This window comes from Actinosynnema sp. NPDC053489 (genome assembly GCF_044544865.1).
Lineage (GTDB): Bacteria > Actinomycetota > Actinomycetes > Mycobacteriales > Pseudonocardiaceae > Actinosynnema.
Genome location: NZ_JBITXT010000004.1, coordinates 226,897 through 284,141, shown reverse-complemented (window position 1 = coordinate 284,141; position 57,245 = coordinate 226,897). Strand labels below are relative to the sequence as shown.

Below are 57,245 nucleotides of genomic sequence, written 5' to 3'. Positions count from 1 at the left end.
CGATCGCGCATGACCGGCCCGAACGGGACCGTGCGGCGCGCCACCACCGAGGCCTTCAGGCCCCCGCCGCGCAGCTGCCGCAGCGTCACGTCCGGGTCGGACAGCGCGGAGTGCACGATCAGGCCCATGCCCCTGTCCGCCAACAACAGCGGCAGCACCGCGCACAGCCGGTCGAGCACGCGGCGCCCGTCCAGCCCCGCGTCCCAGGCCCGTGCCGCGCCGCGGTCCGGCACACCGGCGCTCGGCACGTACGGCGGGTTGGCCGTCACGACGTCGAACTCGCCCTGACCCACCAGGTTGCCGAAGTCGCCGCGCAGCACGCGCACGCGCAGGCCGCGCAGCCGGGAGTTCGCCCAGGTCGCGGCCAGCGCCCGTCGGCTCAGGTCGACGGCGGTGATCTCGCCGGCACCCGCCATCGCCGAGGCGATCGCCAGCGCGCCGGTCCCGGTGCACACGTCGAGCACCCGACCGCCGCGCGGCATCCCGGCTTCTTCCAGGGCCTCGGCCATCAGCCACGTGTCTTCTTGGGGCCGGTACACGCCCGGCGGCCTCAACAACCACATAGGACTGTGGTTCCCGCCGCTCTGGCGGGCAAACGGCAGGAATGGACCGCGCCGGACGGGGAACCCCGGTGGCCCGGACGCAGGGAGGACGGATGGGCGTGGTGGAGGCGACCCGTGCGGTCGCCCGCGAGCAGCTGCTCGTCGCGATGGCGCTGGGCATCCCCAGCCTGCTCTCGCACGAGGCGTGGCGCGCGACGGAACCGGACGAGGGCCGGGGTCTGGGCGTGCTGCTGGTGCCGGGCTTCGGCTTCGGCGACTGGAGCCTGCGGCTGACCGCCACGTGGTTGCGCAAGCGCGGCTACGTGCCGACGGGTGCCCGGATCGGGATGAACGTGGGCTGCACGTCCGAACTGGTGGACCGGTTGGAGCGCAGGCTGGAGGGGCACGTCGAGGCGACCGGCGGGCCGGTGGTGCTGTTCGGGCAGAGCCGCGGCGGCGGCCTGGCCCGGCTGCTGGCGGTGCGGCGCCCGGAACTCGTGCGCGGGCTGGTCATGATGGCGAGCCCCGTGCTGGACCAGCTGGGAGCGCACCCGAGCGTGATGCGGGTGGCGCGGTCGCTGGCACGGCTGTCGCGGGCCGGGATACCCGGGCTGCTGAACCAGGACTGCTTCGAGGGCACGTGCTACGACACGAACTCCACCGCCCTGGCGCGGCCCCTGGAGGTGCCCGCCATCGCCGTCTACTCGCGCAACGACCTCATCGCGCCGTGGCGGCTGTGCGCGGACCCGTGCGCCGAGTGCGTCGAGGTCACCAGTTCGCACACCGGCATGGGCCTGGACCCCGAGGTGTACCGGCTGCTGGGCCCGCGCCTGGCCGCGTGGGCGCGCAGCCGCGAGCCCGCCGCCGCGACGGCCTGACCTACCGCGTCGGCGGCACGTGCAGGCGCGACCCCGTCGCCTCCGTGCTGGGCCACCACGCGCCGTCCTCGGCGACGTAGAACAACCGCGGGCCGATCTCGCTGATCGTGCGCACGGCGTCCACCAGGCGGTCGACGTGGTCGACGCCGATGCCCAGGCCCAGGCTGGCGCGCACGGCCGTGCGCTCGCCGGCCAGGTGGCGGGCCAGCGGTCGGGCGCAGAAGTCGCCGTGCCGCACGCCGATGCCGTACTCCACCGACAGCGCGGTGGCCAGCAGCGCGGAGTCCACGCCGTCCACGGTGAACGCGACCATCGCCACCCGTTCGCTGGCCGGGCCGAACAACGAGACCTCGACGACCTCGGGTATCTCGGCCAAGCCCGACCGCAACCGGTTGAGCAGCACCGACTCGTACGGCATCACCGCGTTCCACGCCGCGTGCAACGTCTGGCACGCCGCCGCCAGCGCCACCGCGCCCACGACGTTCGCGCCGCCCGCCTCGTGCCGCGCAGCGCCGGACGCCCACGTGACGGTGCCCTCGCCGACGTCCACCGTCGCGCCGCAGCCCGCCAGGTGCGGCCGTGCGGCCTCCAGCCAGTCCGGCCGCCCGGCCAGCACGCCGATGCCGAACGGCGCGTACATCTTGTGCCCGCTGAACGCCACGTAGTCCACGTCGAGCGCGGCGATGTCGATCGGTTGGTGCGCGGCCAGTTGCGCCGCGTCCACCGCGATCCGCGCGTCGTGCCTGCGGCACAACGCGACCACGTCCTCCAGCGGCATCAGCTCGCCCGTCACGTTGAGCACCGCGCTCACCGCCACCAGCACCGGCCCGCCGATCGCGCCCAGCGCCTCGTCCAGCGAGGCCAGCATGTCCTCCACCGACGACGGGATCGGCAACCGGCGCACGTCCCGCCACGGCAGCAGCAGGGCGTGGTGCTCGCTGTCGAACACCACCACCGTCGTCCCCTCGGGCACGGCCATCGCCAGCAGCTTCACCGCGTCCGTGGTGTTGCGCGTGAACACCAGGTAGTCGTCGTCCCGGCAGCCGATGAACCGCCGCACCACCCGCCGCGCCTCGTCGAAGCGCGCCGTGGACATCGCGGCCAACGTGCCGGAACCCTCGTGCGCACTGGCGTACCAGGGCAGGAACGCCTGCGCGGCCTCGGCCACGGCCACCATGCACGGCGCGGTGGCGGCGTGGTCGAAGTTCGCGAACGACGCCGTGGCGCCCGAGCCCAGCGGCACCTGGAGGTCCGCGCCCAGCACCGGCGGCAGCACGGACCGCGTCCCGTCGGCCGGCCGGTGCGGCGCGAACGGCCGGACGGTCCGGTCCGGGTCGAGGAACAGGGTCACCGCGGTTCCCCGGTGAGCGAGCCCTCGGTGAACGCGACGTCGTCGGGCAGCGCGTCGAGGTAGTCGTGCACGCCGTCGTAGGCGAAGGTCAGCACCCGCGACCCCGCCGGCAGCGTGCGCGCCACCCGGCACGCGGCCACCAGGTTCGCCGCGGAGGAGATGCCGACGGCCAGCCCCTCGGTGCGCATGACGTGCCGCATCATCCGCCGCGCGTCGTCGAACGACACCTGCTCCTCGGCCGAGATCAGGTCCAGGTCGAGCACCGCCGGCACCAGGCCGACGGCGAGCCCCTGGATCGGGTGCGTGACGAACCGGTTGTCCCGCAACGAACAACCCTCCGGCTGCACGGCCACGATCCGCATCGACGGGTGGTGCCGCGAGAGCACCCTGCCGACACCGGTGAGGTGCCCGCCCGTGCCGACGCCGGCGACGAGCGCGTCCGGTGGCCGCGACCCGAGCGCGTCCAGGATCTCCACGGCCGTGGTCCGCTCGTGGATGGCCGGGTTCGCCGGGTTGGCCTGCTGGTTGAGCATCACCCAGTCCGGGTTGTCGAACAGCAGCCCCAGCGCCATCTCGGCGTGCGAGTTGTTGCCCAGCGTGTGGTCGGACAGCCGCACCTCGGCGCCGTAGCCGCGCAGCAGCCGCTGCTTGGCGGGGCTGTAGTTGTCGGGGATCACCAGGACCAGCCGGTAGCCCAGGATCGCCGCGGCCATGGCCAGCCCGATCCCGGTGTTGCCGCCGGTGGACTCGATGATCGTCTGCCCGCTGCCGCGGACCAGCTCGCCGTCCTTCTCCGCCTCCAGGATCATGTTCAGCGCGATGCGCACCTTGTGGCTGCCACCGGGGTTGAGCAGCTCCAGCTTCACCAGCAGCTCGCGGTCCAGGTCCGGTTCCAGGCGGGAGAGCCGCACGACCGGTGTGCCGCCGATCGCGTCCAGGACCGAGTCGGCGATGCCCTTGCCCATGCTCACTCCTGCTCGGCGTGCGGGGGGACGGTTTTCTCGCGCGGCGCGCCGAAGGTCGCGATCGCGGTGTAGCGGCCGAGGCCGGGGTCGAAGTCGAACAGCCGGGAGCCGAGGACCTCGTCCCGCGAGGTGTCCACGACGAGGTGGCGCACCGGGTACACCGGCGTCCCCTCGTACACCGCGAACCGGTGGTCCTCGTCGCTGAAGTACGCGCCCGCGTCGGGGTGCGAGTGGTAGATGACCCGCACCGGGTCGTCGCCGTCGAACGAGTCCTCCAGCTCGCGCAGGTCGTCCACGCCGAACGCGTAGCCGGTCCGGCTCTCCCGCTCGTAGATCCCCGGCCGGTCCTCGATCACGTTCACGCAGTCCGTGACGCCGCTCGCGCGGACGAACCCGCACGCCTCGGCGGGGTAGCGGGCCAGCACGTGCCGGTAGACCTCCGCGAGCGCGGCCTCGGTCGGCCGGCCGTCGTCGTCGACCGCGGGCGCGACGGCGGGGTTCGCGGGTGGTGGCAGCACCTTGCGCTGGTTCCACTGCGTCACGCCGAACGCGCCGAGGATCACCAGCGTCAGCACCAGGTCGACCCACCCGAACGACGCGCCCTCGACCAGCACGGCGAGGAACTGGGCGATGATGGGGAACAGCACGAACGCGAACGACACGAGGACCGTGTCCATCCGCTGGATCAGCCAGAAGTACACCGCGAACCCGATGGCGGAGGCGACCACGCCGAGGTAGATCGTCGCGCCGACGCTGCGGGTGGTGAAGGCGTCCGCGCCGGGCCGCTCGACCAGCAGCCCGAGGCCCGTCAGCAGCACGCCGCCGACGGCCATCGGCAGGGTGTTCAGGGTCAGCGTCGGCATCCTCCCGCCGTGCTTCTTGATCATGATGTAGGCCAGCGCGTGGATCACCGCCGCGCCCAGCAGGGCGGCGACGCCGACCACGTTGGTCACCGCGACGCCCTGCGAGTGCGCGATCAGCGCGCCCAGGGCGGCGAACGCGACGAGCACGGCGCCCGCCTGCGCCGCGGTGATGCGCGTGCGCAGGATCGGCACGCTGAACACGATCATCAGGATCGACACCGACGACACGCAGATCGACGCCAGGCCGGACGACACGTACAGCTCGCCGTAGTTGAACAGGAAGAACGGCACGGTGAAGTAGCAGGCGACCATGAACGCGAAGAACCAGCCCATGCCGCTCGGGTAGCGCAGCGGGTTGCGCAGCGCGCGGCACGCGGCGATGAACACCGGCGCGGCGACCACGAACCGCAGCCCCGACGCGGTGAGCGGCGGCAGATCGGCGACCGCGAGCTTGATCGCGATCCAGGTCGAGCCCCAGATCAGCACGACGGCGGTGAAGCTCACCGCCAGCAGCACCGTCTGCCGGCGGGGACGACCGGGCGGCGCGGCGGCGGGCCGCCGCGCCTCGATCTCGGGAGCGGACATGGAGCGGGATCTCCAGACTGGTTCGAGAGGTGTGCTGTCCGTGCGGCGGTCTCCACCGCGGCGTGGTCTCGGCCGGGGAGGTCTCGGCCGGGGAGGTCTCAGCCGGCGGCGGTGCGCGGCAGCGGGGCCACCCGCGACTTGCGGGCCAGCGGGATGCCGACCGTCACCTCCGAGCCGCCGTGGCGGACCCGGATGTGCGCCACCGAGCGCAGGCCGCGCGCCCGCGGCGAGATCTGGAACGTCAGGCACTTGGCGTTGTTCTGCAGCACCGACCAGTCGCCCGCCGCCAGCGGCAGGTGCGTCGGGCCGAGCAGCTGCACCTCCAGGCCGGGGCGGTCGAGGTCGTTGCCGTGCAACCGGAAGCGGTACTCGCCGAGCCCTTCGACGCCGTAGACGGTGATCGGCCGGGGCCCGGCGACCATCTGGTACTGGTGCAGCACGGCCACCTGCGCGCCCGCCGGCACGTCCGAGCGCACCAGGGCGTGGCTGCCGATCATGACGTCGTCGCCGACCGTGACCGGCCCGAGCACGCGCGCGAACCCGCCGACCTGCACCCGGTCGCCGAGCGTGGGGTGCCGCCTGCCCGCCGCGTTGTCGGCGATGCCCAGCGCGCCCAGCACCACGCCCTGCAGGACGTAGCAGTCCGCGCCGATCGTGACGTCCTCGCCGATGACGGTCCCCATGCCGTGGTCGACGATGAACCGGGGGCCGATGGTCGCACCCGGGTGGATCTCCACCCCCGTGCGCACCTTGGCCGCCTCGGAGATCTTGCGCGCCAGCACCCGCTGCCGCCACGGGTCGGTCGCCGGCGCGGTCAGCACCTCGTGCGCGACGCGGTAGGCCAGCACCGCGTGGAAGCACGCGTACGCCTCCAGCACGTACTGCCACGACCCGAGGCCGGCCGGGTCGCGCCGCGCGAGCGCCAGCAGGTCGCCGACGGCGAGGTCGGCGGCGCGCCGGGCCAGGGCCGCCGCGTCCAGGCCGAGGGCGGCCGAATCCGATTCGTGCGGTGCGAGCACATTCCCCGCGACGTGAAATACTTCCGGGTGAGCGGCCTCCGGTTCCCGATCCGCGGGACAGGCGGGCTCCCCTGGGACGACGGACACCGGTTCCCCCTAGTCAACGGATGATGTCGCGGTCGGCGACATTACCTCGGTTTCCGCACTACTGCGACCGTAGTTTTGCGGGGCGATCAGCCGATCGGACCGCTCGATGCGCCGATCGGTCGCACTTCGCCGCGCCTTCGCCGGTGAGGTTCACTGAATCGGCCCAGCGGATTAAGCCGAATTAATAAACGCGAAACACGTCGTGGTCCGATACTTCACCCGGATGTCCCAATGCTCGGCCGATGTGGTGCGTATGCGCTGTTCAGGGCCTCGACGGCGCTCCGGGGCCCGCTTGCGCGGTGGGCTAGCATCCCGTCGTCGCACCGGTGGCCGTTCCGGCTGATCGGCGGTCGCAATGGTCGGGCGCGCACGGGGGAGGCACGTTGTCCGGGGGGTCGTCGCGAGGCGGGGAGGATTTCCGCGCCTTCGAGTTGTCGCGCTGGCAGCGGGTCGTCGACAGATATCACCGGTCCTGGGGCGAGTTGACCGGTTCGGCCGGTTCTGGGCTGCTCGACGCGATCGGCGTCGAACCCGGGACGCGGGTGCTCGACATCGCGACCGGTCCGGGGTACGTGGCGGGCGAAGCCTCCCGGAGAGGGGCGCGGGCGGTCGGGGTGGACTTCTCGGCGCAGATGGTCGGGAAAGCGCGGGAACTGTTCCCCGACGTCGAGTTCCGCGAGGGCGACGCGGTGGACCTGCCGTTCGCCGACGGCTCGTTCGACCGGGTGGTGATGAACTTCGGCCTGCTGCACCTGAGCGACCCCGAGCGCGCGCTCCGCGAGGCGTTCCGCGTCACCGCGCCCGGCGGGGCGTTCGGCTTCACGGTGTGGGCGTCGCCGGAGGAGGCGGTGGGGTTCTCGCTGCTGTCCGACGCGATCATGGAGTTCGGCGAGCCGGTGGAGCTGCCCGAGGGGCCCGACTTCTACCACTACAGCGACCCGGACAACTGCCGCGCGTCGCTGGCCGGGGCCGGGTTCGGCGAGACCGGGGCCGAGGTACTGCCGCTGCGGTGGCGCCTGGGGGGCGTGGACGAGCTGTTCCCGGCGTACCGGCAGGCCACCGTGCGCACCGGCGCGCTGCTCGACGGCCAGGGCGAGGCCGACCGCGAGAAGATCGAGCAGCGGGTGCGGGAGACGGCGGCGCGGTTCGCCGACGGGCGCGGCGGGTTGGAGATCCCGATGCCCGCGATCGCGGTCTGGGGCCGTCGCGCGACGAAAGTTCGGTGATCATTCACTCTGAAGTGTGATCTTTCGTGCGATCCTGCCAGCGTGCGGCCACCCTGCGCCGCCGCACACGGGAGGAGACACCCCATCGTGCGAACACGATCCCTGCTGCACCCGCTCGCCGTCGTCGTGGCCGTCGTCGCTGTCGCCGCGGCCCTGCTGATCCCCACCGCCGCCTCCGGCGCCACGCCGCTCACCGTCGCCCAGGCGATCGGGCAGCAGAACGGCGCGTCCGCCACCGTGCGCGGCTACGTCGTCGGCCAGCCGACCGCCACCACCACCGTGGTGCGGTCCAACTTCCCGTCCGACTACGCGCTGGCGCTGGCCGACTCGCCGTCCCAGACCGGCACCGGCCAGATGCTGTACGTGCAGATCACGTCCGCGTTCCGGGCGCAGTGGGGCCTGCGCACCAACCCGGGCCTGCTGGGCAGGCAGATCGACGTCACCGGCCCGCTGACCGCGTACTTCTCGCACCCCGGCCTGACCTCGCCGACCGCGTTCGCCAACGCGGGCACCGCCCCCACGACGACCACCACCACGACGGCCGGGCCCACCGTCACCTCGACGCCCGGCGGCGACTACGACGACACGTACTACCGCAACGCGCTCGGCAAGACCGGGGCGTCGCTCAAGACGGCGCTGAACGGGATCATCCGGACCAACACCAAGCTGACCTACGACCAGGTGTGGGACGCGCTGAAGGTCACCGACCAGGACCCGAACAACAGCGCCAACGTGATCCTGCTCTACACCGGCCGCTCGCAGAGCAAGGCCACCAGCGGCGGCAACCCCGACGACTGGAACCGCGAGCACGTCTGGGCCAAGTCCCACGGCGACTTCGGCACCGCCACCGGTCCGGGCACCGACGTGCACCACCTGCGGCCCACCGACGTGTCGGTCAACGCCGAGCGCGGCAACAAGGACTTCGACCTGGGCGGCTCGCCCGTCGGCGAGGCACCGGGCAACTACACCGACGCCGACTCGTGGGAGCCGCGCAACGCGGTGAAGGGCGACGTGGCCCGGATGCTGTTCTACATGGCCGTCCGGTACGAGGGCGGCGACGGCTACCCGGACCTGGAGCTGAACAACAGCGTCGGCAACGGCACCGCCCCGTACCACGGCAAGCTGTCCGTGCTGCTGCAGTGGAACGCCCAGGACCCGCCGGACGCGTTCGAGAAGCGCCGCAACCAGGTGATCTACGACAACTTCCAGCACAACCGCAACCCGTTCATCGACCACCCGGAGTGGGCCGCGTCGATCTGGGGCTGAGCCCTTCCGCGTCGGACGCCCGTCCTCGACCCCCGTTCCCCGGGGGTCGGGGACGGGTCGGCCCGGTCAGCGCACCAGCGCGGCCAGCGCCCGCCCGGCGGCCAGGAAGGCGGGATCGGCCGGGCGCGCCCCGCGCGGGACCAACGACCACGCGCCCCGGTAACCGTTGGCGCGCAACAACCGCACGCAGTCGGCCACCCGCGCGTCGCCCGACCCGGGCGGCACGGGGCGGCTGCCCGCCGCGTCCCGCACGTGCACGTGCGCGACGTGCGCGACGACCTCGCGCAGCAACGCGTACCCGTCGTAACCGCGCGCCACGCCGTCGCCGGTGTCGAACAGCAGCTTCAGCGCCGGGCTGCCCACCGCGTCGAGCAGGTCCAACGCGCGCTCGGCGCTCCCGCCCACCCAACCGGAGCGGTTCTCGTGCACCAGCACGACACCCGCCGCCTCGGCCAGCTCCGCCAGCACCGACACCCGCCCGACCACCCGGTCGCGCCACCGCCGCGCGGACAGCCCCGCGTTCGGGTACGACCCGATCCGCACGAACCGGGCGCCCAGCACCGCGCACCGGCGCAGCAGCACGTCCAGCTCGGCCAGGTCGTCCCCGAACGGCCCGCTGATCGGCCTCGCCCACCCACCGATCCGGGACGCCATGCCCACCACCCGCACCCCGCGCGCGGCCAGCTCCCCGGCCACCGAGGTGAACCCGCCGTCGTCCAGGTCCGCGACCGCGCGCCCGGCCACGGTGCTCAGCTCGACGTGCGACCAGCCCAGGTCCGCCAGCACCGCCAACTGGCCCGCCAGGTCCGGCGCGGCCTCGTCGGTGACGCCCGCCAGCACCGGCTCAGCGGGCATGCGCGGCCACCGGGCGGGCCGTCGCCGCACCGCGCGCCGCCGGGATCACGGGCTCGGCGCAGATGTTCTTGGCCACCGACAGCAGCTGCACCACGTCCGTGGCGAACGCGAACCCGCGCGCGTGCTGGTCGCCCGGCGCGTCGAAGAGCCGGTAGGCGCGCAACACCCACTCGGTGAACGCGTCGTCGGGCAGCACCTCGTGCTCCCGCCGCCCGGCGACGGTCACGGTGAGCTGCGAGTGGTCGTCGTCCTCGCCCACCGCGAAGTGGCCCACCGCGTCGCCCCGCTCGAACCGCACCGCGATCCGGCGTTGCCGCACCGGCGAGGTGAGGTCGGAGCCGATCTCGGTGCGCACGCCGCTGTTGTGCCGCAACCCGATCCTCGCCCCGCCCATCCGCGGCACGACCACGTCGCCCACCACGAGGTCCGACCCGGCCGCGTGCGTGACCCGCGCGCTGCCCGCCAGCCGCAGCGCCAGGCCGACGCCGTGCGGCAGCTCCACGTCGAACGCCGTGCGGTCGCCGCGCCCGGTCAGCGAGCGGCGGAAGTACGGCATGTCCTGCACGACCGAGATCGACTTCGGCTCGCCGAGCGCGCCGCCGCGCACCAGGTCCAGCAGCCGTGCGGTCAGCGAGCTGGTCTGCCACGGCTCCACCACGGCGATCCGCAGCCCGTGCCTGCGGCGCAGCCTGATCACCCGGGCCAGGTCGTCGGCGTCGGCGGCCAGCGGCTCCTCCGCGATCACGTTGCGGAACCCCCGCTCGGCCAGCTCGGCCAGCACGGCCACGCGGGTGGAGAGCGGGGTGCACACGTGCGCCACCGTGTCGGCCGGGTCGAGCAGCGCCGAGGCCTCGGCGAGGCTGCCCACCACGACCAGCCCCGGCCGCTCGACGGGCGGCCGCCGCGGGTCGCACGCCACGACCGGTCGGTCGTCGAACAGCCGGCGGACCGAGGTCCGCGCCCTGGCGAGCACCGGCAGGTGCACGTCCGCGCCGGCTCGGCCCAGTCCCACGACGAGTGTGCGCACCAGATGAGCCCCGTCTTGTGTCGTCCGCTTTCGGAGGCATCGCCGAATGGACGGCGTCCGCTCCAATCGGTCCTCGACGCTGTCCCACTCGTCAAGTCCTGTCAACTGCGTCCCGGTGAGTTGACCGGGAAGAGTGAACTGGCCGCCGGGCCGCCTCCAGGCCGGTGACCTGCCCTACGCTCACCGACGGGAAGCGGTGACCGGGGGAGGCGGGGGTGCGGACCGTGCCATTCCGGACGCGATCGGCGCCATTTCCGGAAATGTCCCGGAATGCGCGGGGGCGCGTCGGGGGACAATCGGGAAAAGCGGGGGCGGGGCGGCCCGCCCCCGCTCAGCCGAGCAGGCCCACCACGGGCGCGGGCGTGCCGCCGAACACCGTGCGGGTGACCACGATCGCGCCCGGCGCGGCCACGAGGCGGACGTCGGAACGCCCCGTCGAGCCCGAGCCGTCCAGGCGCACCGGCGTGGACGTCGGCGGCGAGCCGTCCAGCGGCTGCGCCACCACGGTCAGCTCGCGGCCGTTGTCGGCGCACGCGCGCAGGTAGGTGGTCGCGGTCGTGACGTCGGCCGTGCGCGCCGGGCAGTCCTCGACCGGCAGGCGCGTGGTCGTGCCGGTGGCCGGGTCGAGCGCCAGCAGCCCGGTGAGCCGACCGCCCTCGTCCTCCTCGACCAGCGGCGTGGCGCCGGCGTCGACGCGCACGGTCCACGGTCGGCCCGGCCGGCTCAGCAGCCGGCCCGTGTCGGCGTCGAGCAGGCCGTCCGGCTCCGAGCCGGGGCTCTCGATCCCGCCGAAGGTCTGCAGGAGCACGACGGCGCCGTCCGACGTCGTGCCCAACCGGACGTCCTGCCGCTCGCCGTTCGAGTCGGTGCGCCGGACCTCGTGCCGCCACCGCTCCTCGCCGGTCGCCTCGTCCAGGGCGGTGACGCCCAGCGTGTCCGGGCACTCCACCGGCAGCAGCACCGTCGTGCGGCCCCACGCCACGGTCCCGGACCACGCCGTGCAGCCGGTCGGGGGCGACCACCGCCACCGCCGCGTGCCGTCGCCGAGGTCGTACCCGGTGACCTCCTCGCGGTCGCGCACCGCCAGCACGTGCGCGCCGGGCCTCAGCTGGCCGGTCTCCACCAGCACGGACCGCAGGACCACCTCGAACCGGGGCGTCCCGGTGTCGGCGTCGAGCACCACGACCTCCTGCGCCCGCGTGTCGCGCACGGACCGGAACGACACCGCCACCACCCGCCGGTCCGGCGACGCCACCACCGCGCCGACCGCCGCGCCGGGCCGCGCGTACCGCCACTGCTGCCGACCGTCGAGGCCGTTCACCGCGGTCACGGCGCCGTCCCGGGTGGCCACCGCGACACCGTGCAGCACGGGCACGACGTCCACCACGTCGCCCGGCGGCTGCCAGGACCACTGCCTCTCACCTGGCCGCTCCACGACGGGCGGCGGCGCGAAGTCCCGGGCGTCCCGGGTCTGCGACCGCACGACCACCGCCTCGGCCGCCGCCGGCGCGAGCACCGCCGCCACGACCACCGCGACGACCGGCAGGACCCCGACCGGCCGCAACCGCCACCCGGTCGCGCGCGCACCCGCCTCCTCGGCGCCCCCCGACGCGGGAACGGCCCGACCGACCGCCCCCACCGCCACCGCGGCCGACCCCACCGCCAGCACCGGCAGGTCGTGGCCCGTCAACCCGATGACGAGGTCCGAGACCAGTAACCACCACGCGGCCCCGGCGAGCCCGGTCGCCACCACCGCGGCGACCACGCGCGCCGCCCGCCCCCCGAGCACCGCGACCAGCGCCGCGAGCACGACGCCGACCGCCGCCACGATCACCGTGGCGTCCGGCTCCGGTCGTGGCACCCCACCCGGCAGGAACGGCGCGCACCCGGCGCACAGCGCACCCACCACCATCACGTACCGCAGCATCCGGCACCTCCCGGCGTGGGACGGCGGGCGCGCCCCATCCGTTCCACCCGGCGCGCGGGCACGTCGGCCGCCTTCGGGGATGGGGCAGAATCGGCCCGGTGACCACCAACTGGGCAGGAAACTTCACGTTCTCCGCCGCGCGGACCGCGCACCCCAAGTCCGTCGACGAGCTGCGCGACGTGGTCCGGGCCGCCGGGTCGGCGCGCGTGGTCGGGGCGGGGCACTCGTTCAGCACGATCGCCGACACCGCCGGCACGCTGATCGACCTCGACCTGATGCCGGAGGTCTTCGAGGTCCGGGACGGGTCGGTGCGGGTCGGCGCCGGGACGCGGCTGGCGCGGCTGGCCGACCGGTTGCACGCCGCCGGGCTCGCGCTGCCCGCGATGCCGTCGCTGCCGCACATCACGATCATCGGCGCGTGCGCCACGGCGACCCACGGCTCGGGCGACGACATCCCCTCCCTGGCGAGCCTGGTCCGCTCGCTGGACCTCGTCACGGCCGACGGGTCCCTGCTGACCCTGGGCCGGGGTGACGACGGGTTCGACGGCGCGGTGGTGGCGCTGGGCTCGCTCGGCGTGGTGGTGGCCGTCGAGCTGGACGTCGTGCCGACCTTCGACGTCGAGCAGCGCGTCTACGTGGACATGCCGTTCGACGCCCTGGTCGACAACGTGGCCGCGGTGTTCTCCAGCGCGTACAGCGTCAGCGCGTTCCCCACGTGGCGGGGGGTGGCGAACGTGTTCACCAAGCGCCGCACCACCGACCCCCTCCACGACCTGACGTGGACGGGCGCGCGCCCGGCCACCGAGCCGGTGCACCCGGTGCCCGGCCAGCCCACCCGGCACTGCACGGCCCAGCTGGGCGTCCCCGGCCCGTGGCACGAGCGGCTGCCGCACTTCCGCGCCGACTTCACCCCCAGCGTCGGCCGCGAGCTGCAGTCGGAGTACTTCGTGGCCCGCGAGCACGCCGCCGACGCGTTGACCGCGCTCAACGGGCTGGCCGACGTGATCACGCCCGTGCTGCTGACCTCCGAGGTCCGCACGATCGCCGCCGACGCCCAGTGGCTCAGCCCGGTGCACGACCGGTCCAGCGTGGCGTTCCACTTCACCTGGCAGCCGGACGACGCGGCCGTGCGCGCGGTGCTGCGCAAGGTCGAGGCCGCGTTGAGCCCGTGGCGCCCGCGCCCGCACTGGGGCAAGGTGTTCGAGCTGGCCGACCCGGGCGAGCGCTACCCGGGCTGGGCGCGGTTCGCCGAGCTGCGCGACCGGCTCGACCCCGACCGCACCTTCCGCAACCCGCTGGTCGACGGCTGGTTCGCCCGCTAGGCGTCACATCCGGGCGAATCGGCGCAAACCCTCCAGGTCGGGCACCACGACGTCGCGGCGCAGGTGGCTGACCACCACGCCGGCCTTGCGCAGGTCGGCGAACGCCTTCTCGGCGGTGCGCGGCTTCATCCCGGCGATCGAGGCCAGCTCCACCTTGGTCAGCGGGATGCCGAGCACCCAGCCGCCGACCTCCTGCCTGCCGTGCGCGCCGACCAGCTCGGCCAGCACCCGGGCCACCCGCTCGGCGGCGGTGTGGGACAGGAAGTCGCGCCGCCGCCGGTTGGCCCACCGCAGCTGGTCGTCGATCACGCCGATCAGCTCCACGAACCCGTCGTTGCGGCGGTGCAGGAACCCGTGCAGCTCGGCGCTCGTGATCAGCTTCGCGGTGACGTCGCCGCACGTGACGACGGTCGCCGACCGCGGCTTGTGGTCCAGCGCGGCCAGCTCGCCTACCAGGTCGCCCGCGACCCGCACGGTGAGCACGGCGGTGTCCCCGCTCTCGTCGTTGACCAGGACCTTCACCACGCCGTCGAGCAGCAGGAACACGTGGGTGTCGGTGGCGTCCTGGACGATGATCTCGCGGTCGGCCGCGTAGCGGACCGTGGTGCCCAGCGACAGCAGCTCCTGCCTGCTGTTCTCGCGCAGCCGCGCCAGCAGGGTGCCCGGCGGCCACTCGGGCGCCGGCACGCTCTGCCGCACCGCGGGCGCGCCGGGCTTGGCCGTGGCCAGCGAGCGGCCGGCGTCGGCGAACGAGGCGTAGCCGCGCTCGAACGACGGGTCGGGCCCCGCCCCGGACACCAGCGCCTCGCACGCCCGCCGCTGCTCGTCCAGCGCGACGACGGCCGGGTGGTCCGGGCCCAGGACCGACACCGCGCGCATCGAGGCGTCGCGCACGACGTCCAGCAGCCGCTGCGCCCGGGGGCGGGTGCCGTCGAGGTGGGCCAGCTCCAGCTCGGCCGACGCGAGGTTCGCGGTCGCGATCACCGCGTGCGGGTGGTTCGCGCCGAGCCGGGTGGCCGTGCGGTCGGCCGCCGAGCGCAGGCTCGGCAGCGCGAGCCGGGCCCGTTCGGCGGACCGGCGCACCCTGGCCAGCTCGAACTCCGCCGACGCGAGGTTCGCCTGGGCCACCAGGGACCGCGGGTGGTGCGTGCCCAGCGCGTTCAACGCCCGGTCGGTCGCGTCGCGCAGGTCGCCCAGCGACTCGGCGACCTCCTCGGCGTCGCCGTGGTCGCGGGCGATGCGGAACCGGGCGCACATCAGGTTCAGCCGCAGCACGCACGTCTGCGGGTGGTTGGAGCCCAGCACCGCCGCGTTGCGCTGTAACGCCAGTTCCAGCGCGCCCGTCTCGCTCGGCTTCTCCGCGGCGACGGCCACCGAGCCGACCGCGACCGGGTCGGCCACCGCGGCGGGCGCCGGGTCGAGGAAGTCGCCCACCACCTGGCGCAACGTCGCGCCGCGGCCGAACGCGGTGCCGGGCGGCCTGCGGCGCACCTGGCGCGGCGCGGTCGTGCCCGGCTCGCGCCGACCCCGGGCCACCGACGCCAGGGCCTGCTGGTCGCGCACCCGTGACGCCTCCGGCCCGGTCGGGTCGACCAGCGCGAGCATGGCGATCAGCAGCGCGTCCGCGGCGTCGGCCGACCCGATGCGCGTCAGCCCCGAGGCGCAGCGCAGCAGGCGGTCCACGTCGCGGCGGGCGCTGAGCGCGTCCAGCGAGCGCGCCAGGTCCACCGCGAGGCGGCGGGCCGCCTGCCGGTCCGGCGCGGACCGGGCCAGCACGGCTTCGAGTTCGACCATTCGGCTGTTCATCCGGCACCCCAGGTGGTTGCTCGGTCTGCGACGGCGCGGCTCCTGCGTTCGGACGCCGTCATCCGGCGTTCGGGCGCGGTGACCCGCGGCGCCGGAGTGGAATCCTCGTCCATAGCGGCGATATCGGTTGGTCGGGGCATTCGTTAGCGCACGCCTGACATTGTTACGTTACGAATGGTCGGATGTCCGAGCGTTATCCGCATTATTGCGGTGAGTCGTGGAAGTTTTTCGTCGCAGTGGACATCTTCGGGCGGGATGACCGGTCACGACCGCCCGCCCGGCCGGTGGCCTGCGCCTCCGTCCGGCCTCCGTGGCACAGTGATCGCATGCTGGTGGGGGTGTTGGGGCCGCTGGAGGTGACGGCGGGCGGCGCGGCGGTCGAGATCGGCGGGGCACGGGTCCGAGCACTGCTCGTGCGCCTGGCGGTGGCCGCGGGCCGGGTCGTCACCACCGAGGAGCTGGCCGACGCGCTGTGGCCGGAGGACCGGCCGGCCGACGAGGTGGCCGCGGTGCGGTCGCTGGTGTCCCGGCTGCGCCGCGCCCTGCCCGCCGACGTGCTGCGATCCGCGCACGCCGGCTACCGGCTCGACCTGCCCGCCGACGCGGTCGACGCGCTGCGGTTCGACCGGCTGGCCCGCGGGGCGAGGTCCGCGCTGGCGGCGGGCGACCCGGCCGGCGCCGCGCGGCTGGCGGCCGACGCCCTGGCGCTGTGGCGCGGCCCGGCGCTGGTCGACGCGGCGGGGGCGCCGTTCGCGGTCGGGTACGCCGCCGCGCTGGACGAGACCAGGCTGACCGTCGTGGAGGACCGGGCGGCGGCCGACCTGGCGTGCGGCCGGGCGGAGCACCTGGTCGCCGACCTGGCCGACCTCGCCGCGCGCCACCCGTTGCGCGAACGGCTGCAGGCGCTGCTGCTGCGGGCCCTGGTCGCGGCCGGCCGCCCGGCGGAGGCCCTGGCCGCCTACGAGGTCGTCCGCCGCCGGTTCGCCGAGGAGCTGGGCGCGGACCCCGGTCCCGAGCTGCGCGAGACGCACCGGGAGATCCTGCGCGCCGAGCACGCGGAGCCCGCCGACCGACCGCGCGCCGGCACCCTGCGGATGCCGCTGACCAGCCTCGTCGGCCGCTCCGCCGACGTGGAGCGGGTCGCCGGGCAGCTCGCGGAGCACCGGCTGGTCACGCTGGTGGGACCCGGCGGCACGGGCAAGACGCGGCTGGCCACCACGGTCGCCGCCCGGCTGCCCGGCGGCGTGTGGCTGGTGGAGCTGGCGCCGGTGACCGACCCGGACGACGTCGCACCGGCCGTGCTCGGCGCGCTCGGGCTGCGCGACCAGCGCAGCGTGGACCGGCCGCTGGCCGCCACAGATCCGATGACCCGGCTCGTGGACGTGCTGTCGCGCACCGAGGCCGTCATCGTGCTGGACAACTGTGAACACGTGGTCGAGGCGGCGGCCCGGTTCACCGAGGAGCTGCTGGGCCGGTGCGCGCGGCTGCGCGTGCTGGCGACCAGCCGGGAGCCGCTCGGCGTGTTCGGCGAGGTGGTCAGCCCCGTGCCGCCGCTGGACGGCGACGCGGCCGTGCGGCTGCTCGCCGAACGCGCGGCGGCCGTGCGGCCCGGGTTCGCCGTGACGCCGGAGAACGCCGCTGCGGTCGCCGAGGTGTGCCGCCGGTTGGACGGGCTGCCGCTGGCGATCGAACTGGCCGCGGCCCGGCTGCGGTCGCTGTCGGTCGAGCAGCTCGCGGCCCGGCTGGACGACCGGTTCCGCCTGCTCACCGGCGGCAGCCGCACCGCGCTGCCCCGGCACCGGACGTTGCGCGCGGTGGTGGCGTGGAGCTGGGACCTGCTGTCGGAGCCCGAGCGCGACTTCGCCGAGCGGCTCGCGGTGTTCCCGGCGGGCTTCGACCTGGAGGCCGCCGAGCGGCTCGCGGGCGACCGCGCGTTCGACCTGCTCGCGGCCCTGGTCGACAAGTCGCTGGTGCAGGTCGTCGACGACGCCCGCTACCGGATGCTGGAGACGATCCGCGAGTTCTGCCTGGAGCGGCTCGCCGAGGGCGGCCGGGTGGCCGCCGCGCGGGCCGAGCACGCCGAGTACTTCCGGGACCTGGCCGAGACCGCCGAGCCGCACCTGCGCGGCAAGGAGCAGCTCACGTGGATCGCCCGGCTGGAAGCCGAGCGGGACAACCTGCTCGCCGCCCTGCACTTCGCCGCCGACAGCGGTGACGCGGACACGGCCGTGCGGCTGGCCGCCGCGATGAGCATGTTCTGGACCATGCGCGGCAACCGGGCCGAGTCGCTGCCGTGGCTGCGGCTGGCACTGGCCGCGCCGGGGCCGGCGCCCGTGACGGCCCGGCAGGTCGTGTCGGCGTTCGTGCTGGTCAACAACGCGGTCGCGGGCGGAGCGGGCAGCCTGGACGACCACATCGCCGGCCTCGCCGCGCTCGCCGCCGAGGCCACCGGCGAGCACCCGGTGCTCGTGCTGCTGGAGCCGGTGCTGGGGCTGTTCCTCGACGACTCCGAGCGGGCGCTGGCGGCGATCGACGCGCGGCTGGACGTGCCGGACCCGTGGACGCGGTCGGTGCTGTGGATGGTGCGCGGCGCGGCCCGGGAGAACGAGGGCGACCTGCGCGGCGCGCGGGAGGACGTCACGACCGCGATCACCGGCTTGCGCGAGGTGGGGGACCGGTTCGCGCTGGCGCAGGCGTTGAGCGGGGCTGCCGAGGCGCACCTGTCGTTCGGCGAGCCGGACCGGGCGGTCGCGGCGCTGGAGGAGTCGATCGGGCTGCTCGCCGAGCTGGACCCGGAGGACGAGGCGGCGCACGAGCGCATCCTGCTGGCCACCGCGCACGTGCAGTTGGGCGACTTCGAGCGGGCCCGCGCGGACTGCCTGGCGCTCAGCGAGCCGAGGTCCCGGCCGCGGTCGGCCCGCGGGGTGGCCTACGCGCGGATCGTGCTGGGCGACCTGGCGAGGTACGGGGGCGACCTGGCCGAGGCCCGGCGGCACTACGACGCCGCCTCCGTGGCGATCGCCGACGAGCCGCTGGTCGTGCCCCAGTTCCTGGCGCGGATCCGGCTCTCGCACGCCCACCTGGCCGTGGAGCGCGGTGACCGGGAGGCGGCCGTGGCCGAGGTGGTCGCGGCCCGCGAGCACGCGATGTCGGCCAAGGACATGCCGGTGCTGGCCCGGGTCGCGGTCGCCGCCGCGGCCGTGCACGCGCACTTCGGCAACCCGACCGACGCGGCGCGCGCGCTGGGCGCGGCCGAACAGCTCCGGGGCGCGCCCGACGGGCGCAACCCCGACGTGGCTCGGCTGGTCGACCGGCTGCGCGCCGACGTGGGCGACGCGGCCTACGACCTGGCCCACGCGACCGGCGTGGCCCTCGACCGGGCGGACGCCATCGCGCTGGTGCGGGCCTTCGGCCAACCGGACCGGGCCGTCCCCCGCGGCTATTGACGCAACCTGGGGGTTGCCATAACGTGCAACTGGCCGGTTGCTGCTTCATGGGGGGTTCACGTGGCGTTTCCCGATCGGATCGAGCGGGCCGTCCGGGTCGACCAACCCCCGGAGGTCGTGTGGGCGGCGCTGACCACCTCCGAGGGGCTTGGCGCGTGGTTCGGCGACGAGGCCGTGGTCGACCTGCGGCCGGGCGGCGCCGCGCGGGTGAGCTGGCACGACGGCCGCACGGTCGCGATGCGGGTGGAGCGGGTGGAGGAACCGGCGGTGTTCGGCTTCACGTGGCCGGTGTTCGGCCTGCCCGAGGACGACCCGCGCCGCACCTACGTCGAGTTCACGCTGGAAGCGGTCGGCACGGGCACCCTGCTGACGGTCACCGAGACCGGGTTCGCCCAACTGCCCGACGACGCCCACCCCGAGGCGCACGACACCCACAGCCGGGGCTGGGCGGACGAGCTGGGCCGGCTGGCCGACCACGTCCGTGGAACCTGACGACGAAGCCGTCGCCGAGCAGGTGTTCACGGCGCTGGCCGACCCGACGCGGCGCGCCATCCTGGCCGCGCTCGCGTCGGGCGGACCGGCCACCGCCACGGACCTGACCGATCGCCTGCACGTCAGCAGGCAGGCGATCGCCAAGCACCTCGCGCTCCTGGCCGACGTGGGCCTGGTGACGGCCGAACCGGGGGAGCGCCGCCGGGTCCGGTTCCGGCTGCGCTCCGCCCCGATGCAGGTCGCCCACCAGTACCTCGTCGCCCTGGAGCGGCACTGGGACTCCGATCAGGCGCGACGCCGGTAGGCGCGCACGGCCAGCGGCGCGAACACCGCCACGAACAGCGCCGACCAGGCCAGCGTCCACCCCACCGGCCCGGCCACCGGCCCGCCGACCATGAGGCCGCGCGAGGCGTCCATGACGTGGGTGACGGGGTTGACCTCGACCCACGAGCGCAGCCACCCCGGCAGCGTCTCCGCCGGCGCGATCATGCTGGTGCCGAACGTCAGCGGGAACAGGGCCAGGAACCCGATGCCCTGCACCGCGCCCGGCTGCCGGGCCAGCATCCCCACCAGCACGAACGCCCAGCTCAGGCTGAACGCGAACAGGATCACCAGCAGGCACGCGGCCAGCGCGGGCACCGGGCCCGTCTCCACCCGGAAGCCCATCAGCGTGCCGAACAGCAGCAGCGACACCACCGCCACGACGTAGCGGATCAGGTCGCCGAGCACCGAGCCGAGCAGCGGCGCGGACCGGCCGATCGGCAGGCTGCGGAACCGGTCGAACACGCCCTTGCCGATGTCGGTGTTGAGGTTCACGCCCGTGGCCATCCCGCCGAACATGGTCGTCTGCACCATGATCGCGGGCAGCAGCAGTTGCAGGTAGTCGTGCGTCGACCCGGACACCGCGCCGCCCAGCAGGTAGACGAACAGCACCACGAAGATCACCGGCTGCAACGTCACGTCCAGCAGCTGCTCGGGCGAGCGCATGGTCTTGATCAGGCTGCGCCGCGCCAGCGCCAGGCTGTGCCGGGCCAGCGCGAACGGCCGCCGTGCCGCATCCTGCGCCGCCACCGGTGGAACCGCCACCGCGGTCATGCCGCCACCTCCGTGTGCTTGCCGGTCAACGTGAAGAACACCTCGTCCAGGCTCGGCAGGCGCAGCGACAGCTCGGTCACCGCGATCCGCCGCTGGTCCAGCCGCCGCACCACCTCGGTGAACGCCGCGTCGCCGTCCACCGGCACGGTCACCACGCCGCGCCCGGTCGACTCCGGCTGGTGCCCGGAGACCTCGGCGAGCACCGCGGCGGCCTCCGCCAGCCGGGCCGGGTCGGTCGGCCGCACCAGCACCGTCTGCCCGCCGACGATCCGCTTGAGCGACGCCGGCGTGCCGTGCGCGATCACCCGGCCGTGGTCGATGACCGAGATCTCGTCGGCCAGCGCGTCCGCCTCCTCCAGGTACTGCGTGGTCAGCAGCACGGTCGCGCCGTCGGCCACGAGCGTGCGCACGACCGTCCAGATGTCGTCCCGCTTGGCGGGGTCGAGCCCGGTCGTCGGCTCGTCCAGGAAGATCACGTCCGGTCGGCCGACCAGGCTCGCGGCCAGGTCCAGCCTGCGGCGCATGCCGCCGGAGTAGGTCTTGACCTGCCGCCCGCCCGCCTCGGTCAGCTCGAAGTCGCGCAGCAGCTCGGCGGCCCGCGCCCTGGCCTGCGGGCCGCGCAGGTTGAGCAGCTGCCCGATCAGCACCAGGTTCTGCACGCCGGTCAGGTCCTCGTCCACCGAGGCGTACTGCCCCGTGAGCCCGATCATCCCGCGCACCCGCGCCGCGTCCGACACGACGTCGAGACCGCCGACGGCGGCCCTCCCGGCGTCCGGTCGGAGCAGCGTGGCCAGGATGCGCACCGCGGTGGTCTTGCCCGCGCCGTTCGGCCCGAGCACCCCCAGCACCGTGCCCGGCCGCGCGGCCAGGTCCACCCCGGCCAGCGCGGTCGTCTTCCCGTACCGCTTGACCAGTCCTTCCGCCTCGAAGGCGTAGTCCATGTCGTCCTCCCTCTGTTCGGGGTGGACGGTCCGGGGCGGACGTGTCATCGGGCGTGCAAAGCCGTGTCAGCGGGTATGTCAAGGGCCGGGCGGTTGACACGCCTGCGCCGACCGGGGCGTTCCGGGCGTTCCGGGTCGGTCACATGCACCGACAGGACCGCCCGGCGTTCCACTTCCCGAAGCGGAACGCGCTCGTTCGGTGTCACGCACGCCGTCGCTGAGTCATCCTGTGGCCTCGGCAACCCCCGGTCAGCGGTGCCCCGTTCCGGGGACGGACCCTTGTCCGCCGCGGTCGCCGCTGCTGGTGTTTCCCGAGCCGCCCCTCACCGCAGGAGGATCGCTCGATGACCGTTGCCCACGACGACCCCCACGTCGCGCGGCTCTTCGACCACCTGGCACGGCTCGTCTGCGACGGCGTCGGCGACCCGGCCGACCTCCACGGGCAGCTGGTGGAACTGGCCCTGGCGAACTCGCCGGACGTCGCCCGCTACTGGAAGCAGGTCGGCACCGGCGTCGGCATCCCGGACACCGCCTACAAGGACGGGGGCCCGCACCTGTTCCCGGACGCCCCGGTGGTGCGGGTGTTCCGCACGAGCGGAACGACCGGCAGCGTGCGCGGGACGGTCCGCTACTCCGCGGCGGGGCTGGAGCTCAAGCGCCTGGCCGTCGAGGCCAACGCCAGGCGGCACCTGCTGCCCGACGGCGGCGAGCGTCCCGTGGTGCTGCCCTTCGCGCCGTCGGAGGAGGCCGCGCCGGACATGGCGATCGCGTTCGACATGGCGCGCATCGCCGAGTCGTGCGGCGACCCGGAGCTGAGCGCGGCCGTGGTCGGCGCGGACGGCGTGGACTTCGACCTGCTCGCGAACCGGCTGGACGCCGCCGTGGCCGAGGGGCGGCCGGTGGTGCTCGTGGGCGCGACCTTCGCGTTCGTCAACATCTGCGACGCGCTGGAGGCGCGGGGCAGGCGCTGGGAGCTGCCGCCCGGTTCGCGGATGTACGACGGCGGCGGGTTCAAGGGCCGCTCGCGCGTCATGGGCGTGGACGAGCTGCGCGCCGCCGTGCGCCGGGTCTTCGGCATCGAGCGCCACGGCAACATCTTCGGCATGACCGAGCTGGCCAACATGCTCTACGACGCCTCCGACACCCCGGTCGGGCCGCTCGGCGAACGACCCAAGGGCAGCCACCCCGCCGGCGGGCCCAAGGTCCGCGACCCGCGCACCCGCGAGCACCTGGCGGAGGGCCGCGGCCTGCTGGAGGTCACCGACCTGTCCGTGCTGGACCGGCCGCACGTGCTGCTCACGGGCGACCTCGGCATCGCCGGACCGGAGGGCGTGGCCATCGCGGGCCGCATCGCCGGCAGCGCGAGCCGCGGCTGCTCGCTCACCCTCGACGAGATGACCGGAGGCGCGGCATGAGCGTGTCCTGGACGCCCGACTGGCTGGCCGACGACGGCGTGCCGTTCACCCTCGCGGCGGGGCCGCACGAGTGGCGCGGCACCCGACCGGCGGACTGGGCCGCCGTCGGGGACGGGCTCCGGTCCGCGCACGAGGAGCTGCGGCGGCTGCCCGTGCGGCGGATCGTGGAGGCGATCGACGCGGTGGTCGACCTGTGGGGCAAGCGGGACTTCGCCCCGCGCCGCGCCGCCGTGCGCGACGCGGCGCTGGTCACCGGCATGTCCGAGGAGACCATCGACCGCGCGCTGGACGCCGAGCTGGGCAACCTGCGCGCCGAGCAGCTGCTGGCCGCGCTGACCCGCGAGCTGGGCGACCCGGAGGTGCTCGACGGCTTCCGCGGCGGCACGACCGCAGTCGGCCCGGCGACCGTGCTGGCGGTCTTCTCCGGCAACGTGCCGGGCCTGCCCGCGCGGTCGCTCGTGCGGGCGCTGCTGGTGAAGGCGTCGGTGATCGCCAAGATCCCGGCCAAGGAGCCGCACTTCACCGCCGCGTTCCTGCGCACCCTGCACGACGTGGAGCCGGTGCTGGCCGACGCCGTCGTGGCGACCTACTGGGACCGCGACGACGAGGCCGCGCTGGAGGCGGCGCTCGGCGAGGCGGACGCGGTCATCGCCTACGGCGGCGACCAGGCGTGCGCGGCGATCCGCGCCAGGGTGCGGCCGCACCAGCTCTACGAGGAGCACGGCCACAAGCTGTCGTTCGGCATCGTCAGCGCCGAGTACGCCGAGCGGTACGGCCCGGCCGAGGTGGCCCGCCGGATCGCCGCCGACTGCAGCGACTTCGACCAGCACGCGTGCCTCTCGCCCCAGGTCTACCTGGTGCAGCGGGAGCACGCCCGCCCGATCGCCGAGCACCTGGCCGCGGCGATGCGGCGCGAGGCGCTGGACAACCCACCCGGGACGGTCGACGCGCAGGACGCCACCGTGCTGCAGCACCGCAGGCTCGTCGCCGAGTGGCGCGCGGCCACGTCGGACGCCGGTGAGGTGTGGGCGCCGGACGGGCTGGAGTGGACGGTCGTGCTGGACGACGCGCTGATGCCGCTCAGCGGCGCGGGCAACCGGGTCGCGCGGATCGTGTCCGTGCCGGACGTGGCCGCGGCCGTGGACGCGATGCGCCCGTTCGCCGCGCACCTGCAGAACGTGGGCCTGGGCGCGGTGGGCGAGGAGTTCCGCCGCACCGCGCGGGAACTCGCCGTGCTCGGCGCGAGCCGGGTGTGCGCGCCCGGCGCGATGACCAGGCCCTCCATGGTGTGGCGCCACGACGGGCAGCCGCGCATCGCCGGCCTCGTGCGCTGGTGCGACGTCGAGTTCCACCCGGAGCTCGGCACAGCCTGACCCCGCACGGGGTGACGACCCCGCCGTGCCCTGCCCGCGCGGGTGGGGCACGGCCATCCTCTGGGGAGGACCGGCAATGTCCGTGACCACGAGCGGCGCGCTGGAGGAGGCGGACCTCCGCCGGTTGGCGGAGGCCGTGGCCTTCGTGCGCGACCGCGGCACCGGCGACGCGCTCGCGGCCGTGCTGGGCGGCGACCCGCCGGCGCCCGTCCTGCGCCACCTCGAGTTCGCGCACGCGGCCGTGCTCGTCGGCGCCGAACGGCCGGCCGACGTGACCGGCGCGCTGGCCGACCTGGGCGTGGCGGCGGGGGAGCCGTGCCCGAGCGTGGTCGTCCGCGACCGGTTGCGGGACCGGACCGGGCGCGAGTTCGACGTGCGGGTCGTGCGCGGCGCCGTCGCGGGCGGGCCGCGCGAGGTGGAGCTGTTCGTCGTGCCCGGCGGGTCGGCGCTGTCCGAGGCCGACCGCGAGGCCGAGTCGCACCTGGCGTTCCACGTCACCGGCGACGACGACGTGCTGCTGCGCGGGGTGTGCGCCACGCTGCTGGACGCGGGCCTCACGGTCGACGGAGGCGGCTACGACGGGCACGAGGACGCCACCGCGCTCCACTTCCGCGGCGCGACCGGCGCGCGGCTGGAGCTGAAGGCCCCTGGCCGGCACGCGCCGCTGCTGGAGCGCCACGTCGGGCGACCCGACCAACCCCGGCGCTCGATGCTGGACCTGATGACCGGCGCGTGGCGCACCCGGGCCGTGGCCGCGGTCGCCGAGCTGGGGATCGCCGACCTGCTGGCCGACGGCCCGCGCGACACCGCCGACCTGGCCGAGCGCACCGGGTCCCGCCCGGACAAGCTGCGCCGCGTGCTCGCCTTCCTGGCCGCGCTGGGCGTGTTCCGGCGCGACGGCGAGCACTGGTCGTTGACCGACGTGGGCGCGGTGCTGCGCAGCGACGTCGCCGGGTCGCAACGGGACCTCGCGCGGATCTACGGCGGCCTGTTCTACCGGTCGTTCGGCGGGCTGGAGCACGCCGTGCGCACGGGGGAGAGCGGGTTCCGGCACGTCTACGGCGTGCAGCCGTTCGAGCACTTCGCCGCCAACCCGGCCGACGCGCGGCTGTTCGAGGGCGCGATGGCGGCGGGTACGAGCTTCCTGGAGCTGGTGCCCGGGCTGCTGGACCTGCCGGCGACCGGCACGGTGGTCGACGTGGGCGGCGGCGACGGGCGGCTGCTCGACCTGGTGCTGGCGGCCGGCCCGGGCCTGCGCGGGGTGCTGTTCGACCGGCCGCACGTGACCGGCGCGGCCACCGGGGTGCTGGCCCGCCACGGCACGCGCGCCTCGGTGGTGGCGGGCGACTTCTTCCACGACCCCGTGCCGGCGGGCGGCGACCTCTACCTGCTCTCGCGGATCATGCACGACTGGGACGACGAGCGCTGCTCGGCGATCCTGCGCAACGTGCGGTCGGCGATGGCCGAGGGCGCGACGCTGGCGGTGGTCGAGCGCCCGATCCGGGACGACCCGCGCACGGTGTTGCCGCTGGCGTTCAACGTCCACATGATGGTCAACACCGTGCAGGGCGGTGAGCGGACCACCGAGGAGCACCGGCGGCTGCTGTCGGCCAACGGGTTCGCCCTGGTGGACGTCCGGGAGCTGCCGCTGGACATGGCGGTGCTCGTCTCCCGCGCGACGGTGTGAGCGCTCTCACCGGTCCGGATGGTGGAAATCGGCTTTCTCGTCACCCGTTCGGGCGACAAGGATCGGTTGGGTGCCCGCCCTGAGCGAAACCCCCGCCCCGCCACGGTCCCGACCCTTCGCTCCGCTGGTGTCGGTGAGCCTGCTCTCCGCGACCGGGTACGCGGTGGCGGCGCCCTTCCTGTCGTTGTTCCTCATCAAGGAGGTCCAGGCAGGCCCGGTCGCCGTCGGCGCGTTCCTGCTGGTCAGCGCGCTCGCGGCGATGCTGGTGAGCACGCTGCTCGGCCGGTTCTCCGACGGTCGCGCGATCCGCCGCGCGCTGCTCGCCGTGGCGGGGGTGTCGGGTGCCGCGTCGTGGGTGCTGTTCGCCGTGGTGCGGGACTACTGGCTGCTGCTGGCGGTCGCCGTCACGCTGTGGGCGGTCTCGTCGTCGCAGGTCTCGCAGATGTACGCCTACGCCCGCCAACTGCTGGACCGCAGCGGTTCGGCGAAGGCGCCGCTGATGATCAGCGGCCTGCGGATGACGATGTCGATCGCGTGGGTGGGCGGTCCGCCGCTGGGCGCGCTGCTGATCGCGGGCACCGGGTTCACCGGGCTGTTCTGGGTGAGCGCGGCGGTGTACGCGCTGGCCGTCGTGGTGACGCTGGTGTGGCTGCCCGAGCTGGCGCCGACCGCCGGGCCGTCGCCCGAGGTGGCACGCCAATCCGGGCCGCGCCGGGAGATGGCGCTCGCCGCGGTGGCGTTCGTGCTGCTCCAAGGGGCGACGTCGGTCGGCGTGACGGCGATGCCGCTGTTCGTCACCGAGGACCTGGGCGGCACGACGGGGGACGCGGGGCTGGTGCTGGGGCTGTGCGCGGCGCTGGAGATCCCGCTGATGCTCGGGTTCGGCGCGCTGGCGCTCCGGTTCAACCACCGGGTGCTCGTGCTGGCCGGTGGCGCGGTCGCGCTCGCCTACTACGCGGTCATGCTGCTCACGCAGGCGACCTGGCAGGTGATGGCCGCCCAGGTGCTGCACGCCGTGGTGATCTCGGCGGTCATGGGCGTCGGCATCTCCTACTTCCAGGACCTCGCGCCCGACCGGCCGGGGTACGCCAGCACCCTCTACACCAACACCGCCAAGACCAGCGCGATGCTCTCCGGGCCGCTGCTCGGCCTCGCGCAGCACTTCGGCTACCGCACCGCGTACGGCATGGGGTTGGTGATGTCCGTGCTGGGGCTGGTGCTGCTGTTCGCCGCCCGCCGCCGGGACGCGACACCGGGCACGTGATCATACTGGGCACGTGATCGACGAGCTGCTGCGGCGACAGGGTGAGTTGCAGGCCGGGGCCGACGCCGTCGTGGCGGACCTCGGGCTGGACCGGGTGCTGGCGGAGCTGGGCGAGCCGGTGCGCACGGGCAGTTCGGCGCTGGGCCTGATGGTGGTGCCCGACCTCGACATCACCGTGGTGTGCCCGGTGCTGGACGTGGCCGCGGTGGTCGAGCTGGGCGCCAGGCTCGCGCGGCACGAGCGGGTCCGCGTGGTGCAGTTCCGCAAGGACGCCGGGCGCTGGAACACCGAGCCGGACGCCTACCCCGACGGGCTGTACCTGGGGCTGAAGTACCGCGACGCCGGGCCCGAGTGGAACGCCGACATCTGGTTCGTCGACGAGCCGGACCGCCAACCCGACCTCGGCCACGTCCGCGCGCTGCCCGACCGCCTCACGCCCGCCGCGCGGGTCGCGATCCTGCTCATCAAGCACTCGCGGCCGGACTACCGCAGCTTCGACGTCTACCGGGCGGTGCTGGACGACGGCGTGCGCACCCCGGAGGACTACGACGCGTGGCGGGTCACGCACGGTCAGTGAACCGACCATCCGGTTTGCGCTGTTCGAGCGGTTCTCCGCGAAATTCGGGTCTGCGGCCCGGCGCGGTTGCTAGACCTTCCCCAGGGGGAGGAGGTCGCCGTGCGACTGGGTTTCTACACCGACGACCGGGGCCGCGTGCGGCCGGTCGCGGGCGGGGGTGGTCGGAGCAGGACGGTGCTGCTGGCCGGGCTGATCGCGCTCAGCGCCGTGGGGTACGGGGGAGCGGTCGGCCTCGGCGCCGGCGGCGCGGCGGGCGGCGGCGCGGGCCCGAGCGTGGCGGACCGCCGGGACGAGGGCGCGGAGCCGGCCGGGCGCGGTGACGCCGAGGGCGCGTGGCGGCGGATGGGGTTGCGCGAGCTGCGGCGCACGGCCGAGCCGGGTGGCTCGTGCGTGGACGCGGCGTTCGGCGCGGTGCGCGAGTTCCTGCGCCGGCACGCGTGCACCTCGCTGGACCGCGCGCTGCTCGTCGTCGGGGACGACGCGGGCAACTCGGCGGTGGTCGCGGTGGCCCGGGTCGGGTTCGCCTCGCGCGGCGACGCGCGGGAGTTCCGCGACCTGGTGGACGCGCCCGGCACCGGTGGCGTGGAGGCGCTGGCCGCGGGTCGGCTGGGCCTGCCGGACGTCGCGTTCACCGGCGCGAACTACGGGTCGGGCCGGGTCCGGACCGCGGTGGCCGTGGCGGAGGCCGAGGTGGCGACCGGGTACGTCACGCCGGAGGTGCTGGACGCGCCGGCGGAGGTGGCGGCGCGGCTGCCGGGCTGAGCCCCGGGTCGGCGAACACGGGGTCGGCGAACACCGCTCGGCGGGCGGCCCGGCGCAGCGTGCGCAGCAGCACCGGACCGGTCACGAGCACCAGGACGGTCGTGGTGACGGCCCGGCCGACGTCCCAGCCCAGGGACGTGGCCAGGCTGAACGCCACCACGCGGACCAGGTTGTCCACGACCGGCGCGCCGGGCTGGAACGACAGCGAGGTGCTGCCCGCGCTCAACGCGAACGGCCAGAACGACAGGTTGAGCAGCATCCCGTAGACCAGGGCCGCCACCGCGCTGTACCCGGCCAGCAGGACCAGCTCGGCCCGGCCGCGCACGGCCGGGAGCAGCCCCGCGCCCAACGCCACCCACGCCGCCCCGAGCATCTGGTACGGCAGCCACGGGCCGACGCCGCCGGTCAGCAGGGCGGAGGCGAACAGCGTGGTGTTGCCGAGCACGAAGCCGAACCCGGGCCCGAACACCCGCCCGCCCAGCACGAGCAGGAAGAACACCGTCTCGATGCCGGCCGTGCCCGCGCCGAGGGGGCGGATGGCCGCGCCCAGCGCGGACAGCACGCCGAGCATCGCCACGGCCTTGGCGTCCAGCCCGCCCTCGGCGATCTCGGCCAGCACCACGGCCAGCACGAGCGGCAGGAGCAGGGCGAACGTCCACGGCGCGGACGTGCCCTGGGCGATGGCGGCGTCCGGTGACACCAGCAGCGGCCACCCGAAGGCGACCACGCTGATCGCCGCCGCCGCGGCGAGGGCCAGGGTGGCGCGGGGTCGGACGCGGACCGGTGCCCTCACGACGCCGCCAGGGCCGCGCGCACGTCTTCCACCGTGAGCCACGGCCGCGGCGCGAGCACCTTCGCCACCTGCGGCGAGAACACCGGCGACGCGGTCACCACCTCGGCGGTCGGGCCGTCGGCCACCACCTCGCCGTCGGCCAGGACGACCACGCGGGTCGCGTACTCGGCGACGAACTCCACGTCGTGCGTGGCCAGCACGACGGCGTGCCCGCGGTCGGCGAGGTCGCGCAGCGCGGCGGCCAGCCGGGTCTTGGCCGGGTAGTCCAGCCCGCGGGTCGGCTCGTCCAGCAGCACGACGCGCGGTCGCGGCGTGAGCGCGACGGCCAGCACGAGCGCGAGCCGCTGGCCCTCCGACAGGTCGCGCGGGTGCCGGTCGTCCGGGATGCCCGGCGCGAGCCGGTCCAGCAGCCCGCGGCACGTGCCCGCGGGCCGGTCCGACTCCCGGTCGGCCTGCGCGCACTCGTCGCCGACCGCGTGCAGGTACAGCAGGTCGCCCGGTTGCTGCGGGACCAGCCCGACGACCCGGCGGCGCGGCCCGGGCTTGAGCCCGGCCGGGTCGACCCCGGCCACCGCCACGTCGCCGCCGGCCCGCTTGCCCGTGCCCTGCACGGCCCACAGCAGGCTCGACTTGCCCGACCCGTTGCGCCCCATCAGGGCCACCCGCTCGCCCGGGCCGACGTCCAGCGACACACCGCGCACGGCGTCCACGGCGGCGTAGCGGACGCGCACGTCACGGGCGCGCAGCAGCTCACCGGGCGGGGTCGGCGGCACGGCGGGCGGTTCCGGGAGGCGGTCGCGCAGCGGACCGGCCAGCCGCCGGGCGTCCCGGACGGACACCGGGACCGGCTGCCACCCGACCAGTCGGCCCAACCGCACGACGGGCGGCGCGACCGGTGCGTCCGCCAGCACCGGACCGGGGTCGCCCGCCACCGGCGGCAGGCCGCCGCCGGGCAGCCACACCACGCGGTCCGCGTACTGCGCCACCCGTTCCAGCCGGTGCTCCGCGATCACCACCGTCATGCCCAGGTCGTGCACGAGCCGGTGCAGCGCGGCCAGCACGTCCTCGGCCGCGCCGGGGTCCAGGGCCGACGTCGGCTCGTCCAGCACCAGCACGCGCGGGTGGGCGGTGAGGGCCGCGCCGACCGCGACGCGCTGCTGCTGACCGCCGGACAGCGCGGCCAGCGGCCGGTTGCGCAGCTCGGCCAGGCCCAGCAGGTCCAGCGTCTCCTCGACCCGCTTGCGCATCACCGGGTTGGGCAGCCCCAGCGATTCCATCGAGTACGCCAGCTCCTCCTCGACCGAGTCGGTGACGAACCCGGCCTGCGGGTCCTGGCCCACCACGCCGACCACGTCGGCCAGCTCGCGCGGCGGGTGCGTGCGGGTGTCGCGGCCGGCCACCAGCACGCGGCCGGTCAGGGTGCCGCCGGTGAAGTGCGGCACCAGCCCGTTGACCGCGCGCAGCAACGTGGACTTGCCCGAGCCGGTGCGCCCGACGACCAGGCACAGCTCGCCCTCCGGCACGTGCAGGTCGACGTCGGCCAGCGCCGGCGCGGCGGCGTCGTGGTAGGTGACGGAGACGTTCTCGAACCGGATCACGGGTCCACCCTGTTCCTGGCGACGACGACGGGCGCGAGCGCGCACAGCAGGCCGAGCGCGGGCAGCAGCGGCAGGTCGGGCACGGCCGGCGGCACGGTGCCCGGCGTGAGCGCCGCGCCGCCCAGGCCCGCCGGGGCGAGGTAGGTCGCCAGCGCCGCCACCAGCCCGGACGCGGTGATGAGCAGCTCGCGCGGGCCCCACCGGTCGGGCCGGTACCGGCTGCGCCGCACCCGCCGCGACCCCGTCCACAGGCCGGCGACCGCCAGCACCGAGCCCACCGCCAGCATCGGCGTGCCCACCACGCCCGGCGTCCCGCCGCCCAGCAGGCCGTACGCGCCGACGCACAGGCCGAGCAACCCGCCGAGCACCAGCGCGCCGGTGACCACCCGGGTCCGCTTCGGCAGCCCGGCCGTGCGGCCGTACCCGCGGGAGTCCATCGCCGCGGCCAGCACCAGCGACCGCTCGAAGGCGTCCTCCAGCACCGGCACGACCAGCAGCTTCACCGCTTTGACGCCCCGCACGACGTCACCGCGCAGCTCCCGCGCCCGTCGGACCGACCGGGCACCCGCCACCAGCTGCGGTGCGACGGTCAACGCCACCACCACCGCCACGCTCACCTCGTACAGCGCGGCCGGCAGCGACCGGAGCAGCCGCTTGGCGTTGGCCAGCGCGTTCGCCGCGCCGACGCAGCACAGCAGCGTCGCCAGCTGGAGGCCCTGGCACAGCGCGAACACGAGCCCCTCGGCGCTCACCGGGCCGCCCAGCCGCACGCCCCTGGCCCACTCCGGCAGCGGGACCTCGGGCAACGTCACCAGCACCGTCGGCCCGCCCAGGCCGCCCAGCAGCACGTGCAGCACCACCCGGATCGCCAGCACCACCAGCGCGAACTTCAGGAAGACCCCGTAGGCGCCCGCCCACGGGGTGTCCTCCCGGCACGACACGGCCACGTACCCCGCGACCGCGATCACCAGGGCCAGCAGGAGCGGGTTGGTGGTGCGGGCGGCGACGGCGGCCAGGCACAGCGCCCACAGCCACCACGCGCCGGGGTGCAGGCTCACCCGGCCGCCCGGGCGCGCCGCCGCGCGGTCCACGCGCCGAGGCCGGCCAGGGCCGCGACCACCGCGATCCCGACGACCGGCCCGACCGTGCCGCCGGACGACGTGCCGGCCGTCGGCTCCACGGCCGCGGGCGTCCCGGCGGGTGGTGCGGTGGACGAGGAGGTCGTGCTTCCCGTCGTGGTCGCGGACGTGGGTGCCGCGGTCGTCGGCTCGGCCGTCGTGGTCGCGGCGGTCGCCTCCGGCGTGGCTCCCGGTTGGTCGGGTCGCGCCGCCGGGGGAGCCGGTTGACCCGGTTGGGCAGGTTGACCGGCTTGACCGGGTTGGGCGGGCGGCGCCGGTTGGGCCGGTGCGGGCGCGGGTGGTTGTTGCGCGGGTGGTTGCGGCGCCGGCGGTGCGGGCGGCGCGATGCCCGGCTGCTGACCCGCGCCGAACGCCCAGCCCTCCACGGTGCCCGGCGCGGGGTCGTACCCGCCGGCGCTCGTGGCGCTGTAGACCCAGGAGCCACCGGGCTGCCCGTGCCAGTAGCCCCAGTACGCGGTGGTGGGGGAGGCGGTGACGCAGGGGTCGCTGCCCGGTTGGCCGTTGATCCGGCACACGAAGCCGGGCTGCCGGGCGGCGAACGTGTAGCCGAACCCGGCGGCGGTCAGCGCGCCCGTCCCGGAGGACGGGTCACCCGGGGCGCACCCGGTGCGCACCCCGCCGCCGAGCGCGCCGAAGTCCACGACCACCGTGACGCCCGCGCAGCCCGCGGCCCGGGCCGTGAGCGGGGCGTGCGCCATCGCGAGCCCGACGACGGCGACCGCCACCGACGCCCGCCACCACCCGGTCACCTGCCGGCACCCGCGTACCGCTTGCGCGCCAGCACGACCGCGAGCACGCCGCCGACCAGCAGCAGCGCGCCGACCCACAGCATCGGGCCGACCTCCGCGCCGGTGCGGGCGAGGGTGCCGCCGTTGGCCGCCACCACGACCACGGCGGTCGTCGTGCCGGTGGTGGTCGCGGCGGACGTGGTCGTCGGCTCCGCGGTGGTGGTGCCGGCCGTCGTGGTGGTGGTCGTGGTGGTGGCGCCCGACGTGGGCGTGGTCGTGGTGGCCGGGCAGTCCAGCACGGGCGCGCCCGCCTGGCCGCCCCGCGCCGTCAGGTCGGCGAAGTTGACACCGACCAGGCCCAGCACGCCCTGCGCGCTCGCCCGCAACGAGGTGGTCGTCGTGAACCCGGACCGGTCGAACGCGATCGCGCCCCGGTCGGGCTCCGCCGCCGCGCAGCCGACCTGCAACGACCGCAGGAACGCGGTCGCGCGGTCCGCCGCGGCCGTGCGACCGCCCGCGCGCAGCGCCTGGGCGGCCAGGCCGGTGCTGTTGGCGTTGCCCTCGCCGGTCTGGCCCTCGTCCAGGAACCCGCCGCCGGACTGCTGGGCGGCGGTCAGCCAGTCGAGCGCTTCGGCCGCCGGACCGCCCCGGTCGACGGCGAGCAGCGCCTGCACGACCATCGCGGTGGCGTCCACGTGCGAGGCGCACGTGGCGGCCTCCAGCACCAGCGGGAACCCGCCGTCGGGGCACTGGGTGCCGACGAGGTAGTCGACGGCGGCCTGCGGCGCGCCCCGCCACCGGTCCAGCGCGAGCACGGCGAACGCCTGGGTGAAGCCGTTGGAGTAGTCGCCGTACTGCGACTTGTCCCGGAACCGGCCGGACGGCGCCTGGAGCGCGGTGAGGCCCGCGACCAGGTCGACGCCGCCGAAGGCCGTCGGGTCCTGCCCGCGCGCCTGCACGGCCAGGGCCAGCTTCGCGTGCGCGCCCGCGTAGGACTCGGCGGGGTCGCCGGAGTGCAGGTAGCCGTTGACCACGTCGGGCTCGGCGAGCCAGGCGGCGGCCTTGTCGGCGCTGTCGGACGCCACGCCGGCGGCGGTGAAGGCGAACAGGGCGTCGAGGGTGAGGCCGTGGTCGGGGTAGGCGACGCCGTCGTAGACGTTCTCGAAGTGGTCGCCGTCGACCAGCTGCCGGGCGAGCCAACCGGCGGCGGCGTCGGCGACGTCCGTCGTCGGCACGGCCCGCGCCTCGGCGGCGGGGACCACCGCGAGCGCGGTGACGGCGGCGGCGGCGATGACGGCGGCGGTCCGTCTCAACGACATGTTCGGCCTTTCCGGGGCGCGAGGCGCGAGCGGACCCCGGACTGCCGTGACCGACCTCCCCCGGGGCTCCGACCCGTTGACCTCGACGGTGTCTGGAGCGTGGCACGTGCGACGGGTGTTCGGGCTCGTCCTTCTCGGACCTACCGTTGCGGGTCAGCGCCGGATTTCGACCGGCTTCCCCCGTTTCGCGCGCGATTGCCGATCGTCTGTCACGGATCATGGTGTGTCAATCCGCCTCTGGCGCGATGCTGCTCACCCCGACGGCCGGTTACCGTCGGGCGATTCGATCTGGGGAAGAGGGGTGTTCGATGACGACTCTGGCGTCCGTGCGCGACGGCTTGGTGGCGTGGGTCGCACGGCGTTCGGCGACGCGGTGGGTGCTGGGCAAGATCGGCTCGCGGGCGTTGTCGCTGCTCCCGGACCGTGCGCTGGTCCCGTTGAAGCGGGACGGGGTGGTCCCGGTCGCGGAGCTGGAGCGGATGCGGGACAGCGGTGCGGTGCACCGGATCCCGGTGCCGTTCGGCCTGCGCGTGTGGCTGGTCACCGGCCTGGAGGAAGCCAAGAAGGTGCTTTCCGACACAGGTGCGTTCAGCAACGACTACGCGCGGCTCGGCGCGGCGGTCGGCCGGATCGAGCAGTCGCCCGGCGGCCTGGGCTTCGCCGACCCGCCCGACCACACCCGCCTGCGCAAGCTGCTCACGCCCGAGTTCACCATGCGCCGGCTGTCGCGGCTCGTGCCGCGCATCGACGCGATCGTCACCGAGCGGCTCGACGCGATGGAGACCGCGACCGGGCCGGTCGACCTGGTCAAGGAGTTCGCGCTGCCGATCCCGTCGCTGACCATCTGCGAGCTGCTCGGCGTGCCCTACGAGGACCGCGACCGGTTCCAGGAGCTGGCGGCGGCGCGGTTCGACCTGTTCGGCGGCGCGGGCCAGGCGTTGGGCGCCATCTCGGAGTCGCTGTCCTACATGGAGGAGATCGTGCGCCGCGAGCGGCGGTCGCCCGGTGACGGCCTGATCGGCTCGATCATCCGCCAGCACGGCGACGACGTGAGCGACGTCGAGTTGGCCGGCCTCGCCGACGGCGTGCTGACCGGCGGGTTCGACACCACGGCGTCGATGCTCGCGCTCGGCGCGATCGTGCTGCTCAAGGACGATGCCGCGCGTGCGGCGATGCGCGACGACGACGCCGCTGCCGCGCCGCTGGTGGAGGAGCTGCTGCGGCACCTGAGCGTGGTGCAGGTGGCGTTCCCGCGGTTCGCCCGGCACGCGCTGCGGGTCGGCGAGCAGCAGATCGAGGAGGGCGACGTCGTCGTGGTGTCGCTGTCGGCGGCCAACCGCGAGGAGGCGTCCGACTTCGACGCGGGCCGGCCCGCCACGTCGCACCTCGCGTTCGGCTTCGGCGCGCACCGGTGCGTGGGCGCGGAGCTGGCCCGGATGGAGCTGCGCGCGGCCTACCCGGCCCTGCTGCGCCGCTTCCCCCGGCTGCGGCTGGCCGACGAGCGCCCGGCGTTCCGCGCGGCGTCGATCGTCCACGGCGTCGACCGGCTGTTCGTCCACACGCGCTGAGCGGGCTCCTCGCCGGGTGCGGGAGCGCCCGCGCCCGGCGACTTTGCAGCTCGGCTTAACGATTCGTCATGAGGTTTCACTTTTCTTGAAGCCGGTCGTGGATCACGGTGGTCCCATGACCGGACGAAGCGTGGTGCGGATGGGGGCGCTGGCCCTGCTGTGGGGCTCGGTGTTCCTGTGGATCGAACTGGCCCTGACCGGGCTGTCGCCGGCCGTGATCACCGCGACCCGCTGCGCGCTGGGCGCCCTCACCCTGTGGGTGGTGGCCCGCCTCGGCCGCCGGCGGTTGCCACGACGGCTCTGGGGGCACCTCGCGGTCGCCGCGTTCTTCTGCAACGCGCTGCCGTTCCTGCTGTTCGCCGTCGGGCAGCGGACCGTGGACTCCGGGGTGGCGGGCGTGCTCAACGCGACCACCCCGTTGTTCGCCCTCCTCATCGGACTGGTCACCGGCACGGACCGCGGCGCGGTGGCGCTGCGGCTGCTCGGCCTGGTCGTCGGGTTCGGCGGGGTGGTGCTGATCTTCGCGCCCTGGCGGGGGACCGGCGTCCCGGTCGCGGGCGCGGTGGCGCTGCTCGGCGCGGCGGCCTCCTACGCGGTGGCGTTCGCGTACATGGGCCGCAAGCTGGTCGGCAAGGGCGCTCCGGTCGCCGTGTCCGCCGCCCAGCTCGTCGCCGCGACCGGGCTGAGCGCGCTGCCGCTGCCGTTCGACCGGACCCCGACGACCCCGAACGCGACGGCGATCGTCGCGGTGGTGGTGCTCGGGGTGTTCGGCACCGGCTGCACGTTCATCCTCAACTACCGGATCATCGAGGAGGAGGGGCCGACGAGCGCGGCCACCGTCGGCTACCTCCTGCCGGTCGTCTCCGTGGCGCTGGGGGCGGTCGTGCTGGACGAGCCGCTGACCCCGCGAGTCGTGGTGGGGATGGCGGTCGTCCTGGCCGGGGTCGCCCTGACCCGACTGGCGCTGACCCGACTGGCGCTGACCCCGGCCGGCACTGGCCCGGTCGGTGCGCGACAAGCGCCCGGTCGAGCGACGCGGCCGTGACCTGTTGGCCGCCACGTCCACCGAGGGTGACGGTCCGGCGGCCGTCCGGCCGACCTTCGTTGACGGCGGCATAACACCTGGTCAGGCTGCTTGTTGGAACCTCGGGGGAGCGACCGTCGGCTCCGTCAACCCTGCGTCGGGGCCCGCCCGTCGGGGTTCACCCGAAGGAGCCAACTCGTGCGCCCTCTTCACCGAACGCTCATCGTGCTGACGGTGGCGTGCACCGCCGCCGGCCTCACCGCCGGGGTCTCGTCCGCCGCACCCGCGCACCGGGCCGCCGTCATCACCGCGACGGCGTCCGCGACCGTGCGGCCGATCAAGGACTCCTACATCGTCTCGCTCGGCGTCACGGCCCGCGGCGGCGCGAGCGTGGCCGCCGCGGCGGGCGTCACGCCGACCCACGTCTGGGACGCGGCGCTGCACGGCTTCGCCGCCAAGCTCACCCCGGCGCAGCTGCGCGAGCTCAGCCGCGACCCGGCGGTCGCCACGATCGAGCAGGACGTGCTCGTCACCGACGCGCTCGACGCCACCCAGACCAACCCGCCGTCGTGGGGCATCGACCGCATCGACCAGCGCGCCCTGCCGCTGTCGGCGAGCTACACCTACAACTCCACAGGCGCGGGCGTCCACGCCTACGTCATCGACACCGGCATCACGCCGAGCCACCCGGACTACGGCGGGCGGGCGACGTTCGACTACAACGCCATCGACACGGACAACACCGACTGCCACGGTCACGGCACGCACGTGGCGGGCACGGTGGGGTCGGCCACGTACGGGGTCGCCAAGGGCGTGCGGCTGCACGGCGTGAAGATGATGAACTGCTCGGGCAGTGCCACCACCACCGCGGCGCTCAACGCGATCAACTGGGTGACGGCCAACCACACCAAGCCGGCGGTCGCGAACACGTCGTGGAACTTCACCGCGTCGGCCAGCCTGGAGACCGCGATCCGCAACATGATCGCCGCGGGCGTCTTCCTGGCCACGTCGGCGGGCAACACGGGCGGCAACTCGTGCGACCGCCTGCCTCGCAAGGTCGAGACCGCCAGCGTGGTCGCTTCGTCGACGAGCGCGGACGTCCGGTCCTCTTCCTCCAGCACGGGGCCGTGCGTCGACGTCTACGCCCCGGGCAACCTGATCGTCTCGACCGTGCGCACCGGCGGCGCGGGCACGATGAGCGGCACCTCCATGGCCACGCCGCACGTGACGGGCGTGGCCGCGCTGTACAAGCAGCGGTTCGGCGACCAGCCCTCGGCCACCGTGCACGACTGGATCAACGCGAACGCCACGCCGAACGTCGTGAGCGGCGGCAGCACGGGCAGCACGGTGAACCGCCTGCTGTTCACCAACGGCCTGTGATCCCGGCCCGGCGCGCGGGGACCGACCCCTTTCCCGCGCGCCGGGACCCGGAACCGGGACCACTCGCGCCCACCCGCCTCGGAGCGCGCGACGTCCCGGTTCCCGGTACGGACCCGGTTGACGCCGGGGCCACTCGACACCGCTGTTCCCGCAGGTCGCTGCCATCGTCACCGATGTGGGCTCCCCGCTGTCGCACGCCGCCGCCGTCGCCGGGGAACCGGGCATCCCTGCCGTAGTCGGCTGCGGCAACGCCACCACCCGATCAGGACCGGTGACCGCGTCCGCGTGGACGGCGGGCGCGGCCTGGTGACCGTGCTGGGCCGATCCGGCCGCCCGGCACGCGTCCGAGCGGCCGTTGCGGCAGGCGGCCTATTCCATTGCGGTGACGGGATCGTTACAGTCGGTTTCTGGGAACGCTCCCAGAAACGACAACGAAGGGGTTGTTGTGCGAAATCTTCTGGCGGCGGTGGCCGCTGTGGTGTCGATAGCCGGGTTGGTGGTGATCGGCGGGACCAGCACCGCGGGTGCGGCCCCCGTCTGCGCCGTGGACTACAAGCTCAACCAGTGGGCCAACGGGTTCACCGCCAACGTGACCGTGACCAACCAGTCCGCTCCGGTCACCTCGTGGAAGCTCACCTGGACCTTCCCCGGCAACCAGTCGGTCACCTCCGGCTGGAGCGCCGACGTGAAGCAGTCCGGCGCCGTCGTGACGGCGTCCAACATGCCGTGGAACGGGACGCTGGGCACGGGCGCGAGCGCCCAGTTCGGCTTCCAGGCCACCTACAGCGGTACGAACGCGGTGCCGACCGACTTCGCGTTCAACGGCGTCTCGTGCAGTGGTGACGGTCCGACGACGACCACGACCAGCACCACCACGACGACCAGCACCACCACGAGCACGACCACGACGACGACCACGACCGACAACCCGCCGGTCGGCTGCGGCTCGGCGGCGGTGTGCGACGACTTCGAGCAGCAGAACGGGTCCACCCCGTCGGGCCGCTGGACCGTCGGCGCGGCCAACTGCACCGGCCAGGGCACGGTCAGCGTCGACAGCTCCGTCGCGCACAGCGGCCGGAAGTCGGTGCGGGTCAACGGCGGGTCCGGGTACTGCAACCACATCTTCTTCGGCACCCCGGTCAGCGGGTCGTCGACCCTGCACGGCCGGTTCTACGTCCGCCACACCACGGCCCTGCCGGCGTCGCACGTCACGTTCATGGCGATGAAGGACTCCGCCGACGGCGGCAGGGACCTGCGCATGGGCGGCCAGAACTCGGCGCTGCAGTGGAACCGCGAGTCCGACGACGCCACCCTGCCGGAGCAGAGCCCGGCGGGCGTGGCCAAGAGCAAGCCGCTGCCCACCGGCCAGTGGAACTGCGTGCAGTTCACCGTGGACCCGGCGGGCCGGCTGTCCACCTCGCTCAACGGCGCGGTGGTCGAGGGCCTGGTCGCCGACGGCGTGGCCACGCCCGACGTCGACCGGCAGTGGCTGGCCAAGACCGGGTGGCGGCCGGCCGTCACCGACCTGCGCCTGGGCTGGGAGAGCTACGGCGACGGCGCGAACACCCTGTGGTACGACGACGTGGCGATCGGTTCCTCGCCCATCGCGTGCTGAGCTGAACGGCGTGGGGGGCCGGTCGGACGACGGGCCCCCCACGCGCTGTGATCAGGACGCGGTCACCGAGACGTCGTCCAGCACGAACGAGGTCTGGTAGGACCAGTCCTCCGTGCCGGTGAAGCTCAGCGTGACGCTCTGGCCCGCGAACGCGCCCAGGTTGAAGGTGCGCACGGCGTAGCCGGACGGGTTGAGGTTGGTGTAGGTCGCCAGGGTGGTGGAACCGGCCTGGATGGTGAAGGTGTCGAAGACCTGCGGCTCGTACTCCGTGGTGCTGATCTTCAGCCACAGCGACAGGGTGGTGTTCGCGCACCCGGCCGGGATCGTGACGGTCTGGCTCAGCGTCTCGGTGTTGGTGTAGCCGTAGCCGCTGATCCACGAGGACCAGGAGCCGGTGCGCGGCGCGCCCTCGCCGGTCCACGTCGAGATGGTCTGCGTGGCGTTGGACCACCCGGTGGTGCCGCTCTCGAAGCCGCCGTTGACGAGCTTCTCACCGGGGGAGGCGCACGAGCCGCCGGGCGGGTTGACCGTCCAGGTGAACGTGGCGCTCGCCTTCTTGCCCGCGCTGTCGGTCACCGTCGCCGTGACGGTGTAGGTGCCGGCGGTGGTGGGCGTGCCGGAGATCAGGCCGCTGGAGGCCGCGATCGCCAGGCCGGGCGGCAGGCCGGTGGCCGACCAGGTGTACGGGGGCGTGCCGCCGGTGGCCTTGAGCTGGAGGCTCGCGGCGGTGCCGACGGTGCCGGTCTGGTTGCCCGGCGGGGTGACCGACGGGCTGCCCGGGTCGGGGTTGCCGCCGGTGTTGACGAACAGCAGCCGGTTCGGCGAACCGGTGCCCGGGCTGGTGATCTTGTTCGGGGTCGAGTTGGCCACCATGGCCGCGGCGACCTGCGCGGGCGTCAACGACGGCGTGGCGCCGAGCAGGACCGCCGCGCCACCGGCGACGTGCGGGGTGGCCATCGACGTGCCGCTGATGGTGTTGGTGGCGGTGTCGTTGGTGTTCCAGGCCGAGGTGATGTTCTGGCCCGGCGCGAAGATGTCCGTGCACGTGCCGAAGTTGGAGAACGAGGCGCGCGCGTCCGTGTCGGTCGAGGCGTTGACCGTGATGGCCTCGGCGACGCGGGCGGGGGTGAAGTTGCACGCGTCGGCGTTGGAGTTGCCCGAGGCGATCGCGAAGGTCACGCCGTCGGCGATCGCGTTGCGGACCGCGGTCTCGCCGGTGGTGTCGCTGCCCTGGCCCCCGAGGCTCATGTTCGCCACGGCCGGGCCCGAGGTGTGGTGGCCGGTGACCCAGTCGATGCCTGCGGCGACACCGGCGAACGAGCCGGAGCCGGAGCAGTTGAGCACCTTGACCGCGATCAGGCGCACGCCCTTGGCCACGCCGTAGGACGAGCCGCCGACCGTGCCGGCGACGTGCGTGCCGTGGCCGTTGCAGTCGGTGTTGTTGCTGTCGACGGTGTTGGTGCCCCAGCTGGCCCGCCCGCCGAAGTCGGAGTGGGTGGTCCGGATGCCGGTGTCGATGATGTAGGCGGTGACGCCCGTGCCGTCGCCGGGGTAGGTGTAGGACCGGTCCAGCGGCAGGTCGCGCTGGTCGATCCGGTCCAGGCCCCACGACGGCGGGTTGGGCTGCGTGCCGGTCGCCTTGACCTCGCCGTTCTGCTGGACGTAGGCCACGCCCGGCTCGGCGGCGAGGCGGCGCGCGGCGCGTTCGGACAGCGTGCCCGCGAAGCCCTTGATCGCGTTGCGGTAGGTGAAGTCGACCTTGGCGTCGTACTTGGCGCTCAGGTCGGCGGTGCGCGCTTCGACGCTCTGGGTGGACACGTCGTTGTAGACGACGATGTAGCTGTCCTTGATGGCCGACGGGTTGTCGGCGCCGATGATGTTCCCCTCGGCCGCGGCCGGTGTGGCGCCGGAGGCCAGCGCCGTGACCGTCACCGCGACCGCGGCTAACGCGGTCAGGGCTCGTCTGGATCCGCGAACGTCTCCCATTGCAGGGTTCTCCCTCGTGCAGGGGTTCCGGCAGACCCAGTGCGGCGCGGGTCGGCCGGGGAGCGGAGGTTCTGCGATCACGTTCGCGCGGACGTGGTCGGGAACGTTAGAGGAACCGCCGAAACCCGACAATCGGCCGCCCGTGGGAACTACCTGCGGTATTCCGAACGGCGACCGCCCCACCGGGGCGACACCGGCACCGGTTCACTCGATAGTGTGAATAACTTCAGTGTTGACTAAAAGAAACAATCAACCATGGAGACAGAGACGACACAGGCGCACCAAGACCCAAGAAGCAAGGACTCGAGGAGCCGTCGTCGTGGGTGGGATAGGGTGTGCCGGTTCGCGCGGCTCAGGGAGGTGGGACCCATTTACGTTCGGGCAGAGCGGGTCGCTCCCGGCCGCGTCGTGGCGGTCTGAGGGGCGCTCGCGGAGGTTTTCGCGAGAGGCGTTCGTCGTGATGGTGGTCGAGGTGGTCGCGCGGTTGCGCGCGGCCGGGTGCGTTTTCGCCGAGGACGAGGCGCGGGTGCTGGCGCAGGCCGCCCGCGATCCCGACGAGTTGGCGGTGCTGACGGCCCGGCGGGTGGCCGGGTTGCCGTTGGAGCACGTCGTGGGGTGGGCGGAGTTCTGCGGGTCGCGGGTGGTGGTGGAGCCCGGGGTGTTCGTGCCGCGTCGGCGCACGGAGTTCCTGGTGCGGGTGGCGGTGTCCGGGCTGCGGCCGGGTGCGGTGGTGGTCGACCTGTGCTGCGGGTCCGGTGCGGTGGGTGCGGCGGTGGTCGACCGGGTGCCGGGGGTGCGGCTGCACGCGGTGGACGTCGACCCGGTGGCCGTGGCCTGCGCGCGGCGCAACGTCGGTGGGCACGAGGTGCACCTGGGTGATCTTTACGAGCCGCTGCCGGTGTCGCTGGCGGGGCGGGTCGACGTGGTGGTGGCGAACGCGCCGTACGTGCCGAGCGGGGCGATCGGGCTGATGCCGTCGGAGGCGCGCGAGCACGAGCCGCTGGTGGCGTTGGACGGTGGGGTGGACGGCCTGGACGTGCAGCGGCGGGTGGTCGCGGGTGCGGTGCGGTGGTTGGCGCCGGGTGGGCGGTTGTTGGTGGAGACGGGGGCGCGGCAGGCGGCGGGCACGGTGGAGGCGTTCGCGCGGGGCGGGTTGCGCGCCGAGGTGCTGTCGGACGAGGAGTTGTCGGCGACCGTGGTGGTCGGGTCCGTCCCGGCGGGTGCGGTCAGGCCGACAGCTCCTTCTCCAGCGGGGTCCTGAAGCGGGGGATCACCCGGGCGCCGTCGAGGCAGGACGCCACCCGGTCGGCTTCGCGGGTGATCGCCGCCTTCGCGTCCGCGCCCACGTCATCGAGGAGTTCCCACGCGATTTCGCCGTCGGCGCGCTGCGCCCACCCGCCGACGACCGCGCCGTTCCACCACACGGTCGGGCCGACGTTGCCCGCCGTGTCGAACAGCCGCGGGCGGTGCCGGGCGGGCAGGTACCAGTCGCGCGCCTGCCACCCCATCGGGGTGGGGTCGAGCGCCGGCAGCAGCGCCGCCCAGGGTTCGGGTTCCGCGACGGGTTCGAGGTCGTCGGGCAGGGCGAGGCCGGGGCCGGTGGACAGCTCGACGGGGACCGCGCCGGTGGCGGCGAGGGCGGCGCGGGTGTGGCCGAGGTTCCAGCCGGTCCACCACTTCAGGTCGGCCTCGGTGCCGGGGCCGTAGGAGGCGAGCCAGCGGCGGGCGAGTTCGGCTCGGGCCCGGGCCGGGTCGAGTTCGGGCCACGGCGTGGTGGGTTCCCAGCGGAACTGGGTGCTCAGCCACGTGCCGAGGGGTCGGCCGCGGCGCATCCGGCCGTCGGTGGCCAGGACGCGGATGATGCGGCTGGACACGTTCTGGCGCGTCTCGTAGCGCTTGCCGGGTGCGACGACGACCTGCTCGCGCAGTGCCGGGACGTCGCGGGTGAGTTCGACGGCGGTCGCCTCGCCGCGGCGGCGCAGCGCTTCGACGGTGGCCCGCTCGACCTCGGCGAGGCGGTCGGCGTCCCAGCCGAGGCCGTCGGCGAGGAACGCGAGCAGCTTCTGCCGCTCCTTGGCGGCGACGGCGGCTCCGGCGGCGGCCTGCACGACGGGCGCGGTGGTGGCGGTGACGGCGAACATGGTGCGGCGCATGCACAGCAGCCGCTCCAGTGTGCGCCGCTCGTAGAACGCGGCCTCGACCTCGGCGATGGACGGTCGGCGCAGGCGGGCGCACGCGGACAGGAACACCGTGGCCGGGTCGGTGGCGTGCAGGCCGAGCACCGCGTCGGCCACGTCCTCGACGGTGTCGGCGCGGGTGGCGAGCAGGTGTCGGGTGCCGAGGCGGGCGCGGCGCCCGGCGTCGTCGATCTCGGGGAGCGTCACGGGTCCATCCTCGGCGATCTACCCTCGTCGCGGTGACCGGGCCCGCGGGACCCGGGTGGGTGCGGGACGAAGGGCGCGATGTCGGCAACACGGCTGCTGGTGCTCGGGGTGGTGCGCGGGTACGGGCGCGCCCACGGCTACCTGATCGGCAACGACCTGATGTCGTGGGGCGCGGGGGAGTGGGCCAACGTCAAGTGGGGGTCGATCTACCACGCGCTCAAGCAGCTCACCAGGGACGGTTGCCTGGTGGACCACGCCGTGCCGCCGGGTCGCACGGACTACGCGATCACCGCGAAGGGCGAGGGCGAGTACCGGGTGCTGTTGCGGGACGCGGTGCGCCGGCCGGAGACGCGGCCGGACCTGCTGGCGGCGGGGTTGGCGCTGCTGCCGTCGCTGTCGCGGGAGGAGGCCGTGGGGTTGCTGACCGAGCGGTTGGCGGAGTTGGAGGCCCGGCGAGACGCGGCGCGCGAGCGGGCGCGGGGGTGGGGTGGGCCGCCGCACGTGGGGGAGCTGTTCGGGTTGTGGGAGCACACCGCGGCCAGTGGGGCGGAGTGGACGCGGGGGCTGGTCGAGCGCCTGTCGTCGGGCGCGTACCCGATGGCGGGGGAGCCGGGATCGCCCGGTGAGCCCGGGAGTTGGGCTATGCTCAAACTTGAATAGCGAGGGGGAGCGCTGAACACAGGGTTGGAGCGGTGTGCGGCCGTCTTCGAGGCCGCCGACCCGCCGCGCACGTCGACGATCACCTTCTACCCGGCTCACGACGCGCCGTCGGACGCGCCGGGTCCCGACCGGCTCACGATCGCCACCCCCGACGGCGCGCGGTCGGTGGTCCCGGCGTTGCGGCTGCCGGTGTCGGAGGCCGTCCCGCTGCTCAGCCGGGCCCGCCGCGCGTCCGGCGCCCACCCGGCGACCGCGTTCTGGGGTGCGGCCGTGGTGGTGGCGTTGCAGCTCGTGGCCCGCGGTCGGGTGCGGCCCGCGGTCACGGACGGGGACTTCGACGCCTGGCTGCTCGGTCCGCTCGACGCCGCCGACCACGCCCGCGTCCGGGCGCTGGCCGAGGCGATGCCCGCGGCGGCCCGGGCGGTGCCGCTGCCGGGCCGCGACCCGCTGGAGCTGCCGGAGGCGGAGCCGCTGCTGCGCGCGTTCCTCGACGCCGTGGCCGACACCATGCCGCGCGGTGCGGCGGCCGTGCACGCCGCCGGGGCGCCCGCGTTCGCCGCGACCGCCCCCCAGCGCGTGCCGCACCTGCGCGAGTGGGCGGACCAAGGCGTGCGCATCTCGCTGCGGGTCGAGGGCCACGACCCGTTCGGCGCCGTCGTGCAGGTGCACAGCCTCGCCGACCCGGGGCGCGTGGTCGACGCCGCGGAGCTGTGGGCGTCGGCCAACCAGCGGTCCCGCGCGGACGCGATGGTCGCGCTGCGCCGCGCCGCCCGTGCCTGGTCGCCCCTGGAACGGCTGCTGGACCGGCCCGTGCCCGACCGGATCACCCTCCCGGACGCCGACGTCGTGGACCTGCTCACCACCGGCGCGGTCCGGTTGGCCGGCGCCGGCGTGGACGTGCACTGGCCCAAGGACCTGGTGCGCGACCTGTCGGCCAAGGTCGTCGTGGGCGACCGGCCCGCCGACCGGCCCGCGTTCTTCGGGCCCGAGCAGCTCACCTCCGTGGACTGGCGGCTCGCCCTGGGCGACGACCCGCTCACCCCCGAGGAGCTGGACCGCCTCGCCGAGGCCACTCGTCCCGTCGTGCGGCTGCGCGACCGGTGGACCCTGGTGGACCCCGAACTGGCCCGCCGCGCCCGGGAGCGCGCCCTCAAGCCGCTCACCGCGATCGACGCGCTCGGCGCGGCCCTCACCGGCACGACCGACGTCGACGGCGTCGAGGTCGAGGTGGTCGCCACCGGTTGGCTGGACGAGCTGCGGTCCCGCCTGGCCGACCTCGACGGCGATCCCGTCGGTCCGCCGCCGGGGTTGCGGGCGACCCTTCGGGACTACCAGCTGCACGGCCTGCGGTGGCTGGACCGCATGACGTCGCTGGGCCTGGGCGCGTGCCTGGCCGACGACATGGGCCTGGGCAAGACGGTCACCCTCATCGCGCTGCACCTGCACCGCGCGCAGCGCGAGCCCGGGCCGACCCTGGTCGTGTGCCCCGCGTCGCTGATGGGCAACTGGCAGCGCGAGGTCGAGCGGTTCGCGCCCGGCGTGCCGGTCCGCCGCTTCCACGGGCCCCGCCGCGACCTCGCGGACGAGGGCTTCGTGCTCACCACCTACGGCACCATGCGCCTGGACGCCGACCGGTTGGCCGACGTCGACTGGGGCCTGGTCGTCGCCGACGAGGCGCAGCACGTCAAGAACCCCGCCTCCGACACCGCCAAGGCGCTGCGCCGCATCCCCGCCCGCGCCCGGGTCGCCCTGACCGGCACGCCCGTCGAGAACACCCTGTCGGAGCTGTGGGCGATCCTCGACTGGACCACGCCCGGCCTGCTCGGCACCCTGGCCCGGTTCCGCGCCCGCTGGGCCGGGCCGATCGAGGGCGACCGCGACCCCGAGGCGGCCCAGCGGTTCGCGCGGCTGGTGCGGCCGTTCCTGCTGCGCCGCCGCAAGACCGACCCGGGCATCGCGCCCGAGCTGCCGCCGAAGACCGAGACCGACCGGCCCGTCGCGCTCACCCGCGAGCAGGCCGCGCTCTACGAGGCGGTCGTGCGGGAGCTGATGGCCGAGGTCCGCGAAGCCGACGGCATCGCCCGCCGGGGTCGGATCGTCAAGCTCCTCACCGGGCTCAAGCAGGTCTGCAACCACCCCGCCCAGTACCTCAAGGAGACCTCGCCGAGGCTCGCCGGCCGGTCGGGCAAGCTCGAGCTGCTGGACGAGCTGCTGGACACGATCCTCGCCGAGGGCGGCGCGGTGCTGGTGTTCACCCAGTACGTCGCCATGGCCCGGCTCATCGAACGCCACCTCGCCGACCGCGGCGTGGCGAGCGGGCTCCTGCACGGTGGCACGCCCGTCGCCGCCCGCGAGGAGCTGGTGCGCAGCTTCCAGGACGGCGAGTGCCCGGTGTTCCTGCTGTCCCTCAAGGCCGCCGGCACCGGCCTGAACCTCACCCGCGCCGACCACGTCGTGCACTACGACCGGTGGTGGAACCCCGCCGTGGAGGACCAGGCCACCGACCGCGCCCACCGCATCGGGCAGACCCGGCCCGTGCAGGTGCACCGGCTCATCGCCGAGGGCACCATCGAGGACCGCATCGCCGCGATGCTGCGGGCCAAGCGCGACCTCGCCGACGCCGTCCTGGCCCGCGGTGACGCCGCGTTCACCGAGCTGTCCGACGACGAGCTGGGCAACCTGGTCGAACTCAGGAGGGGCACGTGAACGACCGCGTCAAGGGCTTCCCCGCGTTCGGCAAGGGCGTCCGCCACGCCCGCTCCTGGTGGGGCAAGGCGTGGCTGCGGGCGCTGGAGGACACCGCGCTGGACCAGGCGCCGCTGCGCCAGGGCCGCAAGTACGCCCACGCCGGCCTGGTCGACACCATCACCGTCAGCCCGGGTCGGATCACGGCCACCGTCTACGACACCGACGACACCCACCACACGGTCGTCCACGTCACCCAGCTCACCGACGGCGAGTGGCACCGGTTCCTCGGGCAGGTCGCCGCCAAGGCGGGTCACCTGGCCGCGCTGCTGGACCGGGAGATGCCCCGCGAACTCGCCGACGCCGCCGCCGACGCGGGGGTGCCGCTGCTGCCCGGCATCGGCGACCTCGACACCGAGTGCACCTGCCCCGGCTGGGAGCTGCCGTGCCGCCACGCCGCCGCCCTGTGCCACCAGGCGTCCTGGCTGCTCGACGCGGACCCGTGGGTCTTGTTGCTGCTGCGCGGGCGCGACCGGGACGAGGTGATCGCCGGAGCGCGCCCCACCGCCGGCGTCCTCGCCACCGCCGCCTACGCGGAACCCGTCCGGGACCTGCCCGACGACCCGCCGCCCGCCGACCTCGGGCCGCTGCCGGAGTTCGAACCCGTGGCGGGCCTCGACGTGGACGTGCTGCGGCTGCTCGTCGCCGACGCCGCCGCCAAGGCCCGCGCGGTGCTGGCCACCGGCCGGTGGCCCGCGTCGGACGACCGCCAGGACCGCGTGCGCCTGGCCGCCACCCAGCCCGCCCTGCGGGACCGCCTCGACGTCGACCCGCGCGCCGTGCGGGCCTGGCAGCAAGGCGGGGCCACCGCACTCGACGTGCTCGAACGGCCGTGGACCCCGGACAAGGCCGCCACCGCCCGCGCCCGCGCCGCCTGGTCCGGCGGCGAACTGCCGGAACCGGCGGTGTGGCGCAACCGCTGGACCGTGGGTACCCGGCAGCTCCGCCTGGCCCCCGACGGCCGCTGGTTCCCCTACCGGGACACCGACGGCACCTGGTGGCCGACCGGCACCCCGCAGCGCGACCCGGCCGCCGCCCTCACCGACACCGACTGACGGCCGCCGACACCCGAACCCGACCCGACCGAACCAAAGCCGACCGAACCAAAGCCGACCACGCCACTGCCGGCCCCGCCACCGCCCCCGACCGAGCGCACCAGCCGACCGAGCGCACCGCCCCCGACCGGCCGCACCAGCCGACCGGCCGCACCAGCCGCACCGGCCGGGCCCGTCCGGTGAGCGAGCCGCCCCAGCAGCCGGAGTCCGCCGGGATCGCGTTGCCCTGGTGGTCGGGTCTCGGCGACGCGCCACCGGCTAGGGGATCGGCAGCCGACCACCGGTCCCGGCGGCGGCCTCGACGGTCGCCAGCAGCCGGTGCAGCCGGGCGGCGGTGTGGAAGTCCGGGTGCGGGCGGCGGTTCTCCGCCACCGCCCGGCCGACCTCCCGGTACAGCTCCGCGACGCCCGCGACCGGACCATCGTCCGGGCCGAACGGCGTGCCCCGGTAGGCGTCGGGCACCCGGACCGGCGCACCGTCGACCCGGACGTCCCACGCGGTCCAGTGCGGGTAGTGGTCCGGGCGCGTGGGCGCCGCGGTCAGCACGCCCCGGGAACCGACCACCTCCAGCGCGAACCCGTCAGGGCTCCCGCAACCGCCGCGCACCCGCAGGGACGCCGTCGCCCCGTCCCGCAGCACGCCCTCCACCAGCACCTCGTCGGGCAGCCGGTTGGGGACGGCACGGCCCGCGACCACGATCCGGTCGTGCCGCCGGGGCAGCCGCGCGGACACCTCCGCGAACCCGCCGGCCACGTGCTCCAGCATCGCCAGGAAGTGACCGGCCATGATCGTCACGATCGACGTGCCGCCGGCCGGGTCGGTGGTCCACGCCAGTTCCGGGGGCAGGCAGCCGCCCCCGAACGGCGCGCCCGACGCCGACAGGGCGACCGATTCCACCCGGCCCACCCGGCCTCCGGCGAGCAGGTCCGCGACGAACCGCGCGTCGGGGGACCAGTACCCCTGCAGGCACACCGCGTGCACCACCCCGGCGGACGACGCGAGCGCGGCCAGCTCCTCGGCCTCGTCCGGCCCGACGGCCAGCGGCCACTCCGACAGCACGTGCTTGCCCGCTGCCAGCGCGGACCTGATCAGCCCCGCGTGCTCCGGAGCCTTCACCGACACCACGACCAGGTCCACGTCCCGGTGCGCGACCAGCTCCGCCGCATCGGCGAACGCCAGCGGCACGCCGTGGGCGGCGGCCACCCGGTCCGCGCTGTCCTGCCTGGTCGTGGCCACCGCCGCCATCCGGAACCCCGCCAGGCCCGCCAGCGCCGGCAGGTGCGACACGGCCGCCCACCCGCTCGCCCCGACCACTCCGACGTCGATCACGCGCACCCCCATTTGTGTACCGTTTGGTATGAAACTAGGGCACGCCGGGCGGGAGCTCAACGCAGTACCGTATCGACGGGTACGGAACAGGGGAGGGGCATGGCAGGCGGACGTCCGAGGTCCTTCGACGCCGACGCCGAGCTCGACCGCGCCCTGGAGGTGTTCTGGCGGCAGGGCTACGAGGGCACGTCGCTCACCGACCTCACGACCGCGCTGGGCATCAACCGGCCCAGCCTGTACGCGGCGTTCGGCAACAAGGAGGAGCTGTTCGCCAAGGTGCTGGACCGCTACGCGGCCGGCCCCGGCGCGTACGCCGCCGAGGCGCTGACCGCTCCCACGGTCGCGGAGGTCGTCGAACGACTGGTGCGCGGCGCGGTCGAGCTGACCGCCGGGCCCCGCACCCCGCCCGGCTGCCTCACCGTGCACGGCGTCCACTCCTGCGACCCCGGCTCCGCCTCGGCGCGCCAGGCCGCCATCGCCCGCCGGATGGCCGCCGAGACGGCCCTGCGCCGCCGGTTCGAGCAGGCGGCGGACCTGCCCGCGGGCTGCGATCCCGCCACCCTCGCCCGCCTGGTCCACACCGTCACCGACGGCATCGCGGTGCAGGCGGCGGCCGGTCGCACCCGCGAGGAGCTGCACGAGGTGGCCGCCCTCGCGCTCCGCACCCTCGTGCGGGCGTAGTCCACAGCGGACCGAAGCCGGTCATAACCGCAGTTCGAGCCCGCTTCACCACACCTGTGGTACCACAGGTGTGGTGGTCGATCCCCGAGCGGACGCGACGCCACCGCCGAAGCGGTGCCGTGCCCGGGACCGCGGTCCTAGGTGATCACGCCCGGCACCACCGCGGCCGTGCGCTTGCGCCGCAGCCACACCTTGCGGGAACCGTCGCCGAACAACAACGTCCGCGACAGCTCCCACCCGGCGAACTCGGCGTGGATCGCCAACTGCGTCGTCGCCGTGCGACGGGAGACACCGGCCGGCAACCGCAGCGGCCGGTACTCCCAGTCCCCGTCGACCACCCCTTCGCCCGTCATCCGATCACCTGCATCCCTGCGCCGTCCCCGGACGCGACGAACACGCGCCCGCTGCCTGGGTCAACCGCCACCGAGTCCGGCTGCCGGACCGCGGCGTACCGGTGCCGCTCGACCGGCTCCGCGCCGGCCACGTCGAACGCCACGACCTCGTTGCGCTCGGTGAGCGTGACCCACAGCAGGTCACGCCGCTCGTCGTAGGCCATCCCGTACGGCGCGCCCGGCACCGGGTAGCGCAACCGCATGATCAACGGCCCGGTGGAGAACGCCATCAGCTCACCGCCGCGCGTGTCCACCACGAACACCCGGCCGAACCGGTCGGCCACCGCGTTCGTCGCGCCCTCGCCCGCGCGCAACCCCGCGCCGGGGCCGTCCGCGGTCGGGTCGAGGTCGAACACCGCGCTGCGCGGCCGGTCCAGCACCACCGCCGCGCCGCCCACCGCGACCAGCCGGTCCGGGCTGGAGATGCCGCGCACCACGTGCCCGTCCACCGACACCTGCCGCAGGTCGCGCTGGGCCACCAGCGTCCGGTCGCCCACCCGCGCCACATCCACCGGCGCGCCGTCGACCGCCCGCTGAGAGGTCGTCCCGTCCGGCCGCACGGTCACGACGGCACCCGCGGGGACCACCGCCTCCACCGCGTCACCCACGGTGACCAGGCGTTCCGCCGGACCGGGCAACGGCACCACGACCGGGTCACCGACGGCCTCGGCCGGGTAGAGCGCCACCGCCGGCGGATCGGCCAGCGCCACGGCCACCCGACCACCCGCCGCGGCGACCGCCGTCACCCGCCCGAGCGGCAGCACGCGACCCTCGGGGACCGCCTCCTGCGGGGGCGCGGACGCGGGCCGCGCGGGCTCCAACGTGGCCGCGAGCTGCAGCGGGTCCGACGGGTTCTCCTCGGTCGCGCAGCCCGAGACCAGAGCGACCCCGGTGAGCACTACCGCCGCCAGTCGGCGCAACGTCGGACCTCCCAGTCGACCCCGTTCAGCCCTCCCAGCATCCATCACCGGGCCGCCGCCGTCACGCAGGGGGCGGGTGTTGTCGTTGGTCCGGGAAGGTGATAGTCGGCCCGCGACCGTACGGCGGGCCCCGTCGCGACGACCATCCCAGGTGAACGGGGAGGCGTCGCGATGACCGTCGAGGAGCTGCGGGACCGGCACGTGCGGCTGCTGCGCGACCGGAGGGTGGTCGACCACCTCGACGCGCCGGCCGGGCCCGCCGCCGGCACCGAGCGCTACCACACCTGGACCCAGGTGGCCGCCGATCCGCACGGGGACCGGCTCGCCCGGCTGGTCGAGGTGCGGGTGCGGCCCGCCGCCTACCACCCGGCCCGCCTGCGCGAGCAGCAGCACACCCTCGACGCCCTGCAACCCGAGGTGCTGCACCTGGCGCGCCTGGCCGGCTGGGACACCACGACCCCGGTGCTCGCGGGCGTGTTCCCCACCGGCACCCTGGACGGGCTCAGCGTGCCCGTGCCCGGTCGCGGTCTGCTGGTGCTGGTCAACAGCTCCCTGCTGGACCTGCTCGGCGCCGCGCTCACGATCATGACCGCGGCCCTGCCCAACTACGGCTCCCCGCCGCTGCTCACCCCGGAGCAGGCGTCCTTCGCGCTGGCCGAGGCCCTCAACGCCCACCTGTACGGCAACGGCGCGGTCGGGGCGCGGCGGCTGCCCCGGCTGTCCGGGCAGCGGGCCGCGCTGGTCTCGCTGATGGCGCGGCGCGGCACCCAGTTCGTGCTGGCGCACGAAGCGGCGCACCTGCTGGCCGGGCACCTGGTCAACGCCGGCCGCCGCACCGACCCCGACACCCCCGTCGGGGCGCTGGACGCGCGGTCCGTCGGCTGGCCCCGCGAGCACGAGGCCGACCGGATCGCCGCGGTGATCATGCTGCGCTCCCTGGACGACCTCGGGCCCCGGGAGCTGGAGGCCTACGAGCCGTGCCTGGTCGGCGCGGTCCTGCTGGTGCTGTTCCTGCACGAGGTCGCCGACCGGCTGGCCGACGAGCTGGGCGTGGTCGTGCCGTTCGCCGGCAACCACCCGCCGCCCGTGCGGCGCATCCAGACCCTCGTGGAACACCTCGCCGGCCAGGTCCGCACGCCGCGCGCCCTGGACCTCGCCGCCGACGTCGCCACCTGGCTGGAGGACCGCCTCGACGGGGTGCGGGAGTGGCTCCGGCTCGTGGACGGCGCGCCGCAGGGATGAGCCCGGGTCAGCCCAGCGGGCGTTCCGGGTAGCCGAACTCGACCGCGCTGACGTCGTCCAGCGCCGCCCGGATCGCCGGCGGCAGCGTCAGCTCCTCCGCCGCCAACGACCCCAGCAGCTGGGCGGTGTCCCGCGCGCCCACCACCGGCGCGACCACGCCCGGCCGGTCGCGCACCCACGCCAGCGCCACGCACAGCGCGTTGGTGCCCAACCCGTCCGCCGCCGTGGCCACCGCCTGCACGATCCGCGCCGCCCGCTCCGTGCGGTGCTGCTCCACGTAGCCCGCGAAGTGCGCCGACGCGCCCCGCGAGTCCGACGGCGTGCCGTTGCGGTACTTGCCGGTCAGCACCCCGCGGCCCAGCGGTGCCCACGGCAGCAGCCCGATCCCGTGGTGCTGCGCCGCCGGCACCACCTCCCGCTCCACGCCCCGCTCCAGCAGCGAGTACTCCACCTGCGTCGACACCAGCGGCGTGTGCCCCGGCAGCGCCGCGGCCGTGCCGAGCTGCCAGCCCGAGTAGTTCGACACACCCGCGTAGCGGACCCGGCCCGACGACACCGCCGCGTCCAGCGCCGACAGCGTCTCCTCCAGCGGGACGTTCGGGTCCCACGCGTGCAGCTGCCACAGGTCGACGTGCTCCACGCCCAACCGGCGCAGCGACCCGTCCAGGGCGTGCAGCAGCGCCCCGCGCGACGCGCCGCCGCCGAACGGGCCGTCGTTGCGCCGGGCCACCGCCTTCGTCGCGATCACCAGCTCGTCGCGCGGCACGACCTCGCCCAGCAGGCCGCCCAGGATGCGCTCGCTCTCGCCCTCCACGTACACGTCGGCGGTGTCCACCAGCGTGCCGCCCGCCTCCGCGAACGCCAGCAGCTGGGTGGCCGCCTCGTCCGCGTCGGTGTCGCGGCCCCAGGTCATCGTGCCCAGGGCCATCCGGGACACCCGCAGTCCGCTGCGCCCGAGGTATCGCTGTTCCACGCGGGGGAGCCTAAGGGGTGATCGACTCACCGGCGGGCCGTGGCACGCCTCGCGTCAAGCCCGGATACCGCCACGATCGGGGCACACCGCCCTGGCGGAGCAGGTTACCGAACGGTAGGGTCCGGGTCGTGCGACTGGGACTGAACCTCGGGTACTGGGGCGCGGGCAACGACGCCGCGAACCTCGAACTGGCCAGGGAAGCCGACCGACTGGGCTACTCGGTGGTGTGGGCCGCCGAGGCGTACGGGTCGGACGCGCCCACGGTGCTGGCGTGGGTGGCCGCGCAGACCGAGCGCGTCGACGTCGGCAGCGCGATCCTGCAGATCCCGGCGCGCACGCCCGCCATGACCGCGATGACCGCCGCCACCCTGGACTCCCTGTCCGGTGGCCGGTTCCGCCTGGGCCTGGGCGTCTCCGGCCCGCAGGTCTCGGAGGGCTGGCACGGCGTCCGGTTCGACAAGCCCCTGGGCCGCACCCGGGAGTACGTCGACATCGTCCGCGCCGCCCTGCGCCGCGACCGGCTGCGCTACGACGGCGAGCACTACACGCTGCCGCTGCCCGACGGCCCCGGCAAGGCCCTCACCCTCACCGTGCACCCGGTCCGCGAGCACATCCCCGTCTACCTGGCCGCCGTCGGTCCCAAGAACGTCGAACTCGCCGGCGAGATCGCCGACGGCTGGCTCGCCCTGTTCCTGTCGCCCGACCACTCCGGCGACGTCCTGGCCTCGCTCAGGGCGGGCCGCGAGAAGGCCGGCAAGACCCTCGACGGGTTCGACGTCGCCGCCACCGTCCCGATGGTCGTCGGCGACGACTGGCGCGCCTGCGCCGACCGCGTCCGCCCCTACGCCGCGCTCTACGTCGGCGGCATGGGCAGCAGGCAGAAGAACTTCTACAACGACAACGCCGCGCGCATGGGCTTCGCCGCCGAGGCCGCCGAGGTCCAGGACCGCTACCTGGCCAAGGACTACGAGGGCGCCATGGCGGCCGTGCCCGCCGACTTCCTCGACGCCACCTCGCTGCTCGGGAGCAAGGAGCGCATCGCCGACCGGATGCGCGCCTACGCCGAAGCGGGGGTCACCACACTCACCCTCTCGCCCATGCTGCAAGATCTCGAGCAGGGGATCGCCGCGCTCCGCACGGCGACCGAAGCTCTGGATCTGGCGGGAGTGGGTAGTTGAGCTGGTTGCAGGCCATCGTCCTCGGACTGGTCCAAGGACTAACGGAATTCCTGCCCATTTCCTCGTCCGGTCACATCAGGATCGTCTCCACACTCTTCTTCGGCAACGACGCTGGCGCCTCCTTCACCGCGGTGATCCAGCTCGGCACCGAGGTCGCCGTGCTGATCTACTTCGCCAAGGACATCGGCAACTTCCTCGCCGCCTGGTTCAAGGGCCTGTTCAGCCGGGCCGCGCGCGCCACCGAGGACTACCGGATGGCCTGGTACGTGATCATCGGCTCGGTGCCGATCACCGTGCTGGGCTTCCTGTTCAAGGACGAGATCCGCTCGTCGCTGCGCAACCTGTGGATCACCGCCACCGTGCTGGTGGTGTTCGGCCTCCTGCTGGGCCTGGCCGACCAGTTCGCCCAGCACGTGCGGAACAAGCTCCAGCTCAAGGACGCGATCGGCATGGGCCTGGCCCAGGCGCTCGCCCTGATCCCCGGCGTGTCCCGCTCGGGCGGCACCCTCACCGCGGGCCTGTTCCTCGGGCTGGACCGCCCCTCCGCCGCCCGCTACTCGTTCCTGCTGGCCCTGCCCGCCGTGTTCGGCGCCGGCCTGTTCAGCATCCCCGACGTGCTCGACCGGGCCGAGCCCAACGCCGCCTCCGTGCCCCAGATGATCGTCGCCACGGTGGTGTCGTTCGTCGTCGGCTACGCCACCATCGCGTGGCTGCTGCGCTACGTCTCCAAGCACAGCTACTCCGCTTTCGTGTGGTACCGGCTGCTGCTGGGCATCGTCCTGATGGGGCTGCTGTCGATGGGACTCATCAACCCGACATAGGGTGGCCACCGTGGCTACCGTGATCTTGCTGCGACACGCCCGCTCCACCGCCAACGGAGCGGGCGTCCTCGCGGGCCGCCAACCCGGCGTCGCCCTGTCCGACCGGGGCGTGGAGCAGGCCGCGGCGCTGGTCGCCCGGCTCGCCGGCATCCCCCTCGCGGCCGCGGTCACCTCGCCGCTGGACCGCTGCCGGCAGACCCTCGCGCCCCTGCTCGCCGACCGCGGCCTCGAACCGGTCGTCGAACCCGACCTCGCCGAGGTCGACTACGGCCAGTGGACCGGCCGGGGGATCAAGGACCTGCTCGAGGAACCGCTGTGGGCGGTCGTGCAGCAGCACCCCTCCGCCGCGGTGTTCCCCGGCGGCGAGGGCCTCGCCGCCGTGCAGGCCCGGTCCGTGGCCGCCATCAGGGCCCACGACGCCCGCGTCACCGCCGAGCACGGCCCCCGCGCCGTGTGGCTCGCGTGCAGCCACGGCGACGTCATCAAGTCCGTGCTGGCCGACGCCCTGGGCGTGCACCTCGACGGCTTCCAGCGCATCGTCGTGGACCCCGCGTCGGTGTCGGTCGTCCAGTACACCGAGACCCGGCCGTTCGTGCTGCGGGTCAACGACAACGGTGGCGACCTGTCCGCGCTCGTGCCGCCGCCGGAGAAGGCGGAGCAGCCGCCGTCGTCCGACGCGGTCGTGGGCGGCACCACCGGCGCGTGACCCCCGCGAGGCGGAGAGGCACCGCGTGGCCCCCGGACAGTGCAGGGTAGTCCGGGGGCCACGGTGCGCTTGGCCGGGGCGGGCGGCCTCGTGGGGACGATCGTATTGGCGACAACGGCCGGGTAAACGCCCTCCCGCGGGCCGGACGCCGGCGCCCGCCGGGACGCCCGCGCAGGTCAGCCCGCCGCCCGACGCCGGTGGCGCGGGGATAACCGCAGCTCAACGCGGGTGGAAACAC

At 74.7% G+C, this 57,245-nt stretch carries 49 protein-coding genes, 1 pseudogene and 1 riboswitch (1 of these 51 running past the window's edge); of the genes and pseudogenes, 28 read left to right on the top strand and 22 right to left on the bottom strand.

The features are described 5' to 3' along the window. Positions 1-563: the 5' portion of a HemK2/MTQ2 family protein methyltransferase gene (locus ACIGNX_RS11060; RefSeq protein ID WP_396538683.1), read on the bottom strand. The gene continues 85 nt to the left of window position 1, outside the view; only the first 563 of its 648 coding nucleotides appear in the window; the start codon lies at positions 561-563; its stop codon lies beyond the left edge, outside the window. A 92-nt stretch (positions 564-655) separates the two neighbouring features. On the opposite strand from ACIGNX_RS11060, the gene ACIGNX_RS11055 reads away from it, so the two are divergent. After that, on the top strand, positions 656-1,420 hold the full coding sequence (locus ACIGNX_RS11055) for an alpha/beta hydrolase (protein ID WP_396538681.1): 765 nt from the start codon (positions 656-658) through the stop codon (positions 1,418-1,420). A gap of 1 nt (position 1,421) precedes the next feature. On the opposite strand, the gene ACIGNX_RS11050 is transcribed toward ACIGNX_RS11055, so the two are convergent. The 4 genes from ACIGNX_RS11050 to ACIGNX_RS11035 all read right to left on the bottom strand — a co-directional run bounded on the left by ACIGNX_RS11050 (position 1,422) and on the right by ACIGNX_RS11035 (position 6,203). Next, complete coding sequence (locus ACIGNX_RS11050) at positions 1,422-2,771, bottom strand: aminotransferase class V-fold PLP-dependent enzyme (RefSeq protein ID WP_396538679.1); 1,350 nt, start codon at positions 2,769-2,771, stop codon at positions 1,422-1,424. Further along, positions 2,768-3,736 carry a PLP-dependent cysteine synthase family protein gene (locus ACIGNX_RS11045; protein ID WP_396538677.1) on the bottom strand — a complete coding sequence of 323 codons (969 nt, stop codon included), beginning with the start codon at positions 3,734-3,736 and terminating at the stop codon, positions 2,768-2,770. Before ACIGNX_RS11045 ends, ACIGNX_RS11050 begins: the two co-directional genes overlap by 4 nt. 2 nt (positions 3,737-3,738) lie before the next feature. After that, complete coding sequence (locus ACIGNX_RS11040; protein ID WP_396538675.1) at positions 3,739-5,184, bottom strand: EamA family transporter; 1,446 nt, start codon at positions 5,182-5,184, stop codon at positions 3,739-3,741. Between the two features lie 98 nt (positions 5,185-5,282). Continuing rightward, on the bottom strand, positions 5,283-6,203 hold the full coding sequence (locus ACIGNX_RS11035) for a serine O-acetyltransferase (protein WP_396538673.1): 921 nt from the start codon (positions 6,201-6,203) through the stop codon (positions 5,283-5,285). 470 nt (positions 6,204-6,673) lie between these two features. Here ACIGNX_RS11035 and ACIGNX_RS11030 point away from each other — a divergent pair, with 470 nt between their 5' ends. The 3 genes and pseudogenes from ACIGNX_RS11030 (at position 6,674) to ACIGNX_RS11020 (ending at position 8,782) form a co-directional block, all read left to right on the top strand. Beyond that, positions 6,674-7,516: a class I SAM-dependent methyltransferase gene (locus ACIGNX_RS11030; RefSeq protein ID WP_396538671.1), complete on the top strand. Its 843-nt coding sequence runs from the start codon at positions 6,674-6,676 to the stop codon at positions 7,514-7,516. A gap of 42 nt (positions 7,517-7,558) precedes the next feature. Next, positions 7,559-8,002 (top strand): annotated as a pseudogene (locus ACIGNX_RS11025) (DUF6359 domain-containing protein); the annotation flags it as partial. Continuing rightward, on the top strand, positions 7,994-8,782 hold the full coding sequence (locus ACIGNX_RS11020) for an endonuclease I family protein (protein ID WP_396539191.1): 789 nt from the start codon (positions 7,994-7,996) through the stop codon (positions 8,780-8,782). The pseudogene ACIGNX_RS11025 and the gene ACIGNX_RS11020, both read left to right, overlap by 9 nt. A 66-nt stretch (positions 8,783-8,848) precedes the next feature. Here ACIGNX_RS11020 and ACIGNX_RS11015 read toward each other — a convergent pair whose 3' ends face one another. The 3 genes from ACIGNX_RS11015 to ACIGNX_RS11005 form a co-directional block, all read right to left on the bottom strand. Beyond that, positions 8,849-9,637, bottom strand: coding sequence for a sugar phosphate isomerase/epimerase family protein (locus ACIGNX_RS11015; RefSeq protein ID WP_396538669.1), 789 nt, complete (start codon positions 9,635-9,637; stop codon positions 8,849-8,851). Further along, on the bottom strand, positions 9,627-10,664 hold the full coding sequence (locus tag ACIGNX_RS11010) for a Gfo/Idh/MocA family oxidoreductase (RefSeq protein ID WP_396538667.1): 1,038 nt from the start codon (positions 10,662-10,664) through the stop codon (positions 9,627-9,629). Before ACIGNX_RS11010 ends, ACIGNX_RS11015 begins: the two co-directional genes overlap by 11 nt. A gap of 331 nt (positions 10,665-10,995) precedes the next feature. Then, positions 10,996-12,591: a PQQ-binding-like beta-propeller repeat protein gene (locus ACIGNX_RS11005; RefSeq protein ID WP_396538665.1), complete on the bottom strand. Its 1,596-nt coding sequence runs from the start codon at positions 12,589-12,591 to the stop codon at positions 10,996-10,998. A gap of 98 nt (positions 12,592-12,689) precedes the next feature. On the opposite strand from ACIGNX_RS11005, the gene ACIGNX_RS11000 reads away from it, so the two are divergent. Next, positions 12,690-13,913, top strand: coding sequence for an FAD-binding protein (locus ACIGNX_RS11000; RefSeq protein WP_396538663.1), 1,224 nt, complete (start codon positions 12,690-12,692; stop codon positions 13,911-13,913). Between the two features lie 3 nt (positions 13,914-13,916). Here the strand turns inward: ACIGNX_RS11000 and ACIGNX_RS10995 are convergent, their stop codons facing one another. Beyond that, positions 13,917-15,719 (bottom strand): cyclic nucleotide-binding domain-containing protein, encoded by a 1,803-nt coding sequence (locus tag ACIGNX_RS10995; RefSeq protein WP_396538661.1) that lies wholly within the window; start codon positions 15,717-15,719, stop codon positions 13,917-13,919. A gap of 326 nt (positions 15,720-16,045) precedes the next feature. On the opposite strand from ACIGNX_RS10995, the gene ACIGNX_RS10990 reads away from it, so the two are divergent. From ACIGNX_RS10990 to ACIGNX_RS10980, 3 genes are read left to right on the top strand one after another with little or no spacing between them, the layout of a single operon-like run. Beyond that, positions 16,046-19,165: a BTAD domain-containing putative transcriptional regulator gene (locus tag ACIGNX_RS10990; RefSeq protein ID WP_396538659.1), complete on the top strand. Its 3,120-nt coding sequence runs from the start codon at positions 16,046-16,048 to the stop codon at positions 19,163-19,165. A gap of 60 nt (positions 19,166-19,225) precedes the next feature. Then, entirely contained in the window at positions 19,226-19,657 is a 432-nt protein-coding gene (locus tag ACIGNX_RS10985; protein ID WP_396538657.1) for an SRPBCC domain-containing protein, read from the top strand. After that, positions 19,647-19,961 carry an ArsR/SmtB family transcription factor gene (locus ACIGNX_RS10980; RefSeq protein ID WP_396538655.1) on the top strand — a complete coding sequence of 105 codons (315 nt, stop codon included), beginning with the start codon at positions 19,647-19,649 and terminating at the stop codon, positions 19,959-19,961. Before ACIGNX_RS10985 ends, ACIGNX_RS10980 begins: the two co-directional genes overlap by 11 nt. Here ACIGNX_RS10980 and ACIGNX_RS10975 read toward each other — a convergent pair. Further along, on the bottom strand, positions 19,943-20,752 hold the full coding sequence (locus ACIGNX_RS10975; RefSeq protein WP_396538653.1) for an ABC transporter permease: 810 nt from the start codon (positions 20,750-20,752) through the stop codon (positions 19,943-19,945). The two genes, ACIGNX_RS10980 and ACIGNX_RS10975, sit on opposite strands and share 19 nt — an antisense overlap. Next, entirely contained in the window at positions 20,749-21,693 is a 945-nt protein-coding gene (locus ACIGNX_RS10970) for an ATP-binding cassette domain-containing protein (protein ID WP_396538651.1), read from the bottom strand. Before ACIGNX_RS10970 ends, ACIGNX_RS10975 begins: the two co-directional genes overlap by 4 nt. A 344-nt stretch (positions 21,694-22,037) precedes the next feature. Here ACIGNX_RS10970 and ACIGNX_RS10965 point away from each other — a divergent pair, with 344 nt between their 5' ends. The 6 genes from ACIGNX_RS10965 to ACIGNX_RS10940 all read left to right on the top strand — a co-directional run bounded on the left by ACIGNX_RS10965 (position 22,038) and on the right by ACIGNX_RS10940 (position 28,771). Then, positions 22,038-23,108 carry an acyl-CoA reductase gene (locus ACIGNX_RS10965; protein WP_396538649.1) on the top strand — a complete coding sequence of 357 codons (1,071 nt, stop codon included), beginning with the start codon at positions 22,038-22,040 and terminating at the stop codon, positions 23,106-23,108. Continuing rightward, positions 23,105-24,481, top strand: a complete 1,377-nt coding sequence (locus ACIGNX_RS10960) for an acyl-CoA reductase (protein WP_396538647.1) — start codon at positions 23,105-23,107, stop codon at positions 24,479-24,481. The genes ACIGNX_RS10965 and ACIGNX_RS10960 overlap by 4 nt, the downstream gene beginning before the upstream one ends. A 76-nt stretch (positions 24,482-24,557) precedes the next feature. After that, positions 24,558-26,168, top strand: coding sequence for a methyltransferase (locus ACIGNX_RS10955; protein ID WP_396538645.1), 1,611 nt, complete (start codon positions 24,558-24,560; stop codon positions 26,166-26,168). Between the two features lie 133 nt (positions 26,169-26,301). Then, positions 26,302-27,432 carry a sugar efflux transporter gene (locus ACIGNX_RS10950; RefSeq protein WP_396538643.1) on the top strand — a complete coding sequence of 377 codons (1,131 nt, stop codon included), beginning with the start codon at positions 26,302-26,304 and terminating at the stop codon, positions 27,430-27,432. Between the two features lie 13 nt (positions 27,433-27,445). Next, positions 27,446-28,009, top strand: a complete 564-nt coding sequence (locus ACIGNX_RS10945) for a hypothetical protein (protein ID WP_396538641.1) — start codon at positions 27,446-27,448, stop codon at positions 28,007-28,009. A 99-nt stretch (positions 28,010-28,108) separates the two neighbouring features. After that, positions 28,109-28,771, top strand: coding sequence for a hypothetical protein (locus ACIGNX_RS10940; protein ID WP_396538639.1), 663 nt, complete (start codon positions 28,109-28,111; stop codon positions 28,769-28,771). On the opposite strand, the gene ACIGNX_RS10935 is transcribed toward ACIGNX_RS10940, so the two are convergent. Genes ACIGNX_RS10935 through ACIGNX_RS10915 form a run of 5 tightly spaced genes read right to left on the bottom strand, consistent with a single transcriptional unit; the run spans position 28,716 to position 34,348 of the window. Continuing rightward, a complete protein-coding gene (locus ACIGNX_RS10935) occupies positions 28,716-29,564 on the bottom strand; it encodes an ECF transporter S component (protein WP_396538637.1) in 849 nt (282 codons plus the stop codon). The two genes, ACIGNX_RS10940 and ACIGNX_RS10935, sit on opposite strands and share 56 nt — an antisense overlap. Then, positions 29,561-31,162 carry an ABC transporter ATP-binding protein gene (locus ACIGNX_RS10930; RefSeq protein ID WP_396538635.1) on the bottom strand — a complete coding sequence of 534 codons (1,602 nt, stop codon included), beginning with the start codon at positions 31,160-31,162 and terminating at the stop codon, positions 29,561-29,563. Before ACIGNX_RS10930 ends, ACIGNX_RS10935 begins: the two co-directional genes overlap by 4 nt. Then, positions 31,159-32,253, bottom strand: coding sequence for a CbiQ family ECF transporter T component (locus ACIGNX_RS10925; RefSeq protein ID WP_396538633.1), 1,095 nt, complete (start codon positions 32,251-32,253; stop codon positions 31,159-31,161). The genes ACIGNX_RS10930 and ACIGNX_RS10925 overlap by 4 nt, the downstream gene beginning before the upstream one ends. After that, positions 32,217-33,050, bottom strand: coding sequence for a hypothetical protein (locus ACIGNX_RS10920; RefSeq protein ID WP_396538631.1), 834 nt, complete (start codon positions 33,048-33,050; stop codon positions 32,217-32,219). Before ACIGNX_RS10920 ends, ACIGNX_RS10925 begins: the two co-directional genes overlap by 37 nt. Then, entirely contained in the window at positions 33,047-34,348 is a 1,302-nt protein-coding gene (locus ACIGNX_RS10915) for a prenyltransferase/squalene oxidase repeat-containing protein (protein WP_396538629.1), read from the bottom strand. The genes ACIGNX_RS10920 and ACIGNX_RS10915 overlap by 4 nt, the downstream gene beginning before the upstream one ends. A gap of 92 nt (positions 34,349-34,440) precedes the next feature. Beyond that, positions 34,441-34,563: riboswitch (cobalamin riboswitch) on the bottom strand. 93 nt (positions 34,564-34,656) lie between these two features. Between ACIGNX_RS10915 and ACIGNX_RS10910 the strand changes: the two genes are divergently transcribed. The 5 genes from ACIGNX_RS10910 (at position 34,657) to ACIGNX_RS10890 (ending at position 39,935) form a co-directional block, all read left to right on the top strand. Next, positions 34,657-35,916: a cytochrome P450 gene (locus ACIGNX_RS10910; protein ID WP_396538627.1), complete on the top strand. Its 1,260-nt coding sequence runs from the start codon at positions 34,657-34,659 to the stop codon at positions 35,914-35,916. A gap of 115 nt (positions 35,917-36,031) precedes the next feature. Continuing rightward, positions 36,032-36,961, top strand: coding sequence for a DMT family transporter (locus ACIGNX_RS10905; RefSeq protein WP_396538625.1), 930 nt, complete (start codon positions 36,032-36,034; stop codon positions 36,959-36,961). 177 nt (positions 36,962-37,138) lie between these two features. Further along, positions 37,139-38,320: a S8 family peptidase gene (locus ACIGNX_RS10900; RefSeq protein WP_396538623.1), complete on the top strand. Its 1,182-nt coding sequence runs from the start codon at positions 37,139-37,141 to the stop codon at positions 38,318-38,320. 175 nt (positions 38,321-38,495) lie between these two features. Continuing rightward, positions 38,496-38,630: a PEP-utilizing enzyme gene (locus ACIGNX_RS10895; protein ID WP_396538621.1), complete on the top strand. Its 135-nt coding sequence runs from the start codon at positions 38,496-38,498 to the stop codon at positions 38,628-38,630. Positions 38,631-38,765: 135 nt separating this feature from the next. After that, complete coding sequence (locus ACIGNX_RS10890) at positions 38,766-39,935, top strand: cellulose-binding domain-containing protein (protein ID WP_396538619.1); 1,170 nt, start codon at positions 38,766-38,768, stop codon at positions 39,933-39,935. Between the two features lie 51 nt (positions 39,936-39,986). On the opposite strand, the gene ACIGNX_RS10885 is transcribed toward ACIGNX_RS10890, so the two are convergent. After that, positions 39,987-41,867: a S8 family serine peptidase gene (locus tag ACIGNX_RS10885; protein ID WP_396538617.1), complete on the bottom strand. Its 1,881-nt coding sequence runs from the start codon at positions 41,865-41,867 to the stop codon at positions 39,987-39,989. Between the two features lie 514 nt (positions 41,868-42,381). Here ACIGNX_RS10885 and ACIGNX_RS10880 point away from each other — a divergent pair. Continuing rightward, a complete protein-coding gene (locus ACIGNX_RS10880; protein ID WP_396539189.1) occupies positions 42,382-43,182 on the top strand; it encodes a putative protein N(5)-glutamine methyltransferase in 801 nt (266 codons plus the stop codon). Here the strand turns inward: ACIGNX_RS10880 and ACIGNX_RS10875 are convergent. Continuing rightward, positions 43,148-44,305 carry a winged helix DNA-binding domain-containing protein gene (locus tag ACIGNX_RS10875; protein WP_396538615.1) on the bottom strand — a complete coding sequence of 386 codons (1,158 nt, stop codon included), beginning with the start codon at positions 44,303-44,305 and terminating at the stop codon, positions 43,148-43,150. The two genes, ACIGNX_RS10880 and ACIGNX_RS10875, sit on opposite strands and share 35 nt — an antisense overlap. Before the next feature lie 78 nt (positions 44,306-44,383). Here ACIGNX_RS10875 and ACIGNX_RS10870 point away from each other — a divergent pair, with 78 nt between their 5' ends. From ACIGNX_RS10870 to ACIGNX_RS10860, 3 genes are read left to right on the top strand one after another with little or no spacing between them, the layout of a single operon-like run. After that, a complete protein-coding gene (locus ACIGNX_RS10870) occupies positions 44,384-44,965 on the top strand; it encodes a PadR family transcriptional regulator (protein WP_396538613.1) in 582 nt (193 codons plus the stop codon). A gap of 24 nt (positions 44,966-44,989) precedes the next feature. Further along, entirely contained in the window at positions 44,990-47,671 is a 2,682-nt protein-coding gene (locus ACIGNX_RS10865) for a DEAD/DEAH box helicase (protein WP_396538611.1), read from the top strand. Continuing rightward, positions 47,668-48,765, top strand: a complete 1,098-nt coding sequence (locus tag ACIGNX_RS10860) for an SWIM zinc finger family protein (protein WP_396538609.1) — start codon at positions 47,668-47,670, stop codon at positions 48,763-48,765. Before ACIGNX_RS10865 ends, ACIGNX_RS10860 begins: the two co-directional genes overlap by 4 nt. Before the next feature lie 258 nt (positions 48,766-49,023). Here the strand turns inward: ACIGNX_RS10860 and ACIGNX_RS10855 are convergent, their stop codons facing one another. Continuing rightward, positions 49,024-50,094, bottom strand: coding sequence for a Gfo/Idh/MocA family protein (locus tag ACIGNX_RS10855; protein ID WP_396538607.1), 1,071 nt, complete (start codon positions 50,092-50,094; stop codon positions 49,024-49,026). Between the two features lie 99 nt (positions 50,095-50,193). On the opposite strand from ACIGNX_RS10855, the gene ACIGNX_RS10850 reads away from it, so the two are divergent. Continuing rightward, positions 50,194-50,775 carry a TetR/AcrR family transcriptional regulator gene (locus ACIGNX_RS10850; RefSeq protein ID WP_396538605.1) on the top strand — a complete coding sequence of 194 codons (582 nt, stop codon included), beginning with the start codon at positions 50,194-50,196 and terminating at the stop codon, positions 50,773-50,775. 137 nt (positions 50,776-50,912) lie between these two features. Here the strand turns inward: ACIGNX_RS10850 and ACIGNX_RS10845 are convergent, their stop codons facing one another. Together ACIGNX_RS10845 and ACIGNX_RS10840 are read right to left on the bottom strand one after the other, a co-directional pair. Next, the gene (locus ACIGNX_RS10845) at positions 50,913-51,128 is read right to left on the bottom strand and encodes a DUF5703 family protein (protein WP_396538603.1); all 216 of its coding nucleotides are present in this window, start codon (positions 51,126-51,128) and stop codon (positions 50,913-50,915) included. After that, complete coding sequence (locus ACIGNX_RS10840; RefSeq protein ID WP_396538601.1) at positions 51,125-52,087, bottom strand: YncE family protein; 963 nt, start codon at positions 52,085-52,087, stop codon at positions 51,125-51,127. The genes ACIGNX_RS10845 and ACIGNX_RS10840 overlap by 4 nt, the downstream gene beginning before the upstream one ends. 171 nt (positions 52,088-52,258) lie before the next feature. Here ACIGNX_RS10840 and ACIGNX_RS10835 point away from each other — a divergent pair, with 171 nt between their 5' ends. Continuing rightward, positions 52,259-53,329, top strand: a complete 1,071-nt coding sequence (locus ACIGNX_RS10835) for a hypothetical protein (RefSeq protein ID WP_396538599.1) — start codon at positions 52,259-52,261, stop codon at positions 53,327-53,329. Between the two features lie 7 nt (positions 53,330-53,336). Here the strand turns inward: ACIGNX_RS10835 and ACIGNX_RS10830 are convergent, their stop codons facing one another. Continuing rightward, positions 53,337-54,302 (bottom strand): aldo/keto reductase, encoded by a 966-nt coding sequence (locus ACIGNX_RS10830; protein WP_396538597.1) that lies wholly within the window; start codon positions 54,300-54,302, stop codon positions 53,337-53,339. A 128-nt stretch (positions 54,303-54,430) separates the two neighbouring features. Here ACIGNX_RS10830 and ACIGNX_RS10825 point away from each other — a divergent pair, with 128 nt between their 5' ends. From ACIGNX_RS10825 to ACIGNX_RS10815, 3 genes are read left to right on the top strand one after another with little or no spacing between them, the layout of a single operon-like run. After that, positions 54,431-55,480: an LLM class F420-dependent oxidoreductase gene (locus tag ACIGNX_RS10825; protein WP_396538595.1), complete on the top strand. Its 1,050-nt coding sequence runs from the start codon at positions 54,431-54,433 to the stop codon at positions 55,478-55,480. Further along, positions 55,477-56,301, top strand: coding sequence for an undecaprenyl-diphosphate phosphatase (locus ACIGNX_RS10820; protein WP_396538593.1), 825 nt, complete (start codon positions 55,477-55,479; stop codon positions 56,299-56,301). The genes ACIGNX_RS10825 and ACIGNX_RS10820 overlap by 4 nt, the downstream gene beginning before the upstream one ends. A 10-nt stretch (positions 56,302-56,311) precedes the next feature. Then, complete coding sequence (locus ACIGNX_RS10815; RefSeq protein ID WP_396538591.1) at positions 56,312-57,007, top strand: histidine phosphatase family protein; 696 nt, start codon at positions 56,312-56,314, stop codon at positions 57,005-57,007. The last annotated feature ends 238 nt before the right edge of the window (positions 57,008-57,245 follow it).

Excerpts from the sequence above, each read along its gene's own strand:
- ACIGNX_RS10880 (WP_396539189.1), top strand. The coding sequence starts at position 42,382 with ATGGTGGTCGAGGTGGTCGCGCGGTTGCGCGCGGCCGGGTGCGTTTTC.
- ACIGNX_RS10960 (WP_396538647.1), top strand. The coding sequence starts at position 23,105 with ATGAGCGTGTCCTGGACGCCCGACTGGCTGGCCGACGACGGCGTGCCG.
- ACIGNX_RS10905 (WP_396538625.1), top strand. The coding sequence starts at position 36,032 with ATGACCGGACGAAGCGTGGTGCGGATGGGGGCGCTGGCCCTGCTGTGG.
- ACIGNX_RS11045 (WP_396538677.1), bottom strand. The coding sequence starts at position 3,736 with ATGGGCAAGGGCATCGCCGACTCGGTCCTGGACGCGATCGGCGGCACA.
- ACIGNX_RS10975 (WP_396538653.1), bottom strand. The coding sequence starts at position 20,752 with ATGACCGCGGTGGCGGTTCCACCGGTGGCGGCGCAGGATGCGGCACGG.
- ACIGNX_RS10835 (WP_396538599.1), top strand. The coding sequence starts at position 52,259 with ATGACCGTCGAGGAGCTGCGGGACCGGCACGTGCGGCTGCTGCGCGAC.
- ACIGNX_RS11055 (WP_396538681.1), top strand. The coding sequence starts at position 656 with ATGGGCGTGGTGGAGGCGACCCGTGCGGTCGCCCGCGAGCAGCTGCTC.
- ACIGNX_RS10995 (WP_396538661.1), bottom strand. The coding sequence starts at position 15,719 with ATGAACAGCCGAATGGTCGAACTCGAAGCCGTGCTGGCCCGGTCCGCG.
- ACIGNX_RS10910 (WP_396538627.1), top strand. The coding sequence starts at position 34,657 with ATGACGACTCTGGCGTCCGTGCGCGACGGCTTGGTGGCGTGGGTCGCA.
- ACIGNX_RS10955 (WP_396538645.1), top strand. The coding sequence starts at position 24,558 with ATGTCCGTGACCACGAGCGGCGCGCTGGAGGAGGCGGACCTCCGCCGG.
- ACIGNX_RS10850 (WP_396538605.1), top strand. The coding sequence starts at position 50,194 with ATGGCAGGCGGACGTCCGAGGTCCTTCGACGCCGACGCCGAGCTCGAC.
- ACIGNX_RS11040 (WP_396538675.1), bottom strand. The coding sequence starts at position 5,184 with ATGTCCGCTCCCGAGATCGAGGCGCGGCGGCCCGCCGCCGCGCCGCCC.
- ACIGNX_RS10990 (WP_396538659.1), top strand. The coding sequence starts at position 16,046 with ATGCTGGTGGGGGTGTTGGGGCCGCTGGAGGTGACGGCGGGCGGCGCG.
- ACIGNX_RS10845 (WP_396538603.1), bottom strand. The coding sequence starts at position 51,128 with ATGACGGGCGAAGGGGTGGTCGACGGGGACTGGGAGTACCGGCCGCTG.
- ACIGNX_RS10870 (WP_396538613.1), top strand. The coding sequence starts at position 44,384 with ATGTCGGCAACACGGCTGCTGGTGCTCGGGGTGGTGCGCGGGTACGGG.
- ACIGNX_RS10965 (WP_396538649.1), top strand. The coding sequence starts at position 22,038 with ATGACCGTTGCCCACGACGACCCCCACGTCGCGCGGCTCTTCGACCAC.
- ACIGNX_RS11015 (WP_396538669.1), bottom strand. The coding sequence starts at position 9,637 with ATGCCCGCTGAGCCGGTGCTGGCGGGCGTCACCGACGAGGCCGCGCCG.
- ACIGNX_RS11005 (WP_396538665.1), bottom strand. The coding sequence starts at position 12,591 with ATGCTGCGGTACGTGATGGTGGTGGGTGCGCTGTGCGCCGGGTGCGCG.
- ACIGNX_RS10970 (WP_396538651.1), bottom strand. The coding sequence starts at position 21,693 with ATGGACTACGCCTTCGAGGCGGAAGGACTGGTCAAGCGGTACGGGAAG.
- ACIGNX_RS10915 (WP_396538629.1), bottom strand. The coding sequence starts at position 34,348 with ATGTCGTTGAGACGGACCGCCGCCGTCATCGCCGCCGCCGCCGTCACC.